Annotated in this window: 54 protein-coding genes and 1 tRNA gene (1 of these 55 only partly in view); 20 read left to right on the plus strand and 35 right to left on the minus strand. The window is 65.3% G+C overall.

The annotated features are described in order from the left end of the window. Positions 1-876: the 5' portion of a type VI secretion system baseplate subunit TssF gene (gene tssF / locus AC1DIX_RS08210; RefSeq protein WP_477323455.1), read on the minus strand. Its footprint begins 966 nt before the window's first position; only the first 876 of its 1,842 coding nucleotides appear in the window; it begins with the start codon at positions 874-876; the stop codon falls past the left edge of the window. Position 877: 1 nt separating this feature from the next. Beyond that, on the minus strand, positions 878-1,393 hold the full coding sequence (gene tssE / locus AC1DIX_RS08215) for a type VI secretion system baseplate subunit TssE (protein ID WP_477323457.1): 516 nt from the start codon (positions 1,391-1,393) through the stop codon (positions 878-880). Between the two features lie 173 nt (positions 1,394-1,566). Here tssE and tssK point away from each other — a divergent pair, with 173 nt between their 5' ends. Then, the gene (gene tssK, locus AC1DIX_RS08220) at positions 1,567-2,913 is read left to right on the plus strand and encodes a type VI secretion system baseplate subunit TssK (protein WP_477323459.1); all 1,347 of its coding nucleotides are present in this window, start codon (positions 1,567-1,569) and stop codon (positions 2,911-2,913) included. Between the two features lies 1 nt (position 2,914). After that, complete coding sequence (locus AC1DIX_RS08225) at positions 2,915-5,410, plus strand: type VI secretion system Vgr family protein (RefSeq protein WP_477323461.1); 2,496 nt, start codon at positions 2,915-2,917, stop codon at positions 5,408-5,410. A gap of 41 nt (positions 5,411-5,451) precedes the next feature. Here the strand turns inward: AC1DIX_RS08225 and AC1DIX_RS08230 are convergent, their stop codons facing one another. After that, entirely contained in the window at positions 5,452-5,787 is a 336-nt protein-coding gene (locus AC1DIX_RS08230; RefSeq protein WP_477323463.1) for a hypothetical protein, read from the minus strand. A 146-nt stretch (positions 5,788-5,933) separates the two neighbouring features. On the opposite strand from AC1DIX_RS08230, the gene AC1DIX_RS08235 reads away from it, so the two are divergent. Genes AC1DIX_RS08235 through AC1DIX_RS08245 form a run of 3 tightly spaced genes read left to right on the plus strand, consistent with a single transcriptional unit; the run spans position 5,934 to position 8,607 of the window. Continuing rightward, complete coding sequence (locus AC1DIX_RS08235; protein ID WP_477323465.1) at positions 5,934-6,197, plus strand: PAAR domain-containing protein; 264 nt, start codon at positions 5,934-5,936, stop codon at positions 6,195-6,197. 8 nt (positions 6,198-6,205) lie between these two features. Continuing rightward, positions 6,206-7,621, plus strand: a complete 1,416-nt coding sequence (locus AC1DIX_RS08240; protein WP_477323467.1) for a hypothetical protein — start codon at positions 6,206-6,208, stop codon at positions 7,619-7,621. 29 nt (positions 7,622-7,650) lie between these two features. Then, positions 7,651-8,607 carry a formylglycine-generating enzyme family protein gene (locus AC1DIX_RS08245; protein ID WP_477323470.1) on the plus strand — a complete coding sequence of 319 codons (957 nt, stop codon included), beginning with the start codon at positions 7,651-7,653 and terminating at the stop codon, positions 8,605-8,607. Here AC1DIX_RS08245 and AC1DIX_RS08250 read toward each other — a convergent pair. Together AC1DIX_RS08250 and AC1DIX_RS08255 are read right to left on the minus strand one after the other, a co-directional pair. Continuing rightward, positions 8,600-10,798, minus strand: coding sequence for a hypothetical protein (locus AC1DIX_RS08250; RefSeq protein WP_477323472.1), 2,199 nt, complete (start codon positions 10,796-10,798; stop codon positions 8,600-8,602). The genes AC1DIX_RS08245 and AC1DIX_RS08250 overlap by 8 nt on opposite strands. Positions 10,799-10,816: 18 nt before the next feature. Continuing rightward, positions 10,817-13,648 (minus strand): type VI secretion system Vgr family protein, encoded by a 2,832-nt coding sequence (locus AC1DIX_RS08255; RefSeq protein WP_477323474.1) that lies wholly within the window; start codon positions 13,646-13,648, stop codon positions 10,817-10,819. Between the two features lie 219 nt (positions 13,649-13,867). On the opposite strand from AC1DIX_RS08255, the gene AC1DIX_RS08260 reads away from it, so the two are divergent. Beyond that, entirely contained in the window at positions 13,868-14,311 is a 444-nt protein-coding gene (locus AC1DIX_RS08260; protein ID WP_477323476.1) for a hypothetical protein, read from the plus strand. A 20-nt stretch (positions 14,312-14,331) separates the two neighbouring features. Here AC1DIX_RS08260 and AC1DIX_RS08265 read toward each other — a convergent pair whose 3' ends face one another. Then, on the minus strand, positions 14,332-15,003 hold the full coding sequence (locus AC1DIX_RS08265) for a beta/gamma crystallin-related protein (RefSeq protein ID WP_477323479.1): 672 nt from the start codon (positions 15,001-15,003) through the stop codon (positions 14,332-14,334). A gap of 98 nt (positions 15,004-15,101) precedes the next feature. Beyond that, positions 15,102-15,461 (minus strand): MerR family transcriptional regulator, encoded by a 360-nt coding sequence (locus AC1DIX_RS08270; protein WP_477323482.1) that lies wholly within the window; start codon positions 15,459-15,461, stop codon positions 15,102-15,104. A gap of 76 nt (positions 15,462-15,537) precedes the next feature. Here AC1DIX_RS08270 and AC1DIX_RS08275 point away from each other — a divergent pair, with 76 nt between their 5' ends. Further along, positions 15,538-16,005: a hypothetical protein gene (locus AC1DIX_RS08275; protein ID WP_477323485.1), complete on the plus strand. Its 468-nt coding sequence runs from the start codon at positions 15,538-15,540 to the stop codon at positions 16,003-16,005. Here AC1DIX_RS08275 and AC1DIX_RS08280 read toward each other — a convergent pair. Beyond that, positions 15,933-16,823: a LysR family transcriptional regulator ArgP gene (locus AC1DIX_RS08280; protein WP_477323487.1), complete on the minus strand. Its 891-nt coding sequence runs from the start codon at positions 16,821-16,823 to the stop codon at positions 15,933-15,935. The genes AC1DIX_RS08275 and AC1DIX_RS08280 overlap by 73 nt on opposite strands. Before the next feature lie 138 nt (positions 16,824-16,961). On the opposite strand from AC1DIX_RS08280, the gene AC1DIX_RS08285 reads away from it, so the two are divergent. Next, entirely contained in the window at positions 16,962-17,543 is a 582-nt protein-coding gene (locus AC1DIX_RS08285) for a LysE/ArgO family amino acid transporter (RefSeq protein WP_477323489.1), read from the plus strand. 1 nt (position 17,544) lies between these two features. On the opposite strand, the gene AC1DIX_RS08290 is transcribed toward AC1DIX_RS08285, so the two are convergent. Then, positions 17,545-18,561 carry an XdhC family protein gene (locus tag AC1DIX_RS08290; protein ID WP_477253405.1) on the minus strand — a complete coding sequence of 339 codons (1,017 nt, stop codon included), beginning with the start codon at positions 18,559-18,561 and terminating at the stop codon, positions 17,545-17,547. A gap of 149 nt (positions 18,562-18,710) precedes the next feature. Continuing rightward, a complete protein-coding gene (locus tag AC1DIX_RS08295) occupies positions 18,711-19,136 on the minus strand; it encodes a DUF7684 family protein (RefSeq protein WP_477323491.1) in 426 nt (141 codons plus the stop codon). A gap of 229 nt (positions 19,137-19,365) precedes the next feature. On the opposite strand from AC1DIX_RS08295, the gene AC1DIX_RS08300 reads away from it, so the two are divergent. Further along, complete coding sequence (locus AC1DIX_RS08300; RefSeq protein WP_441935165.1) at positions 19,366-20,142, plus strand: glutaminyl-peptide cyclotransferase; 777 nt, start codon at positions 19,366-19,368, stop codon at positions 20,140-20,142. A gap of 33 nt (positions 20,143-20,175) precedes the next feature. On the opposite strand, the gene AC1DIX_RS08305 is transcribed toward AC1DIX_RS08300, so the two are convergent. From AC1DIX_RS08305 to AC1DIX_RS08320, 4 genes are all read right to left on the minus strand, one after another. Continuing rightward, complete coding sequence (locus AC1DIX_RS08305) at positions 20,176-21,192, minus strand: zinc-dependent alcohol dehydrogenase family protein (RefSeq protein WP_442121286.1); 1,017 nt, start codon at positions 21,190-21,192, stop codon at positions 20,176-20,178. A gap of 193 nt (positions 21,193-21,385) precedes the next feature. After that, complete coding sequence (locus AC1DIX_RS08310; protein WP_477323494.1) at positions 21,386-23,146, minus strand: DUF885 domain-containing protein; 1,761 nt, start codon at positions 23,144-23,146, stop codon at positions 21,386-21,388. Between the two features lie 30 nt (positions 23,147-23,176). Further along, positions 23,177-23,644, minus strand: a complete 468-nt coding sequence (locus AC1DIX_RS08315) for a DUF2269 family protein (protein ID WP_477323496.1) — start codon at positions 23,642-23,644, stop codon at positions 23,177-23,179. Then, complete coding sequence (locus AC1DIX_RS08320; protein WP_477323498.1) at positions 23,644-24,948, minus strand: SDR family oxidoreductase; 1,305 nt, start codon at positions 24,946-24,948, stop codon at positions 23,644-23,646. Before AC1DIX_RS08320 ends, AC1DIX_RS08315 begins: the two co-directional genes overlap by 1 nt. A 29-nt stretch (positions 24,949-24,977) precedes the next feature. On the opposite strand from AC1DIX_RS08320, the gene AC1DIX_RS08325 reads away from it, so the two are divergent. Then, positions 24,978-25,445, plus strand: coding sequence for a hypothetical protein (locus AC1DIX_RS08325; RefSeq protein ID WP_477323500.1), 468 nt, complete (start codon positions 24,978-24,980; stop codon positions 25,443-25,445). A gap of 92 nt (positions 25,446-25,537) precedes the next feature. Here the strand turns inward: AC1DIX_RS08325 and AC1DIX_RS08330 are convergent, their stop codons facing one another. Beyond that, entirely contained in the window at positions 25,538-28,048 is a 2,511-nt protein-coding gene (locus AC1DIX_RS08330; RefSeq protein WP_477323502.1) for a TonB-dependent receptor plug domain-containing protein, read from the minus strand. A gap of 167 nt (positions 28,049-28,215) precedes the next feature. Continuing rightward, the gene (locus tag AC1DIX_RS08335) at positions 28,216-29,148 is read right to left on the minus strand and encodes a DUF808 domain-containing protein (protein ID WP_477323505.1); all 933 of its coding nucleotides are present in this window, start codon (positions 29,146-29,148) and stop codon (positions 28,216-28,218) included. Between the two features lie 196 nt (positions 29,149-29,344). Here AC1DIX_RS08335 and AC1DIX_RS08340 point away from each other — a divergent pair, with 196 nt between their 5' ends. The 8 genes from AC1DIX_RS08340 to AC1DIX_RS08375 all read left to right on the plus strand — a co-directional run bounded on the left by AC1DIX_RS08340 (position 29,345) and on the right by AC1DIX_RS08375 (position 37,316). After that, positions 29,345-29,572, plus strand: coding sequence for a BrnA antitoxin family protein (locus tag AC1DIX_RS08340; RefSeq protein WP_441935172.1), 228 nt, complete (start codon positions 29,345-29,347; stop codon positions 29,570-29,572). A gap of 121 nt (positions 29,573-29,693) precedes the next feature. Further along, positions 29,694-29,978, plus strand: coding sequence for an HU family DNA-binding protein (locus AC1DIX_RS08345; RefSeq protein ID WP_441935173.1), 285 nt, complete (start codon positions 29,694-29,696; stop codon positions 29,976-29,978). A 105-nt stretch (positions 29,979-30,083) separates the two neighbouring features. After that, on the plus strand, positions 30,084-30,719 hold the full coding sequence (locus AC1DIX_RS08350) for a LysE family transporter (protein ID WP_441935174.1): 636 nt from the start codon (positions 30,084-30,086) through the stop codon (positions 30,717-30,719). A gap of 125 nt (positions 30,720-30,844) precedes the next feature. Further along, the gene (locus AC1DIX_RS08355) at positions 30,845-33,001 is read left to right on the plus strand and encodes a DUF6600 domain-containing protein (protein WP_477323508.1); all 2,157 of its coding nucleotides are present in this window, start codon (positions 30,845-30,847) and stop codon (positions 32,999-33,001) included. A gap of 98 nt (positions 33,002-33,099) precedes the next feature. Beyond that, the gene (locus AC1DIX_RS08360) at positions 33,100-33,366 is read left to right on the plus strand and encodes a DUF493 family protein (protein ID WP_441935176.1); all 267 of its coding nucleotides are present in this window, start codon (positions 33,100-33,102) and stop codon (positions 33,364-33,366) included. A gap of 85 nt (positions 33,367-33,451) precedes the next feature. Further along, a complete protein-coding gene (gene lipB / locus AC1DIX_RS08365) occupies positions 33,452-34,147 on the plus strand; it encodes a lipoyl(octanoyl) transferase LipB (RefSeq protein ID WP_441935177.1) in 696 nt (231 codons plus the stop codon). Between the two features lie 7 nt (positions 34,148-34,154). Next, positions 34,155-35,147: a lipoyl synthase gene (lipA, locus tag AC1DIX_RS08370; RefSeq protein ID WP_441935178.1), complete on the plus strand. Its 993-nt coding sequence runs from the start codon at positions 34,155-34,157 to the stop codon at positions 35,145-35,147. A 174-nt stretch (positions 35,148-35,321) separates the two neighbouring features. Then, positions 35,322-37,316, plus strand: coding sequence for a helicase-related protein (locus AC1DIX_RS08375; protein ID WP_477323510.1), 1,995 nt, complete (start codon positions 35,322-35,324; stop codon positions 37,314-37,316). A 9-nt stretch (positions 37,317-37,325) separates the two neighbouring features. Here the strand turns inward: AC1DIX_RS08375 and AC1DIX_RS08380 are convergent, their stop codons facing one another. The 8 genes from AC1DIX_RS08380 to AC1DIX_RS08415 all read right to left on the minus strand — a co-directional run bounded on the left by AC1DIX_RS08380 (position 37,326) and on the right by AC1DIX_RS08415 (position 42,518). Further along, a complete protein-coding gene (locus tag AC1DIX_RS08380; RefSeq protein WP_477323512.1) occupies positions 37,326-38,024 on the minus strand; it encodes an MgtC/SapB family protein in 699 nt (232 codons plus the stop codon). Positions 38,025-38,037: 13 nt separating this feature from the next. Beyond that, positions 38,038-38,253, minus strand: a complete 216-nt coding sequence (locus tag AC1DIX_RS08385; protein ID WP_477323514.1) for a hypothetical protein — start codon at positions 38,251-38,253, stop codon at positions 38,038-38,040. Between the two features lie 37 nt (positions 38,254-38,290). Next, positions 38,291-38,917 carry a hypothetical protein gene (locus AC1DIX_RS08390; protein WP_441935182.1) on the minus strand — a complete coding sequence of 209 codons (627 nt, stop codon included), beginning with the start codon at positions 38,915-38,917 and terminating at the stop codon, positions 38,291-38,293. A gap of 86 nt (positions 38,918-39,003) precedes the next feature. Beyond that, entirely contained in the window at positions 39,004-39,525 is a 522-nt protein-coding gene (locus tag AC1DIX_RS08395; RefSeq protein ID WP_441935183.1) for a peroxiredoxin family protein, read from the minus strand. Positions 39,526-39,588: 63 nt separating this feature from the next. After that, positions 39,589-40,215, minus strand: coding sequence for a BON domain-containing protein (locus tag AC1DIX_RS08400; RefSeq protein ID WP_441935184.1), 627 nt, complete (start codon positions 40,213-40,215; stop codon positions 39,589-39,591). Beyond that, positions 40,205-40,801: a phosphoheptose isomerase gene (locus tag AC1DIX_RS08405; protein WP_441935185.1), complete on the minus strand. Its 597-nt coding sequence runs from the start codon at positions 40,799-40,801 to the stop codon at positions 40,205-40,207. The genes AC1DIX_RS08400 and AC1DIX_RS08405 overlap by 11 nt, the downstream gene beginning before the upstream one ends. A gap of 63 nt (positions 40,802-40,864) precedes the next feature. After that, complete coding sequence (locus AC1DIX_RS08410; RefSeq protein WP_477323516.1) at positions 40,865-41,227, minus strand: YraN family protein; 363 nt, start codon at positions 41,225-41,227, stop codon at positions 40,865-40,867. A 1-nt stretch (position 41,228) separates the two neighbouring features. Beyond that, positions 41,229-42,518, minus strand: a complete 1,290-nt coding sequence (locus AC1DIX_RS08415) for a penicillin-binding protein activator (protein WP_477323518.1) — start codon at positions 42,516-42,518, stop codon at positions 41,229-41,231. 11 nt (positions 42,519-42,529) lie between these two features. On the opposite strand from AC1DIX_RS08415, the gene rsmI reads away from it, so the two are divergent. Further along, the gene (gene rsmI / locus AC1DIX_RS08420) at positions 42,530-43,438 is read left to right on the plus strand and encodes a 16S rRNA (cytidine(1402)-2'-O)-methyltransferase (RefSeq protein WP_477323520.1); all 909 of its coding nucleotides are present in this window, start codon (positions 42,530-42,532) and stop codon (positions 43,436-43,438) included. Positions 43,439-43,455: 17 nt separating this feature from the next. Here rsmI and AC1DIX_RS08425 read toward each other — a convergent pair whose 3' ends face one another. Continuing rightward, the gene (locus tag AC1DIX_RS08425) at positions 43,456-44,085 is read right to left on the minus strand and encodes a hypothetical protein (protein WP_477323522.1); all 630 of its coding nucleotides are present in this window, start codon (positions 44,083-44,085) and stop codon (positions 43,456-43,458) included. Positions 44,086-44,197: 112 nt separating this feature from the next. Here AC1DIX_RS08425 and AC1DIX_RS08430 point away from each other — a divergent pair. Next, positions 44,198-44,274, plus strand: a tRNA-Pro gene (locus AC1DIX_RS08430). A 94-nt stretch (positions 44,275-44,368) separates the two neighbouring features. Here the strand turns inward: AC1DIX_RS08430 and AC1DIX_RS08435 are convergent. The 10 genes from AC1DIX_RS08435 to AC1DIX_RS08480 all read right to left on the minus strand — a co-directional run bounded on the left by AC1DIX_RS08435 (position 44,369) and on the right by AC1DIX_RS08480 (position 55,762). Further along, complete coding sequence (locus AC1DIX_RS08435) at positions 44,369-45,277, minus strand: hydroxymethylglutaryl-CoA lyase (protein WP_477323524.1); 909 nt, start codon at positions 45,275-45,277, stop codon at positions 44,369-44,371. Positions 45,278-45,279: 2 nt separating this feature from the next. Continuing rightward, positions 45,280-46,209 (minus strand): 2-hydroxyacid dehydrogenase, encoded by a 930-nt coding sequence (locus tag AC1DIX_RS08440; RefSeq protein ID WP_477323526.1) that lies wholly within the window; start codon positions 46,207-46,209, stop codon positions 45,280-45,282. Positions 46,210-46,218: 9 nt separating this feature from the next. Next, positions 46,219-48,267 carry an acetyl/propionyl/methylcrotonyl-CoA carboxylase subunit alpha gene (locus AC1DIX_RS08445; RefSeq protein WP_477323528.1) on the minus strand — a complete coding sequence of 683 codons (2,049 nt, stop codon included), beginning with the start codon at positions 48,265-48,267 and terminating at the stop codon, positions 46,219-46,221. 134 nt (positions 48,268-48,401) lie between these two features. After that, positions 48,402-49,430, minus strand: a complete 1,029-nt coding sequence (gene bioB / locus AC1DIX_RS08450) for a biotin synthase BioB (protein WP_441935193.1) — start codon at positions 49,428-49,430, stop codon at positions 48,402-48,404. Between the two features lie 24 nt (positions 49,431-49,454). Then, positions 49,455-50,285, minus strand: a complete 831-nt coding sequence (bioD, locus tag AC1DIX_RS08455) for a dethiobiotin synthase (protein WP_477323530.1) — start codon at positions 50,283-50,285, stop codon at positions 49,455-49,457. Next, entirely contained in the window at positions 50,282-51,484 is a 1,203-nt protein-coding gene (bioF, locus tag AC1DIX_RS08460; protein WP_477323557.1) for an 8-amino-7-oxononanoate synthase, read from the minus strand. The genes bioD and bioF overlap by 4 nt, the downstream gene beginning before the upstream one ends. A 26-nt stretch (positions 51,485-51,510) precedes the next feature. Next, a complete protein-coding gene (bioA, locus tag AC1DIX_RS08465; protein WP_477323532.1) occupies positions 51,511-52,854 on the minus strand; it encodes an adenosylmethionine--8-amino-7-oxononanoate transaminase in 1,344 nt (447 codons plus the stop codon). A 27-nt stretch (positions 52,855-52,881) separates the two neighbouring features. Further along, the gene (locus AC1DIX_RS08470; RefSeq protein WP_441935196.1) at positions 52,882-53,670 is read right to left on the minus strand and encodes an enoyl-CoA hydratase/isomerase family protein; all 789 of its coding nucleotides are present in this window, start codon (positions 53,668-53,670) and stop codon (positions 52,882-52,884) included. 14 nt (positions 53,671-53,684) lie between these two features. Beyond that, the gene (locus tag AC1DIX_RS08475) at positions 53,685-55,292 is read right to left on the minus strand and encodes a carboxyl transferase domain-containing protein (protein WP_477323534.1); all 1,608 of its coding nucleotides are present in this window, start codon (positions 55,290-55,292) and stop codon (positions 53,685-53,687) included. Positions 55,293-55,309: 17 nt separating this feature from the next. Continuing rightward, the gene (locus AC1DIX_RS08480; protein ID WP_441935198.1) at positions 55,310-55,762 is read right to left on the minus strand and encodes a YchJ family protein; all 453 of its coding nucleotides are present in this window, start codon (positions 55,760-55,762) and stop codon (positions 55,310-55,312) included. Positions 55,763-56,113 lie beyond the last annotated feature (351 nt).

Consider the following 56,113-nt stretch of genomic DNA (forward strand, 5'->3'; position numbering starts at 1 on the left):
GCCGGACAGCGCCAGGTGCAGGGTGAGCGTCCTGCTCCCCGCCGGCAGCGCGCCCGCCAGCGCGGCGAGGTCGATGTCGAAGAAGTTGAATTTTTCGGGGAAGCAGAAGTACTCGGTCAGCAGCCGGTAGGCGGGATGGGAACGCGCCGGAAAGTCGATCAGGGCATCGTCGTCGTCGAAGCCGGCGGCATGGATCGGGATCGCGTCCAGCGGCACCCAGCGTCCGCTGCGGTCGGCTTCGGCCCAGGCGCCGACGGTGCGCATGAACAGCGCATCGCGCAGGGCCGCGCAGAACGAAGGCTCGCCGTCGATGAACACGCGCAGCCGCGCCAGCTGCAACTGGCCGGGCGCCTGCTCGCCGGTTGCGGCGATGCTGAGCTTGAGGCCGGCGCCGGCGCCGCCCGGCAGCCTTACCGCTTCCGGGCAGCGGATGATGGCGGAAAACGATGCCTCGGCGAGTTCCAGCGGCGCCACGCAGACCGGGTAGACGGTGCGGAAGGTGCAGGCGGCGCCGCGCACCGGCCGGGTATTCAGCTGGGTGCCGCGCGGGATGATGCTGGCGCCGGTCTGCTGCGCGGCGGCGGCGGCGACGTCCATGCGCGCGATCGAGCACGAGGGGAAGGGCCGCAGGTAGTGCGGATACAGTACCTCGAACAGCGCCTCGGTGAACTCGGGATAATCGTCGTCGAGGCGCTTGGCGATGCGCGCGTTGAGCAGCGCGAAGGACTCGATCATGCGCTCGATGTGCGGGTCCTCGCATACCTCGCCGCTGATCAGGAGGCGGCCGGCGATCTTCGGATAGCGTTCCGCGAAGTCGCGCAGGTTGCGGCGCAGGTAACCGAGCTCGCGCTCGTAATACGGCAGTAGCAGTTCCACCTCAGGCTCCCACCGGCGCGGGCGCGGACGGCGCCGCCACCGCCGTCCGTCCTGCCTTGCTGATGCTGTACTGGAGCGTGGAGCGCTGCAGCACGGCGTCGAAGTTGACCGGCTCCTGCGAGCTGCTGGCCACCAGCAGCGCCGTGATCGAGAAATTCAGGCGGTTCACCGCGCCCTCCCTGATCTCGAGCGAGGCTTTCACGTTGCGCAGGCGCGGTTCGTGGCGCCCGATGACCTGTTCCAGGCAGGTGCAGATATGGGCGCGGTCGGTGGGGCTGGACAGCGAGCGGTCGGCGAAGTCGCTCAGGCCGTAGTTCAGGATCGAATTGCTGCATTCGGGGTAGTCCTCGAGCAGCGCTTCCGGGATCACGGCACGGGTGTTCAGCAGGGCCTCGAGGTCGCGCGCGACCGCATCCTTCAAGTCCTCGGCCGAGATCCGCGACACCGTGGCGCTGCCGGCGCCACGCGTCGGCACACCGAGCAGGCGGTCGAATAAACCAGGCGTGAAACCCTTCATCGGCATCCCCTCGCGTGATCCAGCCGAGAGTCTTACATAGACGCCGCCGAAAAAATAGTTCAGTTGGGAAGGCGCTACCAAAACATTGAGCGGGAGCAAGACCCAACCGGGTTCCCGTAAAAAGGGCGCCACGAAAAAGCTATGGTTGTGGACTCGACAGGAGGGAACGCGACATGAACAGCAAGGTACTTTGGGGCGAGGGCCTGCTGCTGCGTCCGCAGCACTTCCAGCGCCAGGACCAATACCACGAACACCGTCTCTACAAGAGCATCGATGCCGTTCATCCCTATGCCTGGGGCGTGGAGCGGCTGGAAGTCGACCGCGATGCCCTTGGCAGCAACGTGCTGCGCATCCTGGCGCTGGCGCTGCGCTTCCAGGACGGCGAACTGGTCGACGCGCCGGGGCCCGACGAGCTGCCGCCCACGGTCGACCTGAACCTGCTGCAGTCCCGCCACAACCAGCAGAGCGTGACCTATTACGCCGCCCTGCCGGGACTGAAACCCTTCAGCGGCAACTTCGTTCCGCCCGGCGAGGACAGCACCACGGCCCGCTTCGTGCAGGCGAACCAGGAGACGCCCGACCTCTACACCCAGGCCTCCCCGGCCCAGCTGGCCTACCTGAAGAAGACGGTGCGCCTGGTGGCCGAGTTCGAGCCGCGCGATGCCTATACCTGTTTCCCGCTGCTGCGCCTGCGCCGCGCCGCCGCCGGCGGCTTCGAACTCGATCCGGGCTTCGTGCCGCCCAGCCTGTCGGTCGGCGCCGCGCCGATCCTGCACCTGCAGCTGCGCCGCCTGCTGGACGCGCTGCAGGCCAAGGTCAGCGCCCTGTACGGCCACCACCGCGAGCCGAGCCGCAACGTGATCGAGTTCCGCTCCGGCGACATGTCCTCGTTCTGGCTGCTGCACACGACCAGCACGGCCTGCGCGGCGCTGACCCACTATCTGCACCACCCGGACCTGCATCCCGAGCGCCTGTACGAGCAGCTGCTCGCCACCGCCGGCTCCCTGATGACCTTCTCGAAGAGCTGGACCTTGGCCGACCTGCCGCCCTACCAGCATGCGGATCCCGGCCCGGCCTTCCTGAAGCTCCACCAGATCGTGCGCGAGCTGCTCGATACCGTGATCTCGTCGAAGTACTTCGCCATCGTCCTCAGCGAGGTGCGGCCCAGCTACCACCACGGCATGCTCGACTCGGGCAAGATCGACGACAAGACCACCTTCTATATCGCCGTCTCGGCCGACATCCCGGCGCTGGAGCTGGTCGATACGGTGCCGCTGCGCTTCAAGGTCGGCGCTCCCGACGACGTCGAGAAATGCGTGCTGTCCGCCCTGCCCGGCGTGCGCCTGCAGTACGCGCCCCAGCTGCCGGCAGCGGTACCGGTGCGCCCCGACACCTGCTACTTCGTGCTCGAATCCAAAGGGCAGATGGTCGAGCGCATGCTGCAGGCGCAGTCGGTGTCGATCTACGTGCCGTCGGGGATGAAGGAGCTCAAGCTCGAACTGCTGGCGGTGGCGGCCTGAGATGGGTAGCGTCTTCGGCGAAGGACTGAGCCAGCACGCGCGGCTCATCACGCTTGCGAGCGCACAGGATGGCGATCTGCCCGAATCGCTGGTGGTGGAGCGCTTCACGGGCCGTGAGGGCGTCAACGAACTGTTCTGCTTCGACATCGATGCGCTGAGCGTGTCGGCCGATCTCGAACTGTCGCCCTTCATCGGCGAATCACTCAGCGTGGCGATCCTGAAGCCGGACGGCAGCCGGCGCGCCTGGCACGGCCTGTGCACCCAGGCTTCATGGACGGGCGCGGATGGCGGCATGGCGCGCTACCGCCTGCGGCTGGAGCCGGCGCTGTCCCTGCTGGCGCTGCGCCGCGACAGCTACATCTTCCAGGACAAGAACGCGCGCGACATCGTCACCGAACTGCTGACGGATTATCCACAGCTGCGCTTCGACTTCGACCTGACGCAGCCGCTGTCCACGCGCCCGGTCTGCACCCAGTACCGCGAGAGCGATCTCGCCTTCTTCATGCGGGTACTGGCCTCGGAGGGCCTGAGCTGGCGCTTCGAGCACGACCAGGATGGACACCGCCTGCTCATCTTCGACGGCAAGGCGCCGGCGCCCGCCACGCCGGGCGGCGACACCATCCGCTTCCACGGCGTGCGCGCCACCGAGCAGGACGACAGCATCGACGTCTTCGGCGCGCGGCGCCAGGTCGCGGCCAATGGCGTCGCCATCAGCAGCTGGGCTCCGTCGCAGCTGATGGCGCCGGGCGCGGAGCAGCAGTCCCACCTGGATGCCGGCGAGCTGCCCGGGATGGCGATCTATGACGGCAGCGGCGAGCGCATCGCAGCCAGCAGCGACGAAGCCGGCCGGCACTGCCGGCTGATGCTGCAGGCGCTGGAGCTGGACAACAAGCGTTTCGAAGGCGCGGGCTCGGTGCGCCGGCTGGCGGCCGGGTACGCGTTCAACCTGAGCCAGCACGAGCGCTATCCGGAGGGAGAGAACGCCTTCGTCGTGCTGTGGGTGCGCCATCAGGCGCGCAACAACCTGCGGCCGGCCGGTATCGACGGCATCTACCGCAATACCTTCGCATGCGTGCGCGACGTGGCCGCCATCATCCCGGATGCGGTGACCGCGCCGCAGCCGTGCACCGCACCCGGACCGCAGACGGCGCTGGTGGTCGGCCTGCCCGATGCGGTGGCGACCACCACGCGCGACCACCAGGTGAGGATCCAGTTTCCCTGGCAGCGCGGGCGCAATCCGAACCCCGGCGGCCTGGCCCACAACAGCGACCCCGAAGGCTGCGCCCCCGGCGACGACAGCTCGGGCACCTGGGTGCGCGTGGCGGAAGCGCTGGCGGGGCCCAACTGGGGCACGCAGTTCACGCCGCGCATCGGCACCGAAGTGCTGGTCGACTTCATCGAAGGCGACATCGACCGCCCCGTGATCGTCGCCCAGCTCTACACCGGATCGGACCCGCCGCCGTTCGCGGCCGGCGTCGATTCCGGCATCAAGCATGCGGGCGTGCTGTCCGGGATCCACACCCATAACTTCGACGGCGGCGGCTGGAACCAGTGGCAGCTCGACGACACGCAGGGCCAGCTGCGCATGCGCCTGGCCACCAGCAGTGCGGCGACCCAGCTGAACCTCGGCTACCTGGTCGACCAGCCGCCCGGCTCGGCCCAGCGCGGACGCTTTCGCGGCAGCGGCTTCGAACTGCGCACCGATGCCTGGGCCGTCCTGCGCGGCGGCGAAGGCGTGCTGCTGTCGACCAGTGCGCGTGCCGAGGGCGCGTCGACCCAGATGGATGCGGCAGAGGCGCTCTCGCTGTTCAAGGGCGCGCGTTCGCTGAACGATGCGATGGCCGGCGCGGCCTCCCAGCAGCAGGCCTTGTTCAGCAAGGAGGCGGCGCAGGCGCAGGCGGACTTCAACGAGCAGATCGATCCGCAGGCGAAGGGCAGGTATGCCGGCGCGGTCGGCGGACAGCCGGCCTTGAAAGCACAAGCGGGCATGCGCGAGCTGGATGCGGAGCAGCCGGTGGAAAAGTTCGGCGCGGCGATCGTGCTGATGGATGCGGCCGCCGGCATCAACTGGGCGACGCCTGCCTCCACCGTCATCTACGCCGGACAGCAGCTGCACTGGACCACGCAATCGAACCTGCACATGACGGCGGCGCATACGGTGTCCTCGGTGGCCGGCCAGGCCGCAGGCCTGTTCACGCACGGCGGCGGCATCCAGGCTATCGCCGGCAACGGGCCGGTGTCGCTGCAGGCGCATACGGACCAGCTGGAGATCCTGGCGGAAGGGGCGGTGACGGTCATTTCCGTCAACGACGGCATCGAGATCAAGGCCAGGGACAAGATCGTGCTGCAGGCGGGGCCGGCGACGGTGACGCTGGCGGGTGGGGATATTACGTTTGCCTGCCCAGGGAAGTTCAGTGTGAAGGGTGGGCAGCATTTGTTTGAGGGCGGGGAGAGTGCGCCTGCGGTGCTGGCGCCTCTCCCTGGCGGCAAAGCGTAGGTATTCGGATGCGGGTTCCGTTGTGCCGGCAGCTTCAGGGATTAATCGGTTTTCGTCAGCTCGAGGCCATCGACGACCATTTTCCACTGCACGCCGTCTTGATACGGCGGTTTGCTTACGACGAAAGTCGTCGCCATGGGGCCCAACCCTACTTCGAAATTGTCTCCGTTGAACCCTTTTAGTGGGCCATCCACTGAGGTCGTGCCACCGTCCTTTAAACGTTTGTACTTGACGGAGCCGTCTTGCGTAATCAGCAGATACATCGCCTTTTCTTGCCACTCGCCGACATACAAGAATTTTTCTTTTGGAACTGGTTTTCCGCAGCCGGCCAAGGAACCCAGCAGGGGAAGTAACAGCAGCAATTTTGGATATTTCATGTGCGCCTCCATGCAGGTGATCGGGGTTTTTCAACAGGGACCAAGGCTTGCCAAGATATAGCAGCGCTAAATTCGATACTTGCGCGACGTCATGGCGATTGCCACGAGTCACTATTAAATGTGGAATGTTTTGAGAGGAGATTCATATGGCAAGACCATTGATCAGATTCGGTGACAAGATCTCCCACGGCGGCAGCGTCATCGAAGCCTCGCCATACAGCGATATCGATGGCGTCGGCATCGCCCGCATGGGTGACAAGGTCAATTGTTCAAAGCATGGCACGGTCACGATCGCCAGCGGAGACACGACCTTGATCGTCGACGGCAAGCCGGCCGCGCGCGACGGCGACAAGACTTCTTGCGGCGCTGTCCTGATCGCAGGTCAGCAAACCACCATCGACAAGATCTGAGCGCGACGATGTCCACACATCCTGCCCTGCCAGCCGGTGAGCGCGTTCTACCTTCCTGGCTCAAATCCCTTTTTCTGACTACATTTATCGTTGTCGCCTGCTGGGGAAGCGCGATCGTTTACTGGCGCACGACCAAAGCGAACCCGGCAACGGGTGAGTTGCTGCTCTACCTGCTCGGCTTGCCGGCCTGCCTGGTGCTGATTGGCTTCATTGGCCAAAAGCTGATTGCCCGACCGGTCGCCGCGCCAGCCGCTAGCGCCGTCTCCACGCCAGCAAAAGCATCGGCTGCACCGTCGCAAACCCGTCCGCTGGCCATATTGGCGGCTTCGCTGCGGTTGCCGCATGGCGCATCACCCGACGAATTGGCCTCGGCCATCACCGATAACAAGGCGCGCGCCGATCTCGACAGGGAATTGGTCGATGAGGATGGTTTTCCCATCATGGCGGCGCGCTGCAATCACGCCGTGGACGAAACGCTGCAGGATGAAATCGGGGAATGGCTGGCCCTGAATGGCATGACCGGACTGCGGTTCAATGACGAGCAATGGCGTGCGTTGACGCTGGCAAGCGCCGTGGTTGCCGAACTGGCCGCACAGGCTGCGGGACCAATCCTGTACCAGGTGGATACGCAGGCAAGGCTGCAACTGATACCGTTATTGCCGGCTGAATGGGATGCCGCACAAGGTCGCGCGGCCGGCATGTGGCTCAAGCAGACCGTGGCACGCTACGGCTGGCCAAGCGACCATGTCATCGTGACGACGGAACCCCCTGCGCTTGCGGACGATGTGTCTCCGTCGGCGGTAATCAATCGGCTGGCCCACAGTGCTGGTGCAGAGAATGCGCCATTGATCGCCATGGTCGTGGCGTTTGCTTCGCATATTGGCGACGAGTCGGTAGCGCGCTGGGCGGCGAATGGTTCCCTGTTCACGTCAACACAACCTCACGGACATATTCCGGGCGAAGGCGCGGTCGGGCTTCTGATAACGGATCAGCTCAGCTTGGCCGAATCTTCGATGATTGCGGTGCTGGATGGAATCGAGGAGGCGCATCTGGATTCGTCGGCCGACGAGACCAAGCGTGTCGATTCCAGCTTGCTGGGGGAATTGTCGGAACGTGCTTTCCAACGCAGTGGGATCGATGCTTCCGATGTGGCGATGGTAATGGCCGATACTGGCCAGCGCCCGAGCCGCGTACTCGAACTGTTGGCGCTTAAAGCGGCCGGGTTACCCCGACTGGACGAAACGGATGACGTGGTCCGTGTTGGCGTCGCCAGCGGGAGATGTGGGGCGGTTCGATTTTTTGCTGCGCTGGCGTTGGGGCGGCATTTCGCGCTTGAGCGTGGTGCGCCGGTCCTTTGTGTCGGTAATGAAGATCCGTATCGCAGGATGGTTGCGCTGGTGCGATCTTCTGAACTTCCTTCCTGAGGCTCACCGATTTTTAAAGGTATTGGCCCATGAAGCGTACTTCCGTATTCATCAGCGCTCTGATCTTGTCTACTGGATTGCAGGCCAGCACAGTGTCGGCTCGAGCGGACACGTCGCCAGGGCAGCGGCCTTCGAATGCCGATCTTGACGCGCGCATCAAGGCGTTGATCGCGAAGGTGAAGAGTTCATTACGTCCGCTGAAGGGTGGCACTTTCGAGATGGGGGATTGGGGGACTGAAACTGGTCAGCATTACGATCCTGATGCCTGGTCACGTCCTTTGCACAAGGTGACCTTGGATGGGTTTTCGATGATGGCTTACAAAGTGACGTATGACGACTTCGATGTATTCACGGACGTGACTGGCAATGAACGTATCAATATGGACAAATTCAGTATTGGTAGCCGGCAGCCCAGACGTCCTGCTGGGGTCAGCTGGTATGGGGCCAAGGCATATTGTCAATGGCTGGGAAAGTTGACCAAACTGTCATTCGATTTGCCCACAGAAGCGCAATGGGAATATGCCGCCCGATCAGGTGGAAAACGTGTTCTATTCGCTACCGATAATGGGAAAATCGATCGTCCTCGGAACTTTCCAAAGGATTGGCGTCACGAGATAAAGCAACCGCCGCCGCCGGAGGTCGGAGGATTTCCTCCTAACCCAGCTGGCCTATACGGTATGTCTGAGGATAGCGGAGAATGGGTCAACGACTGGTTTGATGAGGAATATTATAAAAACTCGCCGAAAAGCAACCCTCCCGGACCCGCTAACGGACTTAAGAAAGTATTGCGGGGCAGTGTGGGAGGGTATGCTGAAATTTCGGCAATGGTATTCATGAGAACATCGGCGATACCGCAGCCACAGCATGAAAATTATCCAAATGGCTTTGATTATGAAAAAAGAGTCGAGGTGCCATTTTCCGGTTATTCTGGCTATATAGATCAGAATTTTCGCTGTGTTACTGATGGAGCAAAGAAATCTAAGTAAAATATCCGGGATGATGGAGTGGAAACTCTGCAACTCGAAAATCAGGATCGTCATTACGAAGGAATGGCCTCCCTTTTAGAGGGTTTGCTGCCGCTAGTCGAACCTCGCAGCGGGTAACACAGTTCTCGAAAGTCGTTCCCACAGTGATCGAATTAATTGACTGAACTGCTTGATTTGGATCTGATTTCTGACCAATCGAGAACGTAACTCGCTCAAGGGTCTTGTTGAGATGCCTGGCTGATTGTGCTGTCRTCAGTATTTCGTTAATTGAAAATGCAGCAGATTTTCGCAGATCATCATTTGTTACGCTGGATGTCTTGGACGCTTCAATAAGACTTTTGATTAATGCGCCTCGCGACTCCGGCGGTAAATATGAATGCCAACYCCAGCCGGATTTTAATCCATCTTCTATTGTTTTAATAAACCGCGCCCCGGCTTGTTGGATTGCTGAACTGGTTTCGTTATACATGTTTTCAATCATGCTCGCTTTGACTCTAAAAAAACTCTCAAGTGATCTGCTTGTAGCAGTGGTGAGATACAAAATTTGATTAAATATGTAAAAATCAGCTTCGCCAATCAACTGAGGAATTTTCTTATAATCAGATTGTTTTAATTGATGAGCGATGCACATGAAAAATTGAGCAATTTGCTCTAAGCCAACGTTTGCGCCTACACTGCCCGAGCCTCCCAAACCTAAGCACGCTCCTGCTTTCGCAGCAATCACAAAATTCCCGTTACGATAAGCGCATTCGAAACCCAGCGTCGCAGCAAGTCCCTGAATTAGAGCTGCATCAGCGCTAACTGTCGCCATATCGACATATGCTGCAATCGCCTTGTTGATATCTGCCTTCTTGGGCTTTCCCGGGTTAACAAACCCTTCCGGATTCAACCACTGCAAGGCTCCCGCCAGATTCACCCCTTCCTTCAGCCCGGCAAATAATTTGACTTCACCCTTTGCCCCGATCTTGGCCTTGGTACCGCTCTGATTCTTTGGTGTGCCTCGTAATCCCTGCTTATCTCCCGTTACCATCAACGAAGCGCCTGCTTCAAGTGCGAGACTCGCTCCGGCGAGTGCATATAACGTCAGGTCACCGCGCAGCCGGAAGTAGCCAAGATCAAGCGGCTGATCAATGACGGTCGTGTCCAAATGCCAGCCCGCAGCATGCGGCAAATACATGATGGTCTCGACCTTGGCTTCCCCCACGGCAAAGGAAGCCTCGGCATTGGCCTTGATGCTGAACTGTGCGGCCTTTGCAGCCCGTTTGAAGCGCTGGGCCATGTTCTTGTCGCGCTTGTCGAAGAAATTGCCCTGACACGGCATAAAGGTGGCTTCGGCGCCGGCGCCTGCTGTCCAGCGCAGGAACTGAGCTTCGGGCTTCATGTCGACAACACGGTAAGGATTGTTGGGGTCGCTCTTTTCCGCGCCAACGATGCCTTCGATGATTTCTTTCTGCCCCCGCTCCAGGAAGCTCGTTGCCGAAGCCCCCATCACCTTGGCCCAGTCCGTCAGGATGCCGCTGAAGTGATCCGCATCTTTCGGCGCCCATTTCCATTTCTTCTCAAACTTCGCTATATCCTGCACCTGGCTCGCAACGCGTTTCCGGACCTCTTGCACATTAAGCGTCGTGCCGTTGAAGACCTTTTCTTTCGGGGCCTTTTTTCGCTCGGCCGAACCATCGACCATGTACACGCGTTTGTCATCCAGGGCCTTCTTCAAGGACTGGGCGCTAACATAAATCGGCGTATGCGTTCTTCCCTCCATGCGCTTCATCGTCAGCGGGACCAATTCGACCAGTTTCTTCGGATCGGTTTTCAGATTCGTGATCGCCTCGACCCGCTTTTTGGCCGCATCGCTTTTCTGAGACAGGGTATTCAGGGCTTCATCGAGCTCTTTCTGCGCTCGCGCAATGTCGGCTTTCGCCGAATTCGGTTGCTCCAGCAGGTGCTGCAGCGCGAGGGATTTTTCGGTGACCGCCCGGTTGGCTTCTTGCAGCTCTTCGATGGCGGTCTTGTTCTCATGCCCATCCTTGCGGCATTCCAGCCACTCGTCCGGATAGAGTGCGATGAAAGAGTTGTCGTCCGGACGGTAGAGCAGGACCCCATCCGTCAGCGTATGCTCGAATTCGATATAGGTGTCGCGAGGCGTGGTCGTCGGGGTGGATTTAACGGCAGCAAGCGATTCGCTCATCATGACGCTCCGGTAGGGATATCACTCGTCTTTGGGCAGGTACAGCTTGAGGTCTTCCCTCTTTGCCGTAAAAATGCGCTGGGTGCGTCCCAGGGCATCGGTGATGCCTTCGATCGTGACGCCGCTGGCCGATTCCAGCCGGTAGCGGACGTAGGCCATCGGTTCTTTCGTCTCTTCATTCCTGATGACGAAAGCTTCGTTATAGATTTCCCTGGCTTTAGGCAGCGCGGGAACGCTGGCACTCCCATCCTTTGGACCGGCCAGCTCTTTCATGCTCGCCTTGAATTCCACCTTCCCCGGCGCATGCAGCATGATGTTGCCGGCTTCGAGCTTGAGGCAGGCGCCCTGGGCGGTCAGCAGTACATGCTGCTTGCCGACAGCCTTCACGCTGGCGGCAATGCTCGCTACCGTGATGCATTTGTCGGCCGTGAGATGCGTTTCGCCGGACTGGCTTTGGGTGCTCAGCTTGCCGCTTGCTGCATGCAGCAGGATCCCGGTTTCCTGGTTCGGTTTGTCCTTGGCGTTTGCCTTGCCATACGTGAACAGGCTGATCCCTGCGACAGCGGCACGATAGCCATTGCCTCGTGCGGCAAAGTCGATGTCCTGGCCGGCGCAGATCGTCGTCGTGGCGCCCGCCGTCAGCACTGCGTCCGCCGGAGTAAGGGCCACGATGCCGTCGGGACTGGAAAGCTGAATCTGCGGCGCCGGCCAGGCAAACGTGTCCTTGCCGATCGTGCCGATCACCTCGGCGCTGTCCCTCATTCCGGTGATGGCGCTTGCGTCATTCACCACCGCATTGTGCTTACCCGCCGTCCCCGCCAGACTCTCCTGCAACTCCCGGCTCGCATCGATCTGTCCACACGCCCCGCGCGCCTCCATCTGCGCGCCACCCGCCAGGCGATCCGCCGACAGCAGCATGCCCTTCGCGGCACGCAAGGCCAACCCGTGCGCGGTCTTCAGTTCCGCGCCAAGGCCGGCCGTCTTGAGGCGCTGGTTGTCCGCCTGGTGCCGCACATGGCCAAGGTTCAGCTCTGCCGTGCCCTGGTGGGCGTTCGCATGCCGCTGCAGCGATACGCGGGCCTGGCCGGGGCTGTCGTCGAACACCAGCTGGCTATAGGCTTTCGTTCCAAGCTGGCTGGCCTGCATCGCCTGGCTTTTCAGGCCGGACAGCACGGCCGGATGCGCGTGTGCCCCGGCCTCGCCCGGGAACCAGGGCGGCGCATTGCCGGTCGCCGGACCGGCGCCATGATTGCGGGTGTTGTGCTGGGCGTCCTGGGCGCCGGCGCCGTTGTAGAGCGTGCCGATGACCACGGGGCGGTCGATGTCGCCTTCCAGGAAGTCGACCAGCACTTCCTGCCCGACGCGCGGCAGCGCGTGGCTGCCCCAGTTCGCACCGGCGATCGGCGCCAGCGGCGTGGCGACGCGTACCCAGGTGCCGGCGCTGTCGTCGCCAGGCGCTCCCGTATGCCCGTCGGGATGGGGATGGTCCAGCCGATTGTGGCTGTCCGCGCCGCGCTGCCAGTGGAACTGCAGCTTGATCCGGTGATCGCGGTCGGTGTGAATGACCGCGCCGGGCGGCCCGACCACGATGGCGGTCTGCTGGCCGCGGATGGTGGGCCGCGGATGCGATGAAGGACAGGCGCGGTAGGGAATGCTGCTGCGGATGGCGTCGATGCGATTGCGGTACAGCGGACGTTCGCCGGGCCTGGCGAGGTATGCCCTGCCATCCGAGGCCGGCGGCTCGCCAAGACGACCGGCGATCTCCGCCTTCATCTCGGCGCTCAGGTTGTTATGCATCAGGTGGCGCGCGCGGGTGACGAGGAAGCGGCGTTTGTCTTCGTCTTCCGCATCGTGCACGGCGTGGCCCGACAGCGTGAATGTCGTTCCCGGCGCGAGGGTGCGTACCGTGCCGGCGCCGATGAAGACCTCGCAGCGCGCTTCCAGGGGCTGCAGCCGGCGGTCGGCCAGGCGCTGGCCGTGGCTGCGGTTCGGATAGGCGTACTGTCCCGGCATGTCGCGCTGCGCCAGTTCCTCTTCCCTTGAGCGCATCGAGGATGAGAAGACGGGACGGCGATCGAGACTGCGGTAATCCCAGCTGGCGAGTTCGATCGCATTCGTCTGCTGCCGCACTTCGCAGCGCCAGCGGTCCATGCTGTCCTCCTTCATCACCGCGCCCGGCTGGGTGTAGCGCACGGCCGACTGGAGGTTGGCGAGGAAGGCGCCATTGTGGTCGGCGATCACCATCCGATGACTGCCCAGTCGCGGGCTGCCTGGATCGCCTTCATGCTCGAAGTAATAAAACAGGCCCTCCGCGCTCATCAGGCGCTCGATGAACGCGAGGTCGCTTTCCTGGTACTGCGTGGTCAGGCTGCGCTTCGGATAGCTGCCGGGATCGGCGAGATCGAAACGCCAGTCGGGAGCCAGCCGGCCACGTCCCTGCCAGGCCTTGAGAACCGTGTCGACGATGTCGGGCACGCTCATGTCCTGGAAGATGCGGCTGTCGCGGGTATGCGCCAGAAAGGCGCTCCATGGCTGCAGACTCAGCGTATAGCGGGCCATGCCGCCATTGGCGCCGTTCAGTTCCGCCGCCGCCAGGTAGCCGTGAAAGGGGCGCGGCATGCCGGCGTCGACAGTCAGCAGCTCGAGCAGGGCCGGCTGGCCGATCAGGGTGCGCAGCGGGATGCCGGCATCCAGCGACAGGGCAGTGATCGTGAACGCATACCCTTCGCCGATGGCTTCTTCGCCGCGCATCGATTCGGCCAGCAGCCGGTCGGGACCGAGGCACGTGTGCAGGCGCAGCAGGCGGCTTGTCTGGGCGGTGTCGGAAAAGAAGGCAGAAAATTGTGCAGGCATGAATGCTCTCGGGCGGTAACGGAAGCATTTGAAGCCGGATTTACTTGGACTCTATTGACTGCTCGCAAGACGCTTTGATTCAGGCCAGAACATCCATAGTTGCCCTATTGCAACCTTGCCATTTCCGCTCTACACTGCTCGGATGCCCGCACCCAGCCACCGGCCTGGATCGCGTCGTCGTCCACCATCCATTCATCAATTCATCAGGAGTGAACATCGATGGAAACCACACTGCAGACCCGCAAACCGATCGATGCCCTCACTTCCGAGGATCTGGAAGCGTTTGCGATCTGGGAATTTGCCATGGATGAGGAGGTGGACGACGCGCAGGACGAGACCTGGATCCGGCCGCTTGAACGCGCCACGATTCCGCGCGACGCGCTTTCGCTATCGGTTGCGGCCGATTTCGTGGCCGCCGACGGCACGCCTTTCGTCGGCGTCGTTGCCCTGTCGACCGATGAGGAGATCGCGTTCGATGGCGCCGGCCTGCTTGCCGACGGCGCCTACGTGTATGCCGCGCACGGCGCGAAAACGCCGCTCAGGTACAAGACCAGCACCGCCAGCGAGCTCGGCAAGCCTCCCGGCGGCATTTACCCCTTGCGCTTTACCCTGCGCGCGCTGCTTGAAGGCGAAGCCGCTCCGCGCAGCGGCGTCTTTTCCTGAGCGCGTAACGCTCAGAGAGCTCAGCGCACGCGGCGCATCGACGAAATGCGGTTGTTCATCCCTTCCAGGAAGGGATAGCGGCCCGGGCCGTACACCACGCACTGGCCGCGGAAGTCGCCATGTTCGCAGAATTCCCAGCGGCCTTCGTAGATGATGATGGAACCGGCGCGGTCGTTGAAGCCGACGTCGTTCAGCGAGCGGACATCGCCGGACAGGCTGACGGCCGGGCCTTCGAAGCGCTGGCCGGAGAACAGCTGGACGGCGTCGCCGCCGCGCGGGCCGCCGCGTTCATCGCGTCCATCGCGCCAGTCGCCGCGGCGCTCTTCACGATCCCCGCGCCAGCCCGGGCCGCCGCGGCGGTCGTCACGGTCGTAGCCGCGGCCGCCGCGCGAGACTTCCCGCAGCGAGGAAATGCTGTCGTTGAAGCGCGGCAGTTCGCGGTATTCGCCGGGGCCGAACTCGGCGCAGTAGCCGCCGAAATCCCTGTCCTCGCAGACTTGCCAGACGCCCGAACGCACGATGATGCTCGAGGCGCGGTCGTTGAAGCCGATGTCGGCCAGGTTGTAGGCGTCGCGGTTGATGGTGACGCTGGGGCCGCGGAAGTTACTATCGGTGAACAGCGTGATCTCGCCGGCAAAGGCGGCGTGGGCAAAGGTGGCCAGCACGGCGGCGGCAGCTAACAGGCGTTTCATGTGATCTCCATCGATGCGTTTTCTGTGCGCCCATGCCGGCGCCTGCGTATTCAACGCGGCAGGAGAGTAGCACGAGGACATGGCTTTGTAACAAATTTCTACTGCTGCAGCGGACAGGCGGCGCCCGGCTCGTCCAGTTCGCGCGCCAGCTCGGCGCGCAGCATGGTCAGGCCGGCGATGCGGGCGTCGATGTCGGCCAGCTTGCGGCGTAGCGCCTCTTGCAGCTCCTGTGCGGAGTTCTCGGGCGTCGCCAGCAGCGGCATCCCGGCTTCGATCTCGGCCAGGGTAAAGCCGAGCTGCTGGGCGCTGCGCAGGTAGCATAGCCATTGCACGGCCTCGGGCGGGTAATCCCGGTAGCCGTTGTCGCGGCGGCGAGGCTGCAGCAGGCCGCGCTTTTCATAGAAGCGCAGGGTATCCCGGCTCAGGCCGGTGGCGGATGCCAGTTCTCCGATTTTCATGGGCGTTCACAAAAGGGCTTGACCCTGGAGTGTACTCCACGGTTGATGATCTCTGGAACCAACCCAAGGAGATATCATGAACCTGAACACCTACCTGAAGATCGTCCGCGCCAGCGCCTGGTACGATCTGCTGCTCACCGCCTGCTTCGCCACGCCCTGGACCTTCGCCCTGGCGCACGAGCACCTGTCCGCCGTGAACCAGTGGCTGGGCGGCGCCGCGCTGCCGGCCTTTTCTCCCTTCCACATCCTGTTAGCCTGCATGATGGGCAGCGTGGTGCTGGTCTGGAGCGTGCTGCGCCTGCATGCGACGGCGGCGCTGTACGGGCGCTACGACGGCGTCGGCCGCTTCCTGTTTTCGATGTGGATGACCTGGGCACTTGTCCACACCGGCGCGCCGCTGCTGTGGCTGTTCGTAGTGCCCGAATTTATCTGGGGTGTGGTGCAATGGCTGCCCGTCGACGAGGCGGCCGCTCAGGATGGCAACAGCACCGCGCGCGCTCCTTTGACCAGTGCCGCGCCCATGCGTTCGAGCCTCGGCGGCTGAATCCGCCAGGCATGCCAGTGCAGGGACACGTCCAGGTGCAGGTCGGGCGTCAGGTCGACCAGCACCTCGGTCTTCAGCAGTTCCGCACACTGTTCCAGCGGCAGCAGGCCATAGCCCAGGCCGAGCCGGATCGCGTCGGCGAAGGGATCGCTGGCCGGCACGTAGTGGAAGGGATACGCCCCTTCCGGCAGGCCGAAGTGCTGCAGCAGGAAGGCCGCCTGCAGGGAATCCTTGCGGTCGAACACCACCACCGGCGCCTTCCTGGCGGCCTCGCGCGTAAAACCGCCGGGGAACCAGCGCCGCGCGAACGCCTTCGATGCCACCAGGCGGTAGCGCATGATGCCCAGCGGCGTCACGGTGCAGCCGCGCATCGGCTCCGGTTCGCCGGAGATGCAGGCCAGGGCGCGGCCCTGCTCCAGCAGCGTAAACGTGTGCCACTGGTCGTCCAGCACGAATTCGACCAGCAGCTGTTCCGCGGCCAGCACCGGCGCCAGCACCGGCAGCAGCCAGGTCGCCAGGGTGTCGTTGTTGACCGCCAGCGGCACCCGCACCGGCAGCTCGTCGTTCTCGACCTCGGCCAGGAACTCGGCTTCCAGCAGGGCGCGCCGGCGCAGGAACTGCAGCAGGCGCATGCCGGGCGCGGTCGGGCGGCAGGGACGGGTGCGGATCAGCAGCGGCGTGCCGAGATCGTGCTCGAGCGCCGAAATGCGCTGGGACACCGCCGAAGGTGTGATGCTCAGCTGGTGGGCGGCCGCTTCCAGGCTGCCGCTGTCGACGGCGGCCAGGAAGGCTTCGCTGCGGCGCGGATCGATCTTCATAGATTAGCGAAATTTACGATAGCTTAGATTTCGTTAATGTAATTGAAGATTCACCGCAGAGCCTTGATCCTCTCGATATTGACGCATCGAGGATCGACGAACATGTTTTCGCAGCAGGTATTTCTACAGGGATTGGGCATGGGCGCGAGCCTGATCATGCCGATCGGCGCCCAGAACGCGCACGTGATCCGCACCGGCGTCAGCGGCCGGCACGTGGGGTTGACGGTGGCGGCCTGCATCCTGGTCGACGTCACCCTGATCGGGCTCGGCATGGCGGGGCTCGGGCAGCTGGTGGAATCCTCGGAATGGCTGCTGGCGGCGGCGCGCCATGGCGGCGCCCTGTTCCTGCTGTGGTACGGCCTGCGCTGCTGGACGAGCGCCTGGCGCGGTGCCGGCGCCGGACCGGCGGACGAGGGACAGCAGGCGCCCACCGCCCGCCGCGCCCTGGTGACGGTAATGGCGATGTCGCTGCTGAATCCCCACGTCTACCTGGATACCGTGGTGCTGCTGGGCGCGGTCGGCGGCAGCCTGGCGGCCGGGCACCGCGGCGCTTTCGCGGCGGGTGCGATGACGGCTTCGCTGCTGTGGTTTTCCCTGCTCGGCCTGGGCGCGCGCCGCTGCGCCTTCGTGCTGGGACGGCCGGCGGTGTGGCGCGCCATCGAAGCCTTCACGGGCACCACCATGCTGGTGCTGGCCGTGCTGCTGCTGAGAGAAGCTTGATTCAGGCGGCCAGCGGATCGGGAGGCAGCTTCCCTGCCAATTCCTTGCCGCCTTCCACCGACATCTGGGCCGGCAGCGCGACCCCGTTCTTCACCGCGGTCAGCTCGGCCAGGATCGACACCGCGATCTCGTAGGGCGTCTTGCTGCCGATATACAGGCCGATCGGGCCGTGCAGCTTGGCGATCTGTTCTTCGCTCAGGTCGAATTCGCGCAGGCGTTCGCGGCGCCGCGCATTGTTCACGCGCGAGCCGATCGCGCCCACGTAGAAGGCGTCGGTCTTGAGCGCTTCCATCAGGGCCAGGTCGTCCAGCTTGGGATCGTGGGTCAGCGCGATCACGGCGCTGCGGCTGTCCAGCTTCATCTCGAGCACGAGGTCGTCCGGCATCGCATGCACGACCTCCACGCCCGGCAGGCTCCAGCTGCCGCGGTATTCCTCGCGCGGGTCGCACACCGTCACCTGGTATTCGAGTCCGATCGCGATCTGGGCCAGGAACTGCGACAGCTGGCCGGCGCCGATGATCAGCATGCGCAGGCGCGGCCCGTGCACGCTCACCAGGCTGCCGTCCGCCATGCGCAGCTGGTCGTCGGGCGATGCCGACGACAGCTCGACCGCACCGGATTCCAGGTCCAGGGTACGGCGGCTCAGCACGCGGCGCTGGGCCAGGGCCAGCAGTTCATCCATGCGGCTGTGCGGGCCGAGCGGCTCGACCACCAGCTGGATCGTGCCGCCGCAGGGCAGGCCGAAACGGTGGGCTTCGTCGGCCGAGATGCCGTAGGTGACCACTTCCGGCCTGGTCCGCGTGATGCCATGCTCGCGCACCGCCGCGATCAGGTCGTCCTCGATGCAGCCGCCGGAGACGGAACCGACCACCAGGCCGTCGGCGCGGATGGCCATGGTCGCGCCTTCCGGCCGCGGGCTCGAACCCCAGGTGCGCACCACGGTCACGTACTCGCACGGGACGCCGTCACGGATCCATTGCGCGCAGGCGTGCAGCACTTCGAGGTCGATACTGTCCATTCCGTTTCCTTTTCCAGCGTGTTGAAGCGATTGCAGACCGCATGCTAACGCAAAACGAAAACACGCTCCGGACGGCTGGGCCTAAGTACTCGCCCAAAAATAAATGTGTTTTTGGCTGCCAAAATTCACATTTATTTCTGGCCAAGTACTTAGGCGTCCGTGTACTCCGCCTCGATCTCGTCCTTCCGGTTGCGCGCCGAGATATCGAGGATCACGGTGGCCTTGAAACTGTGGCTGGGGTGGGCCGCGCGGTGCTTGGCGAACCAGAACACTTCTTCGCGGTCCTCGTCCTCGTGCCAGGTCGCGATCACCTTGTGCTCCTCGGGGACGTCCTCGTAGTCGAAGGCTTCCAGCGCCGCATCCTCGACCATGTCGTGCCAGGCTTCGCAATCCTTGCCCCAGGCCAGCAGGTAACGGCAGCCGGACGCCACCAGCCAGCGGCTGATCTCCGCCTGCCAGAGTTCCGTGACCTCTTCCTCGGCCAGCACGATGGCGAGGAAGGGAGACAGGTGATCGAGGGCGGGTGCTTCGCCGCCGGGCGGCAGCTGCAGGTAAGTGAGGATCTTCTTTTGCATGATGGCGCAAGCTTAACATCGGCGGCGCGTTGCTGGCATACTATGAACCTGTCCGGGTAGGCGGGAGTCGCTCCTGGCGCGCCTGACAAGCGCGGGCGGCGTTGCTCGTCGTTGCATGGCTCGCCATGCGGCCTCCTCGCGCCTTGCCCGCGCTTGCCATGCATCGCCATGCGCGTCCCCCGCCCACCGGGACAGGTTCTTTGCCGTCACCGATCCAGGAGTCTCCACCTTGAAGAAATCCGCATCCTTCGCGCTTGCCGCCGCCCTCCTTGCGGGCACGAACTTCGCCCAGGCCGCCATTCCCGTCTATGGCTTCGTGGTCAAGAACACCTACCCGCACGACCCGCAGGCGTTTACCCAGGGCCTGTTCATCAAGGATGGCCAGCTGTTCGAGAGTACCGGCCAGAAGGGCCAGTCCTCGCTGCGCCGGGTCGATCTCAAGACCGGCAAGGTGCTGCAGAAGAAGGAGCTGGCCGACGAATACTTCGGCGAAGGCTCGACTCCGGTCGGCAACACCATCGTCAACCTGACCTGGCAGTCGAATGTCGGCTTCATCTTCGATGCGAAAACCTTCACCTTGAAGGGCCGCTTCAACTACAAGGGCGAAGGCTGGGGCCTGGCCAGCGATGCGAAAAACGTCTACATGAGCGACGGCAGCGCCGAGATCCGCATCCTCGATCCGAAGACGCTCGAAGAGCGGCGCCGCATCCGCGTGACGGCCGAGGGCAAGCCGATCGTCCAGCTCAACGAACTCGAGATGGTGGACGGCGAGTTGTACGCCAACGTCTGGGGCACGGACGTGATCGCGCGCATCGACCCCGCCAGCGGCAACGTGGTCGGCTGGATCGACCTCACCGGCCTGCTGCCGCCGGCCCAGCGCGGCACGGGCAATGTGGATGCGGTCCTGAACGGCATCGCATACGACGACAAGCACCACAAGCTCTATGTGACGGGCAAGCTGTGGCCGAAGCTGTTCGAGATCGAGCTGGTCCAGATCCGGCGCTGAGCCGGCTTCACGCGTGGGCGCGCAGCGCCCACCCTACCTTACCGCGATCACCACCTTGCCGAAGTGCGAGCCCGATTCCATGTGGCGGTAGGCCTCCCGCGCCTGGTCGAAGGTGAACACGCGGTCGACCACCGGCTGCAGGCCGCTGGTGTCGGCAAAGCGCATGACCTGTTCCAGCATGGCCCGGCTGCCCACGAAGATACCGACCATGCGCTTGGCGCTGGCCAGCAGGGTGGCCGGATTGACTTCGCCGCCGAAGCCGCTGACGCCGCCGATGATGGCGACGGTACCGCCCATCGCGCATGAGGATACCGAGCGGTTCACGGTGCCCTGCCCGCCCACTTCCAGCACCACGTGGGCGCCGGCGCCGTGGGTCAGGCGCAGCACCTCTTCCTGCCATTCCGGGAAGGTGCGGTAGTTGACGGTGTGGTGCGCGCCCAGTTCGCGGGCGCGCTGCAGCTTCTCGTCGCTGGACGAGGTGATGATGGTGCGCAGGCCGGCCGCCCTCGCCAGCTGCAGGCCGAGCACCGAGACGCCGCCGGTCCCCAGCAGCAACACGGTGTCGCCGGGACGGACCTCGTTGCTGGACACAAAGATCGCATTCCAGGCGGTCACGCCGGCGCAGGGCATGGTCGAGGCGTCGACGAAGCTCATCCCCGGCGGGATCTTCACCAGCGCGTCTTCGGACAGCACGACCTCTTCGGCCAGCATGCCGTCGATGTCGCCGCCCAGCGCGTGGCGGATCTTGTCCGGCCCGGTCGGACCGTCCTGCCAGTAAGGGAAGAAGGATGCGGCCACGCGGTCGCCGACCTGCACCCGGCTCACGCCCGCCCCCACCGCCAGCACTTCGCCGGCGCCGTCCGAGCAGGGAATGATCGGGTCGTCGACGGTGACCAGGTAGTTACCGCTCGCGACCATCAGGTCGCGGTAGTTCAGCGACACCGCATGCACGCGCACGCGCACTTCGCCCATGCCCAGTTCACGCTCGGGAAAATCCACGCACTGCAGCCCGTCGATGCCATCGCCGGGAAGAATCTGGTAAGCCCGCATCATTGCTCTCCATCCATCGATGTTGCGGCAGCGGACATCGGCGCCCGCACGGCCGGGGACATCATTGTGGACTCAATGATCAGTTGGACGGCGCACGAAAAAAAGGCCCGTCCTGCGGCAGGACGAGCCCGTGTCTGAATACCCAAAGCCCGGGGCCGCCGGCGCACCGCTCGCCTGGCCGCTCAGGTGACGATCAGTTGGCCGCCACCATCGCTTTCTGCGCCGGAATGAAATCGCGCAGCACCGCTTCGCGCATCAGCTTCGGCGGCAGGATGCCCTGGGCGATGATGAAGTCGTTGAAGGCTTTTAAATTGAAACGCTCGCCCAGTTCGATCTCGGCCAGGGTCTTCAGCGCGCGCAGCTTCACGTAGCCGTAGTAGTAGGCGGTGGCCTGGCCGGGGCTGCGGAAGGAATAGCGGTCCACTTCCGACTGCGCGAAGGGCTCCGACAGCACCACTTCCTTCATCAGGAAATCCTTGGCCTGTGCCGGCGTCATGCGGCCCAGGTTGATCTGCGGGTCGAGCATCGCACGCGCCATGCGCAGCAGGCGCGCATGCAGGGACACCAGCTGGCCTTCCGGCGGCATATAGGGCAGCACCAGCGCTTCCGAATACAGGCCCCAGCCTTCGACGTTGGTGCTGTTGAAGGCGAAACGGGCGCGCGCCACCGACATGCCCTGCTCCACCATCGACGCGAACTGCAGCTCGTGGCCGGGACGTGCCTCGTGCGCGGCCAGGGTCCAGGACATCGCGGCGAAGTCGAAGTCGTTCATCTTTTCCTTCGACTTCGCATTCGGGTTCGACAGCGGGATCACGAACTCGCCGTACTCCCCGGTATTGCCGATCATGCGCGGCGGGTTCATGAAGGGCGCCGGCGTGCGCGCCGCTTCGGCCGGGGTCGCGGTGCGGATATTCGCGTCGCGCGTGGGCAGGGTCACCAGCCCGTGCTGGCGGATGATGCCCTCGATGTCCTTCAGGCGCTCGCGGTAGAAGGACAGCAGCTGGTCCGGCGGGATCGAGGTCTTCTTCAGCTCGCGCATCACGTCGCGGTAGTCGCTGGACTGCAGGCCTCGCTGGGAGGCGATGGTGTTGGCCACCACCTGCATCTGGTCGCGTACCTCCTGGAAGTCGAAGCTGGCGCGCTCGATCATCTGCTCCGGCGCGATGTCGACGCCGACGTTGCGCAGGCGATTCACGTAGACCGCTTCCGGCAGCCGCACGTCCTTGCGCGCGCGCGGCAGGATGCGGCTCTTCACGAAGGCGTCGTAGTCGTTCACCTGCTGGCGCAGCGTCGCGAAGTCGGCTTCCCAGCCGCTGAGTTTGGCCTTCCTGAAGAGGTCCTCGATGCCGTCCAGGTAGGTGGCGTTGTTGTTCAGCCCATCCTCGACTTCGCCGACATACGGCCCGATCAGGGACTTGTTCGCCAGGCGCTCCTCGGTGCGTGCGCGCACCAGGGTGGCGATCGGCGTGGTGCCGTTCTCCTTGCCGGCGTAGCGCTTCAGGCGCACCAGGGCCAGCTTCTGGCGCTCCGGCTTGTTGCGGGGGTCGAGCAGGGCGCGCAGGCCGCCGTACACCAGTTCGCCCACATTGGTGTAGTCCAGCAGGTACTGGCGTTCCAGCTTCATGGAGGTGATCTGCTTTTCGCGCGAGTCGATCAGGATGTCGAGGTCTTGCCCCACCTTCGGATCCTTCTCGCCCGCGCGCTGGCGGCGCAGTTCGAGCAGGCGTTTTTCGGTGTCGGCCAGCTCGCGCTCGTAGTCGCGCGGCTTGTAGTCGGCGACCATGGTGTCGAAGCTTTCGTCGCCCAGCGAGGTGGAGTCTTCGGGGTGGTATTTGCCGGTATCCTTCAGGACCGGCTGGGCGTAGGCGTCGCTGCGTGCGACCCAGGCAGGAGGAGCAGCGAATGCGCTGCCGGATGCGAGAACCAGGGCAAGACCGAGCTTGAAGCGGGACATGACCATCCTTTGGAAAAGAGATCCCGCATTCTAGACCGGCTTGCTGACCATGAACCAGAAAATGAAGACGAAGGCGACGAAGGCCGGCACGCCCAGCGCCACCCAGGTCTTGAAGTACTTCCAGTACAGCGGCGGCAAGGTCGCGGCGCCGCTGCGCACCGCCGCCGCCGCGATATCGCGCAGGCGCGTCTGCAGCCACACCACCGGCAGCCAGCAGGCGCCGGCCAGCACGTAGAGCGTGAGCGACCACATGATCCACTTGCTATGCAGCGGATAGCCGGCCAGGTGGATCATGTAGAAGCCGGTGGCCGGTTGCAGGATCGCGGTGGTGGCCGTGAACAGCCAGTCGGCGATCACCACGTACTTGCTGACCACGGCGATCGCGCGCACGTCGCGGCTGAAATTCGCGAACAGCATGTACCAGGCCGAACCGATGCCGGTGCCGAACAGGAAGGTCGACGACAGGATGTGCAGCCATTTCACGACGACGTAGTCCATCAGTTTTCCTCATCTTCGACCTGGTACAGCAGCCAGATCGCGGCCAGCATCGGCAGGTTTTTCGTGAGCGGCCCGTAGGGGTGGACCAGGAATTCGGGCAGCTTCCACGCGATCACCACGGTATAGAAACCGATCAGGCCCAATTGTGCCAGCCATAGCCAGCGCCGGCGTTTCAGGAACAGGATGCCGAGGCCCAGCAGCAGGTCGAAGGCGGACGCACCGTACAGCATCGGCGGCCGCAGTTCGGCCGGGATGCCGGTGCGCGCCAGCAGTTCATAGCTGTCCGCCACCGGATACACGAAGGCGGAGACGATGGCGGTGACGATCCACACCAGCGCGATGCTGATGCGCAGGATCGGCAGCAGCCAATCCAGCCTGGCGCGCGCACGTTCGGCGCGCGGCTCCAGCACGAAGGAGGTAATCGGACGCGCCGGCCGCCCCAGCAGGCGCAGCAGCGGTCCGGGGTCGCCGCTGTTGCCGCGGTCGAGCATGCGCAGCGTTTCCGGATCGAGCAGGCCGCCCGGCAGCCAGCGGCCGAAGCGGGCCAGCCCGCGCGCGACGCCGCCGGGCAGGCGCAGCACGCGCAGCCGTCCCATGCCCATCGAGGCGCGCAGGGCCGCCAGGTAGTCGGTAAAAGGCAGCGCATCGGGGCCGGCGAGCGGAATGCGCCGGGCGCTGCCCTCGTGACCCAGGTCCTGGTCGAGATACAGGCGCCGGCGCAGCAGGGCGACGATGGCGGCGACGACATCGTCGACGTGGACCGGCTGCACCAGCTGGGGCGCGTCGCCGAAGCGGAGCGTGAAGGGCATCGAGGCCAGCGCCTTGAACACGCGCGCGCTGGCGCCGTCGCTGCCGTAGACCAGCGAGGGCTGGACGATGGCGGCGCGTACCGGCAGCGCGGCCAGGTAGTCGTCGGCGGCCTTCTTCGACAGGTGGTAGGCGGTGTCGGCCTCCTGGTCGGCGCCCAGCGCGGACAGCTGCACGACCATATGCACGTCGTGCGATTCGGCGCAGGCCGCGAACAGCGCGCGCGGCGTCCGCACGTGCAGCCTGTCGAAGGTCTGGGCCCCGCTTTCGCGGAAGATGCCGACCGTGTTGATGACGGCTTCGATGCCCGACAGGCGCGCCAGCCAGACGGATTTATCGGTATCTTTCGTGAAGTCGGCATGGATGAAGGACAGGCGCGGATCGTCGGTCTTTTCTACCCGGCGCACCGCACAGACGACCTCGTGGCCTTCCGCCAGCAGTGCCTGCAGCAGGTGCTGCCCGATGAATCCGCTTGCTCCCGTCAGCAGAATCCGCATTCATTTCCCTTTCTTGCATCGAGGACGATATGGAACCATGGAAAACTGCATTCCAGCGCGGCCTGGTCGGCGGCGTCACCTCCAGCCTGCTGTCGACCGCGGTCCTCGCCGCATTCGGCAAGCGCGAAGCGGGTAGCGCCTATGCGCCGACCAATGCCGTCAGCCACTGGCTCTGGGGCGACAGGGCAGCCGATCACCACGAACTGTCGGCACGCTACACCCTTCCCGGCTACCTGATCCACCATGGCAGCGCGACGTTCTGGTCGGTGATCTTCGAGCGCCTGTGCGGCGAAGTGCTCGACCGCAAGAACCCCGCACTCACGCTGGGCGTCGGCACCGCGGCCTCGGCCGTGGCCTGCTTCGTGGACTACCGGCTTACGCCGGACCGGCTCAAGCCCGGCTACGAAAAACACCTGTCGCCGCCGGCGCTGGCCGTGGTCTATGGCGCCTTCGGTGTCGGGCTGGCGCTGGGGGCGATGCTGTGCCGGCGCGGGTGATCGCTTGAAAGGGAGTGTAAGCGAGATGGGAAAAGGCGGCCACACCGTCGTCCCGCCTGCGCGGGAACGACGGTTCATGGGTGACGGTCGACTCAGAAGCTGTAGTTGGCCCGCGCGTAGATATACCGCCCACCCGTACCAAACGGCGTGTAGTTCGCAAACGGCGTATTGCTCGTCGTGTTCAGCGACGGCGGCAGCGTTTCCGAATACTGGTCGAACAGGTTGTCCGCGCCGAGGGCCAGGCTCAGCTTCGGCGTGACGGCGTAGCGCGCCTCGAGGTCGACGATGGTATGCGGGTGGATCAGGAAGTCGAAGGCCTGGGTGGTGCCCGGGGACAGCACTTCGCCGTAGCGGGTGGCGCGCGCGGTCACGCCCCACTGCGCCAGCTTCCAGTTCACGCTTGCCGTGATCTTGTTCTTCGGCTGGCCCTTCTCCAGGGTCAGCACGTTCAGGCGGTCGAACAGCACCGGCGCCGGGTTCAGGGCCGCCAGCTGGGCGGTGGTCGGCACCTTGGTGACGTCGGTCTTGTTGAAGTTGCCGGCCAGGGTGAAGTCGAAACGGCCGCTGGCGCCCAGATTCAGCGGGTAGTTGGCGACGATGTCGACGCCCGTGGTCTTGGTGTCGACGCCGTTGATGAAGAAGCGGCCGCCGCCCACGCCGGTAAAGCCTTGCGCCACGATGTAATTGCGCACCGCCGTCGAGGTCAGGTTCTCCGACAGGATGATGCGGTCGCTCACGTTGATGCGGTAGGCGTCCACCGTCAGCGTGAGCGGATCCAGGCGCAGCACCGCGCCCAGCGAGTAGTTGGTCGACTTCTCGGCCTTCAGCGGCTTGGCGCCGAGCGCCACCGCGACCGGATCGGTCGGCTTGAAGGTGGTGATCTCGAACGGCACGCCGTTGATGAAGTTGGTCGAGGTCGAGGTGAAGTTCTGCTGCTGCAGCGAGGGCGCGCGGAAGCCGTTCTGCACCGCGCCGCGCAGGGCGAAGGTCTTGTTGAAATCGTAGCGCGCCGACAGCTTGCCGGACAGGTTGTTGCCGAAGTCCGAGTAATGCTCGCCGCGTACCGCGACCGAGGCCAGCAGCTGGTCGGTGACGTTCGCTTCGAGGTCGACGAAGGCGCCGACCGCGTTGCGGCTGGCGTCGGTGGCGTTGGCCGGACGGAAGCCCGGGAACACCTGGGCGCCCGGTGCGGCCGGGGTGYCGTTGGCCAGCACCACGCCGCCGTAGCGGTAGGAATCCGGTTCGCCGGCGTTCAGCTGGTAGCCTTCGCGGCGCGCCTCGAGGCCGACCGCCACGTTCAGCGGCGAAGCCAGGCCGCCGGCGTCCACCTTGCGCACCCCGGTCAGGTTCAGCACGGTCTGGTCGTAGCCGAAGCCGCCGGCGTCGAACACCGTCTTGCTGGTCGGGCCGATCGAGCGGTTCAGGGTGTTCTGGATCTCGTAGCTCAGCTTGTTCTTGCCATAGACGATGGAGGCGTCCATGTCCCAGTCGCCGGCGGTCCAGGTCGCGCCGGCGGCGGCGCTGTAGTCGTCGACGGTCGGCGCGATGATCGGCAGGAAGCCGTCCGGATAGATCGACGGGATATTGCGCACGTCCTGCGGCGTACGGAAATAGCCGGCCGAGCGGGCGTCGCGCTTCTGGTAGCTGGCCCAGCCGTAGACCTTGACGTCGGCCGTGATGTTGTTGCCGGCGTTGACGAACAGGGTCGACTGCTTGACCTCGGGCTCGCCGTACCAGGCGTCGAAGCGGTTGATGGTCAGCTCGCGCGGGTCGTAGGCGGTGCCGACCTTCGGATACAGCTGGCGCATGTCGTAGCCGGCGCGTTCCGTGTGTTCCTGGTTCTTGTATTCGGCGGCCAGGGTGATGTAGCCGGTTTCGCCCCAGGGCAGGCCCTTCCAGGCGCTGACGGTGGTGGTCTGGCCGTCGGTGCGCTTGCGCGAGTTCGGCGCGGTCCAGGACGCGCCGGCCGGAGCGGCGTCGTTCAGCAGGTCGTACTCGGTCTTGTGCGCGCCGTACACGACGGTTCCTTCGCCGCCGCTGCGGTCGGTGCGCAGGCGGACGTTGACCACGCCCGAGATCGCATCCGAGCCGTACTGGGCGGCGGCGCCGTCGCGCAGCACCTCGATCGTCTTGACCATGCTCGAGGGGATCGTGTTCAGGTCGACCGAGGCCGAGCCGCGGCCGATGCTGCCGTTCAGGTTGACCAGCGAGGAAGCATGGCGGCGCTTCGAGTTGACCAGCACCAGCGACTGGTCCGGCGCCATGCCGCGCAGGGTGGCCGGGCGGATGGTATCCGTGCCGTCGGTCAGCGAGGGACGCGGGAAGTTCAGCGAAGGCAGGGCCGTCGACAGCGCCTGGTTCAGTTCGGTGGAACCGGTGGTTTTGAGGGACTCGGCGGAGATGATGTCCACCGGCGAGGCGGTGTCGAGGGCGGTGCGGTTGGCCACCCGGGTGCCGGTCACCACCACGGTGGCGGTGGCACCGGATGTGGCGCTGGGGCTGGCGGCATCCCCTGTTTCCTGTGCCTGCGCGGCGGCGCCGGCGAACAGCGAGGCGATCGATAAGGCGAGTACGGTCTTTTCCGGTGCAAATCGTTGTTTCATCTCTTGTTCCTTCTTGTTGGGATGCGCTTTTCAACGATACTGTCCGGCATGTTTACCGTTGTCAATTAGCCCAAGTTGCGCAGATGCAATTACGCAACAGGGGGCGCACGTCAGGAAGGTGTAAGAGTTGTCAATCCGTCGCTCCCACCTGCGCGGGAACGGCGTAACTATTGCTTGCCGCGCAAACGCTGGAAGACGCTCACGCCCAGCAGCACAACGGCCCCGACGATCACACCGGCCACGGCATCGATGAGAGTCGGCGTCACGGCCGCCAGCAGGCCGCCGATCGCCGGCACCCCGGCCACCGCGTGGGCCGCGCCTTCGGCCAGGTGGTGCAGCGGTTCGAAGGCGTGGCCGATGATGCCGCCGCCGACCATGAACATGGCGACGGTGCCGATCACGGATAGCGCCTTCATCAGGCGCGGCGCCGCGGCCAGCAGCATGTTGCCGATGGCGCGCGCGGCGCCGCCGCTCTTGCGGCTCAGATACAGGCCGAGGTCATCGATCTTGACGATGCCGGCCACCACGCCATAGACCCCGATCGTCATCGCGATCGCCACCGCCACCAGGGCCGCGACCTGGGTGCCGAAGGAGGCGCCCTGCTCGTTGACCACGCCCAGCGCGATCACGATGATCTCCGCCGACAGGATGAAGTCGGTGCGCACCGCGCCCTTGATCTTTTCCTTTTCCACTTCGCGCATGTCGGCGCCGGTGGCCAGCGCCTGGGCCAGTTCCTCTTCGTGGGCGGCATCCTCGGCCTCGCTGTGCAGGAATTTGTGGGCCAGCTTCTCGAAGCCTTCGAAGCACAGATAGGCGCCGCCCACCATCAGGAGCGGCGTGATCGCCGACGGGATGAAGGCGGAAATCGCCAGCGCGGCCGGCACCAGGATCGCCTTGTTCTTCAGCGAGCCCACCCCGACCGCCCACACCACCGGCAGTTCGCGGTCGGCGCTGACGCCGGTAACCTGCTGGGCATTCAGCGCCAGGTCGTCGCCCAGCACGCCGGCGGTCTTCTTGGCCGCCACCTTGCTCATCAGGGCGACGTCGTCGAGGACGCTCGCAATATCGTCGATTAACGCCAGCAAACTACCTGCAGCCATTGGTTTTCCCTCAATATCAATATGGCCACATCTTAACTGAGGCACCACAGCTTCTTCACACGGTTCAGGCGCGTTATTTGCGTTTCATCCCCGAAAATCTGCATCTCGTCGCTTTCCGGCGGAAGGGTCGCAACGCTGTACGTATAGTGCCAACATTGGCTGCGGTACAGCAGCCTTGCCGACCGAAGGAGATGCCATGACCACGAACCTCGCGAATTTCGCCAAACTCGATCTGCCGGTCGCGCCGCGCCGCCGCGCCCGTCCGCCGAAGCGCAAGACCCGCATCACGATCTACCTCGACGACGAGGTCCTGGACGAGTTCCGCTCGCGCGCCGAGCGCACCGGCACCGGCTACCAGACCCTGATCAACGCCGCCCTGCGCACCCGACTGGCTGTGCAGGAGGCTCCCGCAGTACCGGCCTGAACCTGCCGAAAACGCAGGAAGCCCGTGGCGACGGGGCGTACGGCTTACGTACGCCCTGTTAACAGATTACACAGGGCAATTAATTATGCTAATCTTCCGGCTCTTTCAACCCGGAGGATTTATGAAAAAAGGCGAACTGATCGCTGAATTTGCGAAGCGTACCGAACTGTCGGGTGCCGCTGCGAACCAAGCAGTGAACACCATCATCGACATCATCACCGAGCGCCTGAAAAAGGGCGACACGGTCGGTATCACCGGCTTCGGCACGTTCTCGGTCACCAAGCGCGCTGCCCGCAAAGGCCGCAACCCGGCAACCGGCGAAGTGATCAAGATCGCTGCGTCGAAGACCCCGCGTTTCGCTGCCGGCGCGACCCTGAAGGCCGCCGTCAACCCGAAGAAGAAGTAAGCTGTTCCCGTGGCTGGCCGCAGCCCGGCGCCATGCCGGCCGCTGCGCGCCATGCCCGTTTTCGCATTCCGCACCCCGCACCCCCGCACCCGCCCGATTTCCCCCATGCCCTTTTCCACCTGGATCGCGTTCGTCGTCGCCGGCATCCTGATCGCCCTGTCGCCCGGCTCCGGCGCCGTGCTGTCGATGTCGCACGGCCTGGCCTATGGCCTCAAGAAAGCCAGCGCCACCGTGCTGGGCCTGCAGCTCGGCCTGATCCTGGTGCTGGTCATCGCCGGCGCCGGCGTCGGCTCGCTGGTACTGGCCTCGGAGTCGGTGTTCACCGCGGTCAAGATCGCCGGCGCCCTCTACCTGATCTGGATCGGCATCGGCCAGTGGCGCTCGAAAGCGCGGGCCACCGACGTCGCCGCCGCCAGGCTGGATGCCCATCCGCCGTTCGGCCGGCGCGTGCTGACCGGCTTCCTGACCAATGCCACCAACCCGAAAGGGATCATCTTCATGGTCGCGGTGCTGCCCCAGTTCATCTCGAAGGACGGATCGATGCTGCTGCAGCTGGCGATCCTGGGCGTGACCATGGTCGCCATCGACACCACCGTGATGCACGGCTACGCCTTCCTGGCCTCGAGCATGCAGCGCTTCTTCCGCGACGAGCACGCGGTCAAGATGCAGAACCGGTTCTTCGGCGCCGTGCTGATCGGGATGGGCTGCCTGCTGTTCCTGGTGAAACGCGCCCACGCATAATCTCCATGTCGAAATAACTATTTCGCAACGATTTGTAACGATGGTCGTCGTTCCGCGCCCGGATGCGTTATTACAGGGTAAACCCGGGATATAACCGAATAACAGTTCACGCTGGAGACGTCGCGATGTCCAATCCGATCCTGAAGACGGCCGTGCTGCTGGCCTTCACCACCCTTTCCGCGCTGGCGGTGGCCGCGGACGATCCGCCGGCGCGCGTCGGCCGCGTTGCGCTGACCCAGGGTTCGGTCGGCATCGGCGGCGACGTCGGCGCCGAGATGACCCAGGCCCAGGTCAACTGGCCGGTCACCTCGGGCAATATGATCACGACCGCCCCCGGCGCCCGCACCGAGCTGCGGGTCGGCTCGACTTCGGTCCGCCTGGACGGCGATTCCTCGCTCGAAGTGCTCGAACTGGACGACGACAATATCCGCCTGCGCCTGCACTACGGCAGCGCCAGCGTGCGCATCCTGAATCCGGATGTGCTGCGCGGCTTCGAAGTGCTCACCCCCCAGGCGCGCGTGCGCATGCAGCAGCCGGGCCGGATCCGCATCGACACCGAGCGCGTGCGCGACACCAGCATGGTGAACGTGTTCGACGGCGCCGCCCTGGTCGAGTCCGGCGGCTCCCAGCTGACAGTGCGGGCCGGCAAGCGCCTCGAGGTCACCGACGACGACATGCGCACCGCCAGCGCCGTACAGGACGCCTTCGACAGCTGGTCGTTCTCGCGCGACCGCATCGAGGACAACTCCGCCTCGGCACGCTACGTGACGTCCGAGATGACCGGCTACGAAGACCTCGACCGCTACGGCAACTGGCGCAGCGACAGCGAATACGGCCCGTTGTGGATCCCGGCGGTTGCCGCCGACTGGGTGCCCTACCGCGACGGCAGCTGGACCTGGATCGATCCCTGGGGCTGGACCTGGGTCGACAACGCGCCCTGGGGCTATGCGCCCTTCCACTACGGCCGCTGGGTGTATGTGAACCGCCGCTGGGCCTGGGCGCCGGGCGGCCGCGTCGAACGGCCCGTGTGGGCGCCGGCCCTGGTCGGCTGGGTCGGCGGCACCGACTGGAACATCACCTTCCGCGACCGCAGCCGCCGTCCGGGCTTCGGCTGGTATCCGCTGTCGCCGCACGACCGCTACGTGCCCTCCTATCACGTCTCCGACGACCGCCTGCGCTGGCTGAACAATCACGTGCGGCCCGATCCGCGCCGCGGCCGCGACTACCGCCCGGAGGGCCTGACCGTGGTGCCGCGCGACCGCTTCGGCCCCGGCGGCCGGGTCAACGTGCCGAAGGCGCCGATCGCCACCGTGCCGCCGGCGCTGGTGCACAACGGCCAGAACCTCGGCATTCCGGCGGCCGGCGCCCCGCCCGCCCCGCCCAACCGGCCTCACCGCGGCGGCAATGTGGACCGCGACCACGATGGCCGCCCGGACCGCCTCGAAGCCAACCGCGGCGACCGCAACGGTGACGGAATCCCCGACCGCTTCCAGAACCGCGCCGACCGCAACGGCGACGGCCGCCCCGATCGCATCGAGCCGAACCGCCCGGACCGCGAGCGTTCCGACCGCAATGTGAACGGCCGCCCGGAGCGCATCGACACCGCCCGCATCGAGCGCGACGGTTTCGTGCGCCAGCGTCCGGCCGTGCAGCAGGGCGCCGTGCAGCAGGGCGCCGTGCAGCAGCAGGCGCCCGGCCTGGTGCCGCTGCCGGTGCCGGCCCAGCCGCAGCCGGTGGTCAGCCCGACGCCGCACATCTCGCCGGCGCCGCAGCCGCTGACGGCCAACAGCCCGCAGCTGCAGGGCACGCAGCCGGCCGCGCCGGGCTGGCAGCGCCAGGAACGCCGCGACTGGGAAGAAGGCCGCCGCGATCGTCGTGACGGCCGTGACGGCGACGAGCCGCGCCGCGAACGTCCCGGTAGCAACGAGCAGCAGCACGAGCGCCGTCCGGCTCAGGCGCCGGTGTCGGCGGTGATGCCGGCCGCGCCGGTCCAGCAGGCTCCGGTGATGGCGGCGCCCCAGCCGGCACCGCGGCCGGTCACGGAAGCGCGCTTCGAGCGTCCGCACCGCGGCGAGGAGGAACGTGCCCGTGAAGCGCCGCAGCGTGCGGCGCCGCCTCCGCCCGCTCCGGCCCCGGCCCCGGTGGCGCGTCCTGCTCCGCCGCCACAGGTGGTCGCTGCGCCTGCGCCTCCCCCGACGGCGCGCCCTGCTCCGCCTGCGTCCAACCCGCGCGCCGAAGAGCGCAAGCGCGGCGAAGAGCGCGAGCATCATTCGGACCGCTGACCGGCTGCTGCCCACCGGGAACGCCACCGCCGTTCCCGGTGCGCCTTCCGGCGCATCTTGGGGACTTTGGCTACAATGCAGGTTTTACAGGAGTGCCCATGGACCCCAAAGAATCCCTCATCGAATACCCCAGCGATTTCCCGATCAAGGTGATGGGCGCGACGCATGAGGAGTTCGCCGCCACCATCCTCGAGCTGATCGTCCTGCACGACCCGACTTTCCATGAAGGCAAGATGGAAGTGCGTCCGTCGTCGAAAGGCGCCTATACCGGCCTGACCGTGACCGTTCGCGCCACCAGCCGCGAGATGCTGGACAAGCTGTACACCGAGCTGTCCGCGCATCCGATGGTCAAAGTCGTGCTTTAAGCAACAGGAACAGGGGGCTTGCCGGCACGGGACATGAGGCTGGCTTATAATGTCGAGGCATTCCATTCCTGTCCCCACAGTTTCCATGCCAGCGAACCGCCCTGCCATCCGTGAGCTCGGCCGCGCAGATTACGACACCGTCTTCGCCGCCATGCGTGCCTTCACGGACGCGCGCACGCCCGATACCCCCGACGAGCTCTGGATCGTCGAGCACCCGCCGGTGTACACCCTCGGCCTGGGCGCCGATCCCGGCCATATCCTGAGCGCGCACGGGATCCCCGTGGTGCAGACCGACCGCGGCGGCGAGGTGACCTACCACGGTCCCGGCCAGGTCGTGATCTACCTGCTGATGGACCTGCGCCGCAACAAGCCGGGCGGCAAGCTGTACGCGCGCCAGTTCGTCAACAAGATCGAGCAGGCGGTCATCGATGTGCTGGCGGCGTATAATCTGGCGGGCGAACGGGTCGAAGGCGCGCCCGGCATCTACATGGCCAATGGACCGAGCAAGGGCGCCAAGATCGCCGCCCTCGGCCTGAAAGTGCGCGGCAACGGCTGCACCTACCACGGCGTATCGCTGAACGTGGCGATGGACCTGGCGCCCTTCAGCTGGATCAACCCTTGCGGCTATTCCGGACTGGCCACGGTGGACATGCGCAGCATGGGCGTGGAAGCGCCGCTCCACGACGTGCAGCAGGCCCTGGCGCAGGCCCTGGTCCGGCACCTGTCCGCGGACGACATTCCGGCCGCAACGAACAAACCAACCGAAACCCTCCCTGGGTAAAGAGCACATGACTTCCGAAATCGACACCGGCAATGCCGCAGAAGCTGCCTACAACGCCAGCGCCAAGCAAAAAGGCGCGGACAAGACCTCGCGCATCCCGATCAAGATCGTGCCGATCGAGCAGCACGAGCGCCTGAAGAAGCCGGACTGGATCCGCGTGAAGGCCGCCACCGCCTCCTCGCGCTTCTACGAGATCAAGGACATCCTGCGCGCCAACAACCTGGTGACGGTGTGCGAGGAAGCCAGCTGCCCGAACATCGGCGAATGCTTCGGCAAGGGTACCGCCACCTTCATGATCATGGGCGACAAGTGCACCCGCCGCTGCCCCTTCTGCGACGTCGGCCACGGCCGTCCGGACCCGCTGGACGTCAACGAGCCGGGCAACCTGGCCAAGACCATCGCCGACCTGCGCCTGTCCTACGTGGTGATCACCTCGGTCGACCGCGACGACCTGCGTGACGGCGGCGCCGGCCACTTCGTCGAATGCATCCAGAAGACCCGCGCCTTGAGCCCGAACACCAAGATCGAAGTGCTGGTGCCGGACTTCCGCGGCCGCCTGGAAAAGGCCCTCGATATCTTCGCCGACGGCCTGCCGGACGTGATGAACCACAACCTGGAAACCGTGCCGCGCCTGTACAAGGAAGCGCGCCCGGGCGCCGACTACCAGCACTCGCTGGTGCTGCTGCGCGACTTCAAGAAGAAGTACCCGAACGCCGTCACCAAGTCCGGCCTGATGGTGGGCCTGGGCGAGACCGACGAGGAAATCCTCGAAGTCATGCGCGACATGCGCGCCCACGACATCGACATGCTGACCATCGGCCAGTACCTGGCGCCGTCGAACTCGCACCTGCCGGTGCGCCGCTACGTGCACCCGGACACCTTTAAAATGTTCGAAGAGAAGGCTTACGAGATGGGCTTCGTGCACGCGGCCGTGGGCGCGATGGTGCGTTCTTCCTACCATGCGGACCAGCAGGCGCATGAGGCGGGTGTGGCTGCGTAACAAGCCGCTTTTTCTCTGATCGACATGCGTGGGCGGAGGCCGCCCACCCTACGGGATTCAAACCGGTAGGGTGGGCGGCCCCGCCCACGCTTTTTCATTCCGTGGCTTGCCGAACGTAGCCCACGCGCCAACCGCGCTATATTGGCCTCAACCCAAGCCCGTGCATAAAAAAACATGAGCCAACACCATTCCGGTCACCCGGCCAACAACAACATCGACGACACCCAGGACGACGACAACTTCCTCCAACACGAGCTGCAGCTGAACCAGCGCGGCGTCGAGCTGGTCAAGATGGAAGGGCGCGTCTTCATCCGTTTCAGCGGCGCGGTGCGCGTGGACGGCCTGCACGTCGACTACCGCCTGGTGCCCTCGCGCGGCGTGCTGGCCAAGCCGAGCAAGTGGCGCAAGATGGACCTCGGCGTGCGCCGCGCACTCATCGAAGAACGCGCGACCCGCGACGCCATCGACGACCTGAACCAGGAAGTCGAGGAATTCGTGCGCGACATCGCCGACCGGTGCGAGGAAGCGGGTTTCGATCCCATGCTGTTCCTGCACGTGCTGGAAGAACTGGAGACCTCCGAGCCGGCCGAGTACGTGTTCGATCGCATCCACCAGCGCCTCGAACACGCCGTCGAGCGCGACCAGGAAGAGCGCCACGCCGCGCGCACCAAGGAAAGCATCAACCTGGCCGAGTACCCGCAATCCTTCGAGGTCGCCAGCAAGATGGCGCGCCGCTTCGTCGCGCTGCTGGGGCCGACCAATTCCGGCAAGACCCACCGCGCGATGGAGCACCTGGCCCAGGCCGAGAGCGGCGTCTACCTCGCTCCGCTGCGCCTGCTGGCGCTGGAGAATTACGAGCGCCTGCAGGGCGCCTTGCGCGAGGATGGCGAGCCGCTGGCCGTCAGCCTGATCACCGGCGAGGAGCGGCGCCTGGCCGAGAACGCGACCCACGTCGCCAGCACCGTCGAGATGCTCGATACCAGGACCAGGGTCGAGGTGGCGGTGATCGACGAAATCCAGATGCTGGCCGACCGCGACCGCGGCGCCGCCTGGACCGCGGCCGTGTGCGGTGCGCCGGCGTCGGTCGTCTACCTGGTCGGCGCGCCGGAAGCGCGGCGCGCGATCGAGGCCCTGGCCGAAAGGCTGGAGTGCCCGCTCGAAGTGCACGTGCTCAAGAGAAAGGCGCCGCTGTCGATGGAACCGGGCGCGGTGCGCAAATTGAAAAACCTGCGGCGCGGCGATGCCGTCATCGCCTTCTCGCGGCGCAATGTCCTGATGTGGCGCGACATGATCACGGAGATGGGCCTGTCGGTGGCGACCGTCTACGGCAACCTGTCGCCGGAAGTGCGGCGTGCCCAGGCCGAGCGTTTCCGCGAAGGCCAGGCCGACATCGTGGTCGGCACCGATGCCATTGCCATGGGATTGAACATGCCGATCCAGCGCATCGTGATGACGACGGCGGTCAAGTACAACGGTGTCGAAGAGGAAGAGATCTCGGCCGCGCTGGCCAAACAGATCGCCGGACGGGCAGGGCGCTACGGCGTGCATGAAGAAGGTTTCGTTGCTGGTTACGACGACGAGACGCACGACATCATGCGCTCCCTGATGAAGGAAAAGATCCCGCCAGTAAGAGCCAGCGGCTTCGCGGTGGCACCGTCGATCGAACAATTGCACAGGATATCTTCGGTAACTGGCGAGACGTCGCTGGTGAAACTGCTGAAGCGCTTCGTGCACAACATCGACGTCCCGGACGGCTTTTTCTATCCGCGCATTACCGAGGAGCAGAACGAGCGCGCCGAATGGCTGGATACCCTCGACCTGAGCGTGGCCGAAAAATTCACGATGTCCCTGGTGCCGATCTCGACCCGCGTCCCGACCCTGGAAAGCGCCTGGAGCAACTGGGCGCAGTCGCTGGCGAAGCGGAAGATCTGCAAGCTGCAGCCTCACCCGCAGGAACTGTTCTGGCAGAACCTGCAGGAAGTCGAGGACACCTGCCGCATGGTCTCGGCCTATGCCTGGCTGGGTTATCGGATGCCGGAATTCTTCCCCAGCATCGAGCTGGCCCAGCAGCTGGCGCGCGAAGCGTCCGAACGCGTCGATTCCCTGCTGCAGCAACAGAACGCGGCGGCGCGCAAGCGGCAGTCGAAGCGGGAGCGGGGGCGCTGGTAGGCAGCGGGCTTAGTAAGTCCGCCGCGCGGAGAGACCCTTGGCGTCCAGCTTCTGCACGCCCGGAATGCTCTGCAACTTGTCGAGCAGCGTATGAAAATCGCTTTCCGACATGCGCGAAAACGAGATCAGCACATCGTCCATGTTCGGCGCTTCTTTCTGCTGCTGGACGATGAAGGTGTTGATGCGGCTGGTGACGGGGCCGATTTCCTTTTCCAGCACGTGCAGGGTCAGGCGCCCGCGTTCGGCGGAGATCATCACCYCACGTTTTTGCCGGGCGGAAAAATAGCGGCGCTCTAGCGGCTTGATGCCGGCCAGGATGATCAGGATGATGATGGTGGCGGACACGGCTGCAAGGTAGAGTCCGCCGCCGGCGGCCAGGCCGACCGCCGCCACCGTCCACAGGCTGGCGGCGGTGGTAAGGCCGCGCACGATCTCGCCGCGCAGCAAAATCGATCCCGCGCCCAGGAAGCCGATGCCGGAGACGACCTGGGCCGCCACGCGCGAGGGATCGAGGGAGACGTGGTCGTGCTCCAGTACGCCCATGAATCCATAGGCCGACACGATCATGAACAGGCAGGAGCCGACGCACACCAGCATGTGGGTGCGCAAGCCGGCCGCCCACGACAGGCGCTCGCGTTCGAAGCCGATCGCCCCGCCGAGCAGGGCCGCCAGGCCGAGACGCGCAATCAGTTCGAGAGGAGGGAGCAATGCCGGTCCTCCCTCAGGCCGGTTTCCCTTGCGGCAAGACCTGCTCGACCGCCGCCAGCCATTCCTCCCACAGTGCCGGATCCCGGGTCTGGCCATCCGCATCGAGCTTGTATTCGCTGACCAGGTCGGCCAGGTCGCTGGATTCGGTCAGCTCGACCTCGCGTTCGAGGAAGGCCAGCATGGCCCGGTAGGCTTGCTCGACCGTCATCGTCATATTCGCTGCGCTCATGCTTCCTCCTGCTGTCCTTGCCGACAGCATAGCGCGATCAAGGCCGGCAGCGCGCCGTGATGCCGGTGCCGTTCGCGCCCGCTAGCCGGATATCGGAAGGCGGGATGCCATTGCCTTTTACGATAGTGTGGCCGCCGACATAGCGCAGCGGCAATTCCTCGCCCGCGTAATCGGCCAGGCCGTGAGGGACGTAGATGGCGAAGCGGTAGTCGAGGTTCGGGTAGGCGCCATGATGAAATACCTGGCTGGGCGGGCCTTCGTGGATTTCGGCCGCGATGGCGTCGGCGATGGCGGCGGTGTCGGTGCGCGTGTTCAGGTCGATGCTATCGTCCAGCCGCAGGGTGTAGGGACGCAAGGGGCCGAAGCGGCGGCCGTCGTACTGGACGCGGAAGCGGTCGATGTCGTAATAGAAGGCGGGTACGGCGCCGTTGACGTCCACGCTGCACAGCACGAACACGGCCCAGAAGCCCTGCGATTCCAGCGGCTGCACGAAATGGATGGCTTCGTTGCGCCTCAGTGCGATCGGGTTGCGGAAGCCGATCCGGTGCACGTTGGCGACGTGCTGGTAACGCAGGATGACGGTATCGCGCAGTTCGGTGTCGACGCTCGCGCAGCCTCCCAGCAGCAGTGGGAACAGGAGGGCGGACGTGAACGGCTTGCGCATGAGTTTTCCTTTGCCAGCGAACGCGTCAAGCTTGGGGCAAGCAAACAGGTACGGTTTGCGGGAGGTCAGGGGTGCGCGGATGTGCTTCAGCTTGCGGTCAGCGATTTCTGCAGCAGCGCGTGCAACGACGCGAAGTCCGGCTCGCCCAGGTAACGTTTGAGGATCTTGCCATCCTTGCCGATGACGAAGGTGGTCGGCGTCATTGCCACGTCGCCGAATTGCTTGGCCAGGTCGCCGCCGGAATCGAGGGCGACCTTGAACGGCAGCTTGCGTGTTTCCGCATAGTTCAGGACATAGTTCGGTGGATCGTAGCTCATGGCGACGGCGACGAATTCCAGGCCCTGCTTGCGGAACTTGTTATAGGTGTCGACCATCTGCGGCATTTCCTTCACGCAGGTGGCGCAGGAAGTTGCCCAGAAATTGACCATCACGACCTTGCCGCGCAAGTCTTGCGAGCTGATCTTCTGGCCGTCGATGCTGATGAAGGTGACGTTGGGCGCAGTCGGCTGCTGGTTGAAAGCGGCAAAGCCGATGCCGGCGATCGCGAGCACGGCGGCGCCGATGGCGGCCGGCTTGATCCAGGAGCGGTTGGAACTGGTTGCGGTCATGGCTTCATCTCATCCGTGAACGGGCGACAAGTCATTATAGACCCGCCGCCAGTTTCCCGTGGATTACTGCGCCTGCGGCGGCTGCTGCGGCTGCATCGCGCGCAGATCTTCTTCGCTGATGTATTCGAAGATCTTGACCACGCGGATCACACCGGACACGCCTTGCGCCACCTGGGCCGCGATATTGCCTTCGCGCTGGGTCACCAGGCCCATCAGGTAGACATTGCCGCGTTCGGTGACAACCTTGAAGGAGTTGGCGGACACCGTCTGCTTGTCGGCCAGGCTGAGCTTGACCTTGCTGGTGATTAGGGCATCGTTCGAACGCGAGGTGTAGCTCGACGGGCCGGCGACGACCAGCTCGTTGATCACGTTGTCGACGTTGGTGATGCCGCGCACTTCGTTCTCGACGGCGCGCTTCATTTCCTCGTCGCGCACCTCGCCGGTCAGCAGCACCTTGCGGTTGTAGCTGTTGATGTTGACGTGGCCGGCATCGCCGACGATCTGCGGCATGCGGGTTTCGGCCTTCACGGCGATCGCCTTGTCCTCGGTCTGCGCGCCTAGCGTGCGGCGGTCGGTGGTCGCCAACGCGCCGGTGACCACGCCGCCGGCCACCACGGCCACGCAGCCTTGCAGCGAAGCCATCAGGGAAGCGAGCACGGCAGCGGTAAGGACGGCTTTCTTAACTTGCATCTTCTTCTCCGAACAGGGCGACGTCGATACCGTCGCAGATACTGTGGATCGCGACCAGATGCACTTCCTGGATGCGCGCGGTGCGTGCGTGCTGCACGTTGATATGCACGTCGGCATCGGTCAGCAGCTTGCCCAGCTTGCCGCCGTCCTTGCCGGTCAGGGCGACGACGCGCATCTCGCGCTCGAGCGCCGCTTCGACGGCCGCCAGCACGTTGCCGGAATTGCCAGACGTCGAGATCGCCAGCAGGATGTCGCCGGCCTGGCCCAGGGCCTGCACCTGCTTGCTGAAGATCTCGTTGAAGCTGTAGTCGTTGCCGACCGCCGTGATGATCGAAGTGTCGGTGCTCAGCGAGATCGCGGGCAGCGGGAAACGCTCGCGCTCGAAGCGGCCGACCAGTTCGGCAGCAAAGTGCTGGGCGTCGCCGGCCGAACCGCCGTTGCCGCATGCCAGGATCTTGTTGCCGTTGGACAGGGCATTGAACATCAGTTCGATGGCCTGCGAAATGGGTTGTGCGAGAAGCTGGCCCGACTTCAGCTTGAGTTCGGCGCTTTCCTGGAAATGAGCGAGGATGCGTTGAGTATTCATGGACGAAGATTATAGTGCAGTGGCAACGCCTACCGCACAAGTGGCGTAAGAAATGCTTACATTTCAGGCGGCTTCGATGGCGTTCCGTAACCATTCCAGCCTGCCGCCATCGATGGCGACGACGTCGATGCGGCAGGGCGGCATGCGCCTGAAGCGTTGCAGATAGAGCTGGGCGGCGCGCAGGATGCGGCGGATTTTCGCTGGGGTGATGCTGGCGGCGGCCCCGCCGCGCGAACGGTCGGCGCGCTGGCGCACCTCGACGAAGACGAGGGTGTCGCCCTCGCGCATGACGAGATCGATCTCGCCCAACTTACACCGGAAGTTCGCTTCGATCAGGACCAAACCGTGGCGTTGAAGATACGCCAGGGCCGATTCTTCTCCTTGCCGACCCTGTTCCTGCTTCTGCGACAGGCGGGCCGGCCACATTTCAAGGCCCCGCGTCCGCGGGTTCGAAGTTGCCGTCGCGGTAGACCGCCATGGCTTCGCGCCGCCGCAGGCGCTGGCTGTCGGCATCGACCTCCAGGTGGCCGGTGACGCCGTCGATGATGAAGGGCGAGCCCGGACGCAGGCCCAGCTCGCGGGCGACCAGGAAGGCATCGATGCCGAGCGCGTACAGGCGGCTCATGGTCAGCGACTGCTCCGAATCGATGGGTCGCGGATACACCATCACCGCCGGGTTGTCCGGCAGGATCAGCCAGGGCAGGTCGACCACGCGCAGGCCGTTCAGCTCGGAATACGCGGTGCCGGGCGCGCGGCCCGGATTGCCGGCGCCGCCGGTGTACAGGGGAATCGCGGTGCCGGTCCGGGCCCGCACCTGGCGCAGCTCGACCGCGTCGAGCGCGGCGAACAGCAATTCTGGCGGATCGATTTCCAGGCGCGTCTTGAGTTCGGAGATGGCGAGCGGGTCGACGCGGCCGTCGGCAGACGGCAGCTTGTAGCGCTGGCCCGTATGGCCGAGTTCGCTCCAACGCGCCTCGAAGGCGCCGGCCGCGCGCTGGGCCCAGGCAGCATTGCCGGTGAGGATCAGCACCCGTCCCTGCGGATGCTCGCGCGCCGCCCAGTCGGCGGCCTGACGCGCCTCGTCCTCGAGCGAGAGGCCGGCCACGACCATGCCGCGCGGCAAGGAGCCACGCACTTCCGGATGATTCAGGGCGACGGTCGGCAGGCTCACCGCGCCGCCGCTGGCCAGCGCGCTGACGGCAGGGCGGGCCAGCGGGCCGACGATGACGTCGTGCGAGGCGGCGGCGCGGGAATAGGCGGCCAGGGCATCGTCGGCGCTGTCGCCGGTGGCGACCAGGTCGACCGCGATGCCGGCGCCGTCACGCTCGGCGCTGGCCATGAAGCCGGCGCGCACGGCATCGGCGGCGGCGCCCAGGCTCGGGGAATTCATCGGCAGCAGCAGGGCGACGCGGACCGGACCGGCACCCCTGGCGGCGGCGGGAGGGGGAGGGCGGGACTCATGGCCCGGCAGCTGGATCGGCGCGGTCTGCACCGGCGCCGATTCCAGCTCGCGCGGCGGCGGCACATAGGCCGGCGCCGGTAGCGGCGCATACTCCGGGCAGGCGTAGTCGCCGCTCCTGGGACTTGTGTTTGCGCCCCCGGGCGCGCACAATCGCTGCGGCTCGTCGAGGCTCACCGTGGTGCAGCCGGTCAGCAGCGCAACCGTCAGTCCCGTCGCCAGGCCCGCGCCCAGCGCTTTCAGTTTTTTAATCAGCATCCGATCCCCACATGACCGCCATTCAGTCCAGCCAGATCGCCCAATTGCCCGTACTGGGCGAAGCGGCCCAGCAGTCGTATCCTACCGCAACGCTCTACGTGGTGGCCACACCGATCGGCAACGTCACCGACATCACCCTGCGCGCCCTGCATCTGCTGCTGATCGCCGACGTCGTCGCCTGCGAGGACACGCGCAAGACCGGCGCCCTGCTGACCCGCTTCGGCCTGAACAAGCAGATGGTGGCCGCCCACCAGCACAACGAGCGCGAGGTGGCCGAAAAGCTGATCCAGCGCCTGCGCGCGGGCGAGCGCGTGGCCCTGGTGTCGGACGCCGGCACGCCGGCCGTCTCCGACCCCGGCGCCCGCATCGTCGACGCGGTCCGTGCAGAAGGCTTGAACGTGGTGCCGGTACCCGGCGCTTCGGCGGTGGTCACGGCGCTGTCGGCCAGCGGCCTGGTGAACGACCGCTTCCATTTTGTCGGATTCCTTCCGGCGAAGGCCCGGCAGCGCGAAACCGAACTGGCCCAGCTCAAAAGCGAAACCTCGACCCTCGTGATCTATGAGGCACCGCATCGCATCACCGACTGCGTCGAAGCCCTGGCCGCCGTGTTCGAGCCGACCCGCCAGGTCGTGTTCGCGCGCGAGCTGACCAAGATGTTCGAAGAAATCCACCGCTGCCCGCTCGGCGAGGCGCTGGCCTGGGTCAAGGCCGACCAAAACCGCGAGCGCGGCGAATTCGTGGTGCTGGTCGAAGGCGCGGCACCGGCCGATGATGCCGGCGATGCGGAGGCGGAGCGCATCCTGCAGATCCTGCTGACGGAGTGCTCGGTGAAGCAGGCGGCGAATCTGACGGCGCAGATTACGGGGCGGAAGAAAAATGCGCTGTATGAGCGGGCTTTGCAGATCAAGGGCGACGGCTAGAAGTGCGGGGGCGACGGCTACCACTTACACCCACTATCCTTTTTATCCATCGCCAGGAAAATCGGCGCCAGCAATCCACCCGGCACCCCATCCTTGCAATCCGGCCGCTTGGCGCCCTTGATGGCGCGCTCCAACTTGCTCTCGGTCTGCAATGGCGGCGGCGGCAGTCTTTCCAGCGCTGTTCCCACCTTGGCCGGATCCGGCTCGTTCGCCACCTTGCGCGCCACGCTGCGGGCGGCGTCCAGGTTGAAGTGCGGTACCGGCGCTGCGTCCGCGGGCACCGGTGGCGTGGGCGGCGCCTCGACGGCGAAGGGTTTGTCCTTGGCGGCTTCCGGCTGCGGCGGCACGGCGATGATGCGGCGGGGCGGGCGTGCGCGCGGCACCGGCTTCGTTTGTACTTGCGGCTGTACCGGCGGCTCGGCCGGCTCCGCAACCGGCGGTCGTTGCGGCTCCGCCCGCAGGCGCACGGTGAGAGGCTCGCCGGCGGGCGCGGGCAGGGCGGCCGGCCGCGGCTGGCGATAGATCGATAACAGCAGCGCATGCGCGGCCAGCGAGATGGCGATGCCCGCCGCCACGCGCTGCAATTGCTTGCGGTCGGGAAGGGCGTCAAAGCCCGGTCCCGGGAAACGGTCGATTACGGCATTCACGTGCGGCTCCCATCGATTCCTGTGCCGGAAAGCCTCATCCGCACACATTCGCGCGTATTCTCGGGTGCTTTCCTTGACCGCGACCTCTGCGGAAGGGTATGATCGTTGTCTTCGGAGTGTAGCGCAGCCCGGTAGCGCATCTGGTTTGGGACCAGAGGGTCCAAGGTTCGAATCCTTGTACTCCGACCAAGTATACCGAAAAGGCCGACGAGTGATCGTCGGCCTTTTTTCATTTCCGCGTGGCGAGGACGTGGGCACGGCGTGCCCACGATCGCATGACAAATCAGCCAGCCCGTTTCGCCAGCAGCGCATTCCCCGCCCGGCTCACTCCCTTGCGCCCCAGCTGCTGCGAAATGAAGTGGCCCGCGTCCACCACCTGGTCGAGATCGATGCCGGTCTCGATGCCCAGGCCGTTCATCATGTAGACCACGTCCTCGGTGGCGACGTTGCCGGTCGCGCCCTTCGCGTACGGGCAACCGCCCAGGCCCGACACCGAGGAGTGGAAGATCGCCACGCCCACTTCCAGGCTGGCGTAAATGTTCGCCAATGCCTGACCGTAGGTGTCGTGGAAGTGGCCGGAGATACCCTCGAGTTTGAAGGCGCGCGCCGCGGTCTCCATCACCGCCTGGGTCTTGCGCGGGGTAGAGACGCCGATCGTGTCCGCGATGTCGATCTCGTCGCAGCCCAGGTCGCGCATGCGCGCCACCACGTCGGCCACGGCATCCAGCGGCACCTCGCCCTGGTAGGGGCAGCCGAAGGAGCAGCTGATGCTGCCGCGCAGGCGCAGGCCGTGCTCCTTGGCGGCTTTGGCAACGCTTTCGAAGCGCGCGATCGATTCCGCGATCGAGCAGTTGATGTTCTTTTGCGAGAAGGCCTCCGAGGCCGAGCCGAAGATCACGACTTCATCGGCCTTCGCTGCCAGCGCCGCCTCGAAGCCCTGCATGTTCGGGCTCAAGGCCGAATAGATGATGCCCGGACGGCGGCTGATGCCGGCCATGACCTCAAGGCTGGTGGCCATCTGCGGCACCCATTTCGGCGAGACGAAGGACGCCGCTTCGATGTTGGCGAAGCCGGCGCGCGACAGGCGGTCGACCAGCTCGATCTTGACGGCGGCAGAGACATTCTCTTTTTCGTTCTGCAGGCCGTCGCGCGGGCCGACTTCGACGATCTTGACGTGTTTTGGCAGGTTCATTTTCAGTATCCTCGTTGGCGGTCGACCACGTCGGCCACATGTTCGCCCTGTTCGAGCATGGTGATCTTTTGCGCGATCTGGCGCACGGCTTCCTCGCGGATCGTGAGCGCCGAGATGTGCGGCGTGATGGTGATGSGCGGCTCGCTCCAGAAGGGATGCGGCGCCGGCAGCGGCTCGTTGCGGAAAACGTCCAGCGTGGCGCCCGCGATGTGGCCCGAGCGGATCAGGCCCAGCAGGTCAGGCTCGGCGACCTGGGCGCCGCGCGCGACGTTGACGAGATACGCGCCCTCGGGCAGCTTCGACAGCCGCGCGCGGTCCAGCAGGTTGGTCGTTTCCGGCGTCAGCGGCAGCATGCAGACCAGCACCTGCGAACCGCCCAGAAACGCGTCGAGCGAGTCCATGCCGGCATGGCATTCGACGCCCGGGATGTCCCTGGGCGTGCGGCTCCAGCCGCGCACTGGAAAGCCGAGCTGGCGCAGCGCCTGCACGACCGGCACGCCGAGCTTGCCCAGCCCCAGTACGCCGACCGTGAATTCTTCCTTCCTGCGCGCGCCGAGCGGATTCCAGATGCCCTGGCGCGCCTGCTGCTCGTATTCGTCGAAGCGGCGGAAGTAGCGCAGCACGGCATACGCCACGTACTCCGCCATCTGCCCGCCCATGCCGGCGTCGCCCAGACGGATCACCGGGACGTCGGGCAGGGCATCGCCGAATTTCAGGATCGCGTCCACGCCCGCGCCCATCAGGAAGATCGCTTTGACGCGCGACAGCTGGTCGAGCAGGGCGGGCGTGGGCGCCCACAGGACAGCGTAGTCGCAGGGTTCGAGGGCGTGCCCCTCTTGCCATGCGACCGCTTCGGCCTGCGGCAGCGCCTGCGCGAAATCGCGCGCCCACGGCTCGATCACGCCGTCGCCGCGGTAGAGGAGAATCCGCATTCGGCCTCCTCAGGCGGCGGCCTTGAAGGCCAGCAGGGGCGCGCCGTCGGCCACCTGGTCGCCGACCTGGTACAGGATCTCTTCGACCAGGCCGTCGCTCGGCGCCGCAATCGTGTGCTCCATTTTCATCGCTTCCATGATCACCAGCGGCTCGCCCTTCTTGACAGTCTGGCCGTTTTTCGCGATCACGGCGACCACCTTGCCCGGCATCGGCGCGGTCAGGCGACCCCCGGCGGCTTCGACTTCGCCGGCATGCGCCATCGGATCGGCGTAGTGCAGGGTGACATGCTGGCCGCCGGTGAACACGTGCAGCAGTTCGCCGTCGCGGCGCACGGTGCCGTGCAGGGCGCTGCCGTCGAGGCGGATCGCGATTTTGCCATCTCCTTCGCCGCCGCGTTTCGAGACCAGCGCCAACGGGTGGGCGGCGCCGTCAAGTTCCAGCACCCAGCCGTGCGGGTGATAGGCCAGGACCGCTGCATAGGCCTTGGCGTCGAGCGTGGCGGTGTATTCGTCGCTGAAGGACAATGCGCGGCGATAGGTGCCGTTCATGCGCCAGCCATGGGTGCTGGTCCAGGGATCGGCCGGATTGCCGGACACCGACAAGGCCTGCTCGGCATCCGCCAGCGCGACTGCCGCCAGGGCCAGCGCACCCTTCGGCGCCGGGCCGGCGGCCGGGAACAGCGAGGCGTTGTTCCGCTCGATCAGGCCGGTGTCCAGGTCGGCGCTGGAAAAGGCCTGGCCTTCCACCAGGCGCTTCAGGAAGGCGATATTCGTGGCCAGGCCGACGATGTGGAACTCGGACAGCGCCTGCGCCATGCGCGACAGCGCCTGGGTACGGTCCGCGCCCCAGACGATCAGCTTGGCGATCATCGGGTCGTAGAACGGCGAGATCGCATCGCCTTCGCGTACACCCGAATCGATGCGCACGCCGGCCGGTGCGTCTGCAGTGCCGCCCAGCTCGAAAGCCACATGCGAAGGCACGTCCATGAAACGCAAGGTACCGATCGAAGGCAGGAAGCCCTTCTCCGGATTCTCCGCATACACGCGCGCTTCGATGGAATGCCCATTGATGGAGATTTCATGCTGCTGCTTCGGCAGCGGCTGGCCGGCCGCCACGCGCAGCTGCCATTCGACCAGGTCGGTCCCGGTGATCATCTCCGTCACCGGGTGCTCGACCTGCAGGCGGGTATTCATCTCCATGAAGTAGAAGGAACCGTCCTGGTTGGCGATGAACTCGACGGTGCCGGCACCGACATAGCCGACCGCGCGCGCGGCGGCGACGGCCGCTTCGCCCATCGAGGCGCGGCGCCCCCCGGTCATGCCGGGCGCCGGCGCTTCCTCCAGCACCTTCTGGTGGCGGCGCTGCACCGAGCAGTCGCGCTCGTGCAGGTAGACGCAGTTGCCCAGCTTGTCGGCGAAGACCTGGATCTCGATGTGGCGCGGGCGGGTCAGGTACTTCTCGACCAGCACCTTGTCGTCGCCGAAGGAGGAAATCGCCTCGCGCTTGCAGGACGCCAGCGCGGCCTGGAAATCTTCCGAGCGCTCCACCACACGCATGCCCTTGCCGCCGCCGCCGGCGCTGGCCTTCAGCAGCACCGGATAGCCGATGCGGTTGGCCTCGCTCTGCAGCAGCTCAGGATCCTGGGCATCGCCGTGGTAGCCCGGCACCAGCGGCACGTTCGCGCCTTCCATCAGCTGCTTCGCCGCCGACTTCGATCCCATCGCGCGCATCGAGGAACCCGGCGGGCCGATGAAGACCAGGCCGGCCGCCTCGACGGCTTCGGCGAATTCCGCGTTCTCCGACAGAAAACCGTAGCCCGGATGGATGGCCTGGGCGCCGGTGGCTTTGGCGACTTCGAGGATCTTGTCGCCACGCAGATAGCTGTCCTTGGCCGCGGCCGGGCCGATCAAGACCGCCTCATCGCAGACCGCGACATGCTTCGCGCCGGCGTCGGCTTCGGAGTAGACGGCAACGGTACGGATGCCCATGCGGCGCGCGGTGGCGGCGACGCGGCAGGCGATTTCGCCACGGTTGGCGATGAGGATCTTGGTGAACATGTGGTGTCTCGTCTATTTTTTAAGTGTTAGCGTTCGATCCGTCGTCCCCGCACAAGCGGGGACCCAAGTTCGTGGCTCAGTCCAAAAACTTGGATTCCCGCCTTCGCGGGATTGACGTTTTCAGGTACGTGGCCTCAGCAACCGCAACTTTCCTTCTGCACCGACTCCAAGGTCGCCGAGCGGGTTTTCAAACCCAGCTTTTCCAGCAGCGCACGGTCATCGTCGGCTTCCGGGTTATCGGTGGTCAGCAGCTTGTCGCCGTAGAAGATGGAGTTGGCGCCGGCCATGAAGCACATTGCCTGCACCGCCTCGCCCAGCTCGCGCCGGCCAGCGGATAAACGCACGCGCGCCTTCGGCATCGTGATGCGGGCGACGGCGATGGTGCGCACGAACTCGATCGGGTCCAGCGGCGGCAGGCCGTGCAGCGGCGTGCCTTCGACCTGCACCAGGTGGTTGATCGGCACCGATTCCGGATACGGATTCATGTTGGCCAGCTGGGCGATCAGGCCGGCGCGCTGCGAACGCGTCTCGCCCATGCCGACGATGCCGCCGCAGCAGATCTTCAGGCCGGCGTTACGCACGCGGCCCAGGGTATCCAGGCGGTCGTTGTATTCGCGGGTCGAGATCACGTCGCCATAAAAGTCCGGCGAGGTGTCGATGTTGTGGTTGTAGTAGTCCAGGCCGGCCTGCTTCAGCTGTTCGGCCTGGCCTTCCTCGAGCATGCCCAGCGTGGCGCAGGTTTCCATGCCGAGCGCCTTCACGCCGCGCACCATGGCTTCGACCTTTTCCATGTCGCGCTCCTTCGGGCTGCGCCAGGCGGCGCCCATGCAGAAGCGGGTCGCGCCCTTGGACTTGGCTTCGCTTGCTGCGGCCAGCACGGTGTCCAGGTCGAGGATTTTCTTCGCTTCGACGCCGGTATCGTAGCGCGCGGCCTGCGGGCAGTAACCGCAGTCTTCCTCGCAGCCGCCGGTCTTGATGGAGAGGAGGGTCGCCAGTTCGACGTCGCCGTCGGGGAAGTTGACGCGGTGGGCCTGCTGGGCGCGGAACATCAGCTCCGGCAGCGGCAGTTCGAACAGGGCCAGCACCTCGGCCAGCGGCCAGGTGGCGTCCTTCGGCAGCGAGGCCGGGGTGACGGGCGGGTGGAGGGTAACGACTTGGGTCATTTTTTGAATCCTTGTTTTGGTGTTTCAGGAGCGCATGAGCGGCCATCCCGGCACGCCCGCGAGCTCGATATAGACCGCCGCATCGGCGGCCGAGACTTGTTCCAGGCGCGGCACGCGTCCCAGCAGGGGCGCGGGCATGCGCTGCTCCAGGGCGGCCACGTTCTCGTCGACGAAGCGCATGCTTGGATCGACCTGGTTGGCGACCCAGCCGGCCAGCACCAGGCCGCGCGAGATGATCGCTTCGGCGGTGAGCAGGGCGTGGTTGATGCAGCCCAGGCGCATGCCGACCACCAGGATCACCGGCAGGCCGAGCTGCACCGCCAGGTCGGCGCTGTCGAAATCGTCGGAGAAGGGCACGCAGAAGCCGCCCACGCCCTCGACCACGGTGGCGTCGGACGCTCCCAGGATCTCCGCAAAGGCGGTCATGATCGCCACCGGCTCGATGCGCACGCCTTCCAGCTCGGCCGCGATGTGCGGGGCGCAGGGCTCGCGCAGCATGAAGGGCGTGGTGATGTGCTGCGGCAGGTTCACATTGCCGGCGGCGCGCAGCATGGCGGCGTCTTCGTTATGGAGCTCGCCGTCGCGCTCTTCGGCGCCGGCCGCGATCGGCTTCATGCCGCAGGCGCGCTGGCCATGCTGTACCAGCTTGTGCAGGATCGCGGCGCTGATCAGCGTCTTGCCGATTTCGGTATCGGTGCCGGTGACGAAGCAGGCGAAGCGCGTCGGCACGCCTTCCGCGGCCAGCGGGGCCGGCACGGTGGTGACGACGGGCGCGGCGGCCTTCGCCGGCTCGGCAAAGCCGACTTCCGAATGGGCCGGCGTGCCGCCCGGTTGTTCGGGATCGTTGAGAGTCATGCTGCGGTCCTTTCCAGCTGCTGGGTTTCCAGGTGATTCAGGGCGGCGGCGAGCTGCGCCACCTCGTCTTGCGTATGCGCGGCGGACAGGGTCACGCGCAGGCGGGCGGTGCCCGGCGCCACGGTGGGCGGGCGGATCGCCGGCACCCACAGGCCCTGCTCGTGCAGGCGGCTGGCCGCCCGCAGCGCTTCGTCGTTGGCCCCGATGACGATGGGCTGGATGGCGGTGCGCGACGGCAGCCGCTGCCAGCGCTTCAGCTTCAGCTCATCGTCGAGCAGGGCGATCAACCGGTTCAGGTGCGCGCGACGTTCCATGCCTTCCGCGCCTTCGATGACGTCCAGGCTGGCCAGCAGCGCATGCGCCAGCGCCGGCGGGCTCGCCGTCGTGTAGATGTAGGGGCGGGCGCGCTGGATCATCAGTTCGATGACGGAGGCATGCGCGGCGATGAAAGCGCCGCCGACGCCGGCCGCCTTGCCGAGGGTGCCGACATACACCAGGTTGGGCGAACGCAGCGCGAAATGTTCGAGCGCGCCGCGGCCGTTCGCGCCCAGCACGCCGAAGCCGTGGGCATCGTCGACCACCAGCCAGGCGCCATGGCGTTCGCACAGGGCCAGCAGGGCCGGCAGCGGTGCCAGGTCGCCGTCCATGCTGAACACGCTGTCGGTGACGACGATTTTCGTGCCGGCCCCGCTTTCCAAAAGCTTCGTTTCCAGCGCGGCCACGTCGCCATGCGGATAGACCGTGACGCCGGCTTTGGCCAGGCGTGCGCCGTCGATCAGCGAGGCGTGGTTCAGCGCCTCCGAAAAGATCATCGCATCCGGGCTGCTGCCCAGCGCGGTCAGCGCCGCCAGGTTGGCCATGTAGCCGGTGCAGAAGTACAGCGCGCGCGCATCGGCCAGGTGCGGCGCCTGCATCGCGGCCAGCCGCTCTTCCAGCTGCGCGTGGGCGCGGCTGTGGCCGGAAACCAGATGGGCGGCGCCGCTGCCGGCGCCGTACAGGTCCGCGCCTTCGTGCAGGGCGGCGATCACGCGCGGATGCGCGGCCAGGCCCAGGTAATCGTTGCTGCAGAAGGCCAGCATGGACCGGCCGTCGACCACCTGGCGCGGCGCGCAGGGAGAGTCGGCGGTGCGGCGGCGGCGCGTCAGGCTTTGGGCGGCCAGGGTGTCCAGCTGGCGCTCGACGCCGGCGATCAGATTCAGATCCACCGCATGATTCGCATTGTTCATCATGCTTCGGCAATCACCTTCTCGAAGACCTTGCGCGTGCGCGCCGCCAGTCCGACGATCTCTTCTTCGTCCAATACATAGGGCGGCATCAGGTAGACCGTGCGGCCGATCGGGCGCAGCAGCAGTTCGTTCTCGACCGCGCTGGTGAAGAAGCGGCGCGCGAAGGTCGAGGCGCGTTTCGCATCCGGCTCGACGGCGTCGAACGCCAGGATCATGCCGCGCTGGCGGAAGCTGGTGACGCGCTCGTGTTCCAGCAGCGGGGCCAATTCCAGCATCAGGCGGGTCGCGGTCTCGCGGTTCCTGTTCAATACATCGTCTTCCTGGAAGATCTGCAGGGTCGCCAGTGCGGCGCGGCAGGCCAGGGCGTTGCCGGTATACGAGTGCGAGTGCAGGAAGCCGCGCGTGATGTCTTCGCTGTAGAAAGCCTCGTAGACCTTGTCGGTGCTGAGCACCAGCGACAGCGGCAGGTAGCCGCCGCTGATCCCCTTCGACAGGCAGAGGAAGTCCGGCCAGATGGCGGCCTGTTCGCAGGCGAAGAAGGTGCCGGTGCGGCCGCAGCCGACCGCGATCTCGTCGGCGATCAGGTGCACGTGGTACTTGTCGCACAGCTCGCGCAGACGCTGCAGGTAGAGCGGATCGTRCATCGCCATGCCGGTCGCGCACTGCACCAGCGGCTCGACGATAATGGCGGCGATCTTGTCGCCCTCTTCGGCGAACAGGGTTTCCACGTCCTTGATCGCGCGGCGCGCCACGTCCTGGGCCGACTCGCCGTCGACGGCCTTGCGGGCATCGGGCGAGGCCACGGTGCGGGAAGCGCGCAGCAACGGGCCATAGGCGTCCTTGAACAGGGCGACGTCGGTGACGGCCAGGGCGCCGATGGTCTCGCCGTGATAGGAGCCTTGCAGGCAGACGAATTCCTGCTTGTTCGGGTAGCCAGCGTTGCGCCAGTAATGGAAGCTCATCTTGAGCGCGATCTCTACGCTTGATGCGCCATCTGACGCATAGAAGGCATGGCCCAGCGCGTGGCCGGTTAACGCCGCCAGCTGCTCCGACAGCTCGACCACCGGCTCGTGGGTAAAGCCGGCCAGCATCGCGTGTTCGAGCGTGTCCAGCTGGTCCTTCAGGGCGGCGTTGATGCGCGGGTTGGCGTGGCCGAACAGGTTGACCCACCACGAGCTGATGCCGTCCATGTAGCGCCGGCCTTCATGGTCGTAGAGCCACGGCCCCTTGGCGTGGCTGACGGCGATCAGCGGCACCTCTTCGTGGTGCTGCATCTGCGTGCATGGGTGCCAGACGCTGCGCAGGCTGCGCGCGATCCAGTCGGACGAGGTGTGACGGTTCAAGATGAATCCTATTACTTTACTGATTGGCTAACTCAGCCAAGCGGGTTTGCGCTTCTCGAGGAAGGACGCGACCCCTTCGCGTCCCTCGGCGGAAGCACGGATATTCGCGATGCGGGCGGCGGTATCGGCCAGCAGCACATCGTCGATCGGCAGCCCGGCCACGTCGCGCACCAGCTTCTTCGCTTCGCGCACGGCATTCGGGCTGTTGTTCACCAGCGCCTTGACGATGGTGTTCACGGTGGTGTCGAGCTCCTCGGCCGGGACGACCTCGTGGGCCAGGCCGAGGCGCTTCGCGCAGCTAGCGTCGAAACGCTCGGCGCTGAGGAAGTAGCGGCGCGAAGCCTGGTCGCCCATCGCCTTGATGACGTAGGGCGAGATCGTGGCCGGGATCAGGCCCAGTTTCACTTCCGACAGGCAGAAGTTCACGCCTTCAGCCGCCACGACGATGTCGCAGGCCGCCACCAGGCCCATGCCGCCGGCGTAGCAGTCTCCCTGCACTTTCGCCACCACCGGCTTCGGGCTGAAGTAGATGGTGCGCAGCATGTCGGCCAGGCGCAGGGCGTCGGCTTCGTTCTCCTCGTGGGAGTAGCCGGCCATCTTCTTCATCCAGTTCAGGTCGGCGCCGGCGCAGAAGGAGGGACCGTTCGCGGCCAGCACGATGGCGCGCACGTCGGCGTCCTGGCTGATCTCGTCGAAGGCCATGGTCAGGTCGGCGATCGCGACTTCGTTGAAGGCGTTGCGCACGTCCGGACGGTTCAGGGTGATGGTGGCGACCTTGTTGGCGACGTCGATGATCAGGGTATCGTAGTTATCCATGTTCTCTCCCCGTTTTACATGCGGAATACGCCGAACTTCGTGTCTTCGATCGGCGCATTCAGCGCGGCCGACAGACCAAGCCCCAAGACCATGCGCGTGTCGGCCGGATCGATGACGCCGTCGTCCCACAGACGCGCGGTGGCGTAGTAGGGGTGGCCCTGGTGTTCGTACTGGTCCTTGATCGGCTGCTTGAACGCGGCTTCTTCGTCCGGCGACCACTGGCCGCCCTTGGCTTCGATGCCGTCGCGCTTGACGGTGGCCAGCACGGACGCGGCCTGGTCGCCGCCCATCACCGAGATGCGCGCGTTCGGCCACATCCACAGGAAGCGCGGCGMGAAGSCGCGGCCGCACATGCCGTAGTTGCCGGCGCCGAAGGAGCCGCCGATGATTACCGTGAACTTCGGCACGGACGCCGTCGCCACCGCGGTCACCATCTTGGCGCCGTTGCGGGCGATGCCCTCGTTCTCGTACTTGCGGCCGACCATGAAGCCGGTGATATTTTGCAGGAAGACCAGCGGGATCTTGCGCTGGCAGCACAGCTCGATGAAGTGGGTGCCCTTCAGCGCCGACTCCGAGAACAGGATGCCGTTATTCGCGATGATGCCGACCTTCATGCCGAAGATATGGGCGAAGCCGCACACCAGCGTGGTGCCATATCTCGCCTTGAATTCGTCGAAGCAGCTGGAGTCGACGATGCGGGCGATGACTTCGCGCACGTCGAAGGGCTTGCGGGTGTCGACCGGGATCACGCCGTACAGCTCTTCCGGTGCGTACTTCGGTTCGACGGATTCGCGCAGCGCGCCCTGTTGCGGCTTGCTGCGGTTGAGGTTCGAGACGATGGTGCGGGCCAGCGACAGCGCGTGGGTATCGTTCTGGGCCAGGTGGTCGGCCACGCCCGAGAGGCGGGTGTGGACGTCGCCGCCGCCCAGGTCTTCGGCGCTCACGACCTCGCCGGTCGCGGCCTTCACCAGCGGCGGGCCGCCCAGGAAGATGGTGCCCTGTTCCTTGACGATGATGGACTCGTCGCTCATCGCCGGCACGTAGGCGCCGCCGGCGGTGCAGGAGCCCATCACGACCGCGATCTGCGGAATGCCCTTGGCGGACAGGTTGGCCTGGTTATAGAAGATGCGGCCGAAGTGGTCGCGGTCGGGGAAGACCTCGTCCTGGTTCGGCAGGTTGGCRCCGCCCGAATCGACCAGGTAGATGCAGGGCAGGTTGTTCTGCTCGGCGATCTCCTGGGCGCGCAGGTGCTTCTTGACCGTCATCGGGTAATAGGTGCCGCCCTTGACGGTGGCGTCGTTACAGACGATCACGCATTCCTGGCCGCTGACCCTGCCGATGCCGGTGATGATGCCGGCCGCCGGGGCCGCATTGTGGTACATCTCGTAGGCCGCCATCTGGGAAAACTCGAGGAAGGGCGTACCGGGATCGAGCAGCATCTGCACGCGGTCGCGCGGCAGCAGCTTGCCGCGGGCGACGTGCTTGGCACTGGCCGCTTCGCCGCCGCCCTTCGCAACGGCGGCCACCTTGGCGCGCAGGTCGTCGACCAGGGCTTGCATGGCTGCGGCGTTGGTCTTGAAATCCTCGCCGCGCGGGTTGAGTTTGCTGTCGATTTGAGGCATCGCGTCTCCTGCGTATTCTATTTAGCTTTTTGCTCGGGGAAGCTGCCGTCTACATAGAACCAGCGTGGCACGCCGCCGGGCGTTTCGGGTTCGCGCACGAAGTTGCTGATCTCGTGCAGCCGCTGGGCGCGGCCGTTGACCCTGAAGCGGGCGACGAATTCGACGGTGTCCTGGTCCAACTGTTCCGGCAGATCTACTTTACGTTGACGTAAACGTAAAGCAGATTTTATCTCAAGTCCGAGCCATTGAATCTTTTCATTTTTGTCGACGATGGACTCTTCCGGCCGGGTACTCGGGTGCCAGGTGGCGCGCAGATAGTCTTCCTGCTGCATCACATAGGCCGTGTAGCGCGAACGCATCAGCGCTTCGGCGGTCGGCGGCAGCTCGGCGCCGGCGATATACGGGCCACAGCAGCGCAGGATGGGCAAGGTACTGCCGCAGGGGCAGCCGGGTTTTGGCGGGGTAGGCATGGCGGCAATTATCCGCCATTTTAKGGGCTCAGGTGAGAGGCGATGACTGTTCGGAATTTCCGAGAAGACAGCATATTGACTGCAGTTGCCTCATCTTCGGACATCTTTTGCCGAAAATAAATTCAACCGTCTCGAAAAAAATTCGGGGTCAGAGCAGTTTTCCGCAAAAATTCGGGGTCAGAGCACATTACCGTTTTTTACCGCCAGCGCGGCTATTTTCGACTATTGGTTACAAATTCCGGGCCTGGCCCGAGCATTCGCCCCTATGGCAGAAGCCATGCCGGGCTTAGCTGCAGCTGGGTCATTGCCCCATAAAGTGCTCTGACCCCGAATTTAAGGCGAAAAGTGCTC

It is taken from the genome of Massilia sp. 05N420 (assembly GCF_056397205.1).

Coding starts and splice junctions, on each gene's coding strand:
- tssE (WP_477323457.1), bottom strand. CDS start 1,393: ATGAAGGGTTTCACGCCTGGTTTATTCGACCGCCTGCTCGGTGTGCCG.
- tssK (WP_477323459.1), top strand. CDS start 1,567: ATGAACAGCAAGGTACTTTGGGGCGAGGGCCTGCTGCTGCGTCCGCAG.
- AC1DIX_RS08225 (WP_477323461.1), top strand. CDS start 2,915: ATGGGTAGCGTCTTCGGCGAAGGACTGAGCCAGCACGCGCGGCTCATC.
- AC1DIX_RS08230 (WP_477323463.1), bottom strand. CDS start 5,787: ATGAAATATCCAAAATTGCTGCTGTTACTTCCCCTGCTGGGTTCCTTG.
- AC1DIX_RS08235 (WP_477323465.1), top strand. CDS start 5,934: ATGGCAAGACCATTGATCAGATTCGGTGACAAGATCTCCCACGGCGGC.
- AC1DIX_RS08240 (WP_477323467.1), top strand. CDS start 6,206: ATGTCCACACATCCTGCCCTGCCAGCCGGTGAGCGCGTTCTACCTTCC.
- AC1DIX_RS08245 (WP_477323470.1), top strand. CDS start 7,651: ATGAAGCGTACTTCCGTATTCATCAGCGCTCTGATCTTGTCTACTGGA.
- AC1DIX_RS08255 (WP_477323474.1), bottom strand. CDS start 13,648: ATGCCTGCACAATTTTCTGCCTTCTTTTCCGACACCGCCCAGACAAGC.
- AC1DIX_RS08260 (WP_477323476.1), top strand. CDS start 13,868: ATGGAAACCACACTGCAGACCCGCAAACCGATCGATGCCCTCACTTCC.
- AC1DIX_RS08265 (WP_477323479.1), bottom strand. CDS start 15,003: ATGAAACGCCTGTTAGCTGCCGCCGCCGTGCTGGCCACCTTTGCCCAC.
- AC1DIX_RS08270 (WP_477323482.1), bottom strand. CDS start 15,461: ATGAAAATCGGAGAACTGGCATCCGCCACCGGCCTGAGCCGGGATACC.
- AC1DIX_RS08275 (WP_477323485.1), top strand. CDS start 15,538: ATGAACCTGAACACCTACCTGAAGATCGTCCGCGCCAGCGCCTGGTAC.
- AC1DIX_RS08280 (WP_477323487.1), bottom strand. CDS start 16,823: ATGAAGATCGATCCGCGCCGCAGCGAAGCCTTCCTGGCCGCCGTCGAC.
- AC1DIX_RS08285 (WP_477323489.1), top strand. CDS start 16,962: ATGGGCGCGAGCCTGATCATGCCGATCGGCGCCCAGAACGCGCACGTG.
- AC1DIX_RS08290 (WP_477253405.1), bottom strand. CDS start 18,561: ATGGACAGTATCGACCTCGAAGTGCTGCACGCCTGCGCGCAATGGATC.
- AC1DIX_RS08295 (WP_477323491.1), bottom strand. CDS start 19,136: ATGCAAAAGAAGATCCTCACTTACCTGCAGCTGCCGCCCGGCGGCGAA.
- AC1DIX_RS08305 (WP_442121286.1), bottom strand. CDS start 21,192: ATGCGGGCTTACCAGATTCTTCCCGGCGATGGCATCGACGGGCTGCAG.
- AC1DIX_RS08310 (WP_477323494.1), bottom strand. CDS start 23,146: ATGTCCCGCTTCAAGCTCGGTCTTGCCCTGGTTCTCGCATCCGGCAGC.
- AC1DIX_RS08315 (WP_477323496.1), bottom strand. CDS start 23,644: ATGGACTACGTCGTCGTGAAATGGCTGCACATCCTGTCGTCGACCTTC.
- AC1DIX_RS08320 (WP_477323498.1), bottom strand. CDS start 24,948: ATGCGGATTCTGCTGACGGGAGCAAGCGGATTCATCGGGCAGCACCTG.
- AC1DIX_RS08325 (WP_477323500.1), top strand. CDS start 24,978: ATGGAACCATGGAAAACTGCATTCCAGCGCGGCCTGGTCGGCGGCGTC.
- AC1DIX_RS08335 (WP_477323505.1), bottom strand. CDS start 29,148: ATGGCTGCAGGTAGTTTGCTGGCGTTAATCGACGATATTGCGAGCGTC.
- AC1DIX_RS08340 (WP_441935172.1), top strand. CDS start 29,345: ATGACCACGAACCTCGCGAATTTCGCCAAACTCGATCTGCCGGTCGCG.
- AC1DIX_RS08345 (WP_441935173.1), top strand. CDS start 29,694: ATGAAAAAAGGCGAACTGATCGCTGAATTTGCGAAGCGTACCGAACTG.
- AC1DIX_RS08350 (WP_441935174.1), top strand. CDS start 30,084: ATGCCCTTTTCCACCTGGATCGCGTTCGTCGTCGCCGGCATCCTGATC.
- AC1DIX_RS08355 (WP_477323508.1), top strand. CDS start 30,845: ATGTCCAATCCGATCCTGAAGACGGCCGTGCTGCTGGCCTTCACCACC.
- AC1DIX_RS08360 (WP_441935176.1), top strand. CDS start 33,100: ATGGACCCCAAAGAATCCCTCATCGAATACCCCAGCGATTTCCCGATC.
- lipB (WP_441935177.1), top strand. CDS start 33,452: ATGCCAGCGAACCGCCCTGCCATCCGTGAGCTCGGCCGCGCAGATTAC.
- lipA (WP_441935178.1), top strand. CDS start 34,155: ATGACTTCCGAAATCGACACCGGCAATGCCGCAGAAGCTGCCTACAAC.
- AC1DIX_RS08375 (WP_477323510.1), top strand. CDS start 35,322: ATGAGCCAACACCATTCCGGTCACCCGGCCAACAACAACATCGACGAC.
- AC1DIX_RS08385 (WP_477323514.1), bottom strand. CDS start 38,253: ATGAGCGCAGCGAATATGACGATGACGGTCGAGCAAGCCTACCGGGCC.
- AC1DIX_RS08390 (WP_441935182.1), bottom strand. CDS start 38,917: ATGCGCAAGCCGTTCACGTCCGCCCTCCTGTTCCCACTGCTGCTGGGA.
- AC1DIX_RS08395 (WP_441935183.1), bottom strand. CDS start 39,525: ATGACCGCAACCAGTTCCAACCGCTCCTGGATCAAGCCGGCCGCCATC.
- AC1DIX_RS08400 (WP_441935184.1), bottom strand. CDS start 40,215: ATGCAAGTTAAGAAAGCCGTCCTTACCGCTGCCGTGCTCGCTTCCCTG.
- AC1DIX_RS08405 (WP_441935185.1), bottom strand. CDS start 40,801: ATGAATACTCAACGCATCCTCGCTCATTTCCAGGAAAGCGCCGAACTC.
- AC1DIX_RS08410 (WP_477323516.1), bottom strand. CDS start 41,227: ATGTGGCCGGCCCGCCTGTCGCAGAAGCAGGAACAGGGTCGGCAAGGA.
- AC1DIX_RS08415 (WP_477323518.1), bottom strand. CDS start 42,518: ATGCTGATTAAAAAACTGAAAGCGCTGGGCGCGGGCCTGGCGACGGGA.
- rsmI (WP_477323520.1), top strand. CDS start 42,530: ATGACCGCCATTCAGTCCAGCCAGATCGCCCAATTGCCCGTACTGGGC.
- AC1DIX_RS08435 (WP_477323524.1), bottom strand. CDS start 45,277: ATGAACCTGCCAAAACACGTCAAGATCGTCGAAGTCGGCCCGCGCGAC.
- AC1DIX_RS08445 (WP_477323528.1), bottom strand. CDS start 48,267: ATGTTCACCAAGATCCTCATCGCCAACCGTGGCGAAATCGCCTGCCGC.
- bioB (WP_441935193.1), bottom strand. CDS start 49,430: ATGACCCAAGTCGTTACCCTCCACCCGCCCGTCACCCCGGCCTCGCTG.
- bioD (WP_477323530.1), bottom strand. CDS start 50,285: ATGACTCTCAACGATCCCGAACAACCGGGCGGCACGCCGGCCCATTCG.
- AC1DIX_RS08470 (WP_441935196.1), bottom strand. CDS start 53,670: ATGGATAACTACGATACCCTGATCATCGACGTCGCCAACAAGGTCGCC.
- AC1DIX_RS08480 (WP_441935198.1), bottom strand. CDS start 55,762: ATGCCTACCCCGCCAAAACCCGGCTGCCCCTGCGGCAGTACCTTGCCC.